The sequence below is a fragment of the Micromonospora sp. CA-240977 genome (assembly GCF_050942285.1).
Taxonomy (GTDB): Bacteria; Actinomycetota; Actinomycetes; order Mycobacteriales; family Micromonosporaceae; genus Micromonospora.
The window spans coordinates 1,991,525-2,047,392 of the sequence record NZ_CP192055.1 but is presented as its reverse complement, the minus strand read 5'-3'; the positions used below and the strand labels follow the sequence as shown (position 1 = coordinate 2,047,392).

General features: G+C 70.2%; 50 protein-coding genes, 1 tRNA gene and 3 pseudogenes (1 of these 54 cut by a window edge). 27 read left to right on the top strand and 27 right to left on the bottom strand.

Annotation, left to right across the window (positions count from 1 at the left end; all coding sequences use genetic code 11):
• Nucleotides 1-105: 105 nt before the first annotated feature.
• Entirely contained in the window at nucleotides 106-699 is a 594-nt protein-coding gene (locus ACQPWW_RS09565; RefSeq protein WP_433131147.1) for a DUF4240 domain-containing protein, read from the top strand.
• Nucleotides 700-775: 76 nt separating this feature from the next.
• Here ACQPWW_RS09565 and ACQPWW_RS09560 read toward each other — a convergent pair whose 3' ends face one another.
• Genes ACQPWW_RS09560 through ACQPWW_RS09550 form a run of 3 tightly spaced genes read right to left on the bottom strand, consistent with a single transcriptional unit; the run spans nucleotide 776 to nucleotide 4,352 of the window.
• Nucleotides 776-2,710, bottom strand: a complete 1,935-nt coding sequence (locus ACQPWW_RS09560) for a hypothetical protein (protein ID WP_433131146.1) — start codon at nucleotides 2,708-2,710, stop codon at nucleotides 776-778.
• A 38-nt stretch (nucleotides 2,711-2,748) separates the two neighbouring features.
• Nucleotides 2,749-3,828, bottom strand: coding sequence for a CU044_5270 family protein (locus ACQPWW_RS09555; RefSeq protein ID WP_433131144.1), 1,080 nt, complete (start codon nucleotides 3,826-3,828; stop codon nucleotides 2,749-2,751).
• A complete protein-coding gene (locus tag ACQPWW_RS09550; protein ID WP_433131142.1) occupies nucleotides 3,825-4,352 on the bottom strand; it encodes an RNA polymerase sigma factor in 528 nt (175 codons plus the stop codon). The genes ACQPWW_RS09555 and ACQPWW_RS09550 overlap by 4 nt, the downstream gene beginning before the upstream one ends.
• A gap of 245 nt (nucleotides 4,353-4,597) precedes the next feature.
• Here ACQPWW_RS09550 and ACQPWW_RS09545 point away from each other — a divergent pair.
• Nucleotides 4,598-4,858: pseudogene (locus ACQPWW_RS09545) on the top strand (ABC transporter permease); the annotation flags it as partial.
• Here the strand turns inward: ACQPWW_RS09545 and ACQPWW_RS09540 are convergent.
• The 4 genes and pseudogenes from ACQPWW_RS09540 to ACQPWW_RS09525 form a co-directional block, all read right to left on the bottom strand.
• Entirely contained in the window at nucleotides 4,842-8,018 is a 3,177-nt protein-coding gene (locus ACQPWW_RS09540) for a BTAD domain-containing putative transcriptional regulator (RefSeq protein ID WP_433131140.1), read from the bottom strand. The pseudogene ACQPWW_RS09545 and the gene ACQPWW_RS09540 overlap by 17 nt on opposite strands.
• A gap of 432 nt (nucleotides 8,019-8,450) precedes the next feature.
• On the bottom strand, nucleotides 8,451-8,966 hold the full coding sequence (locus ACQPWW_RS09535) for a hypothetical protein (protein ID WP_433131138.1): 516 nt from the start codon (nucleotides 8,964-8,966) through the stop codon (nucleotides 8,451-8,453).
• A 2-nt stretch (nucleotides 8,967-8,968) separates the two neighbouring features.
• Complete coding sequence (locus tag ACQPWW_RS09530; RefSeq protein WP_433131136.1) at nucleotides 8,969-9,403, bottom strand: hypothetical protein; 435 nt, start codon at nucleotides 9,401-9,403, stop codon at nucleotides 8,969-8,971.
• A gap of 403 nt (nucleotides 9,404-9,806) precedes the next feature.
• A pseudogene (locus tag ACQPWW_RS09525) lies at nucleotides 9,807-9,977 on the bottom strand (AfsR/SARP family transcriptional regulator); the annotation flags it as partial.
• A 55-nt stretch (nucleotides 9,978-10,032) separates the two neighbouring features.
• Between ACQPWW_RS09525 and ACQPWW_RS09520 the strand changes: the two are divergent.
• From ACQPWW_RS09520 to ACQPWW_RS09490, 7 genes and pseudogenes are all read left to right on the top strand, one after another.
• Complete coding sequence (locus ACQPWW_RS09520; RefSeq protein ID WP_433131134.1) at nucleotides 10,033-10,953, top strand: immunity 49 family protein; 921 nt, start codon at nucleotides 10,033-10,035, stop codon at nucleotides 10,951-10,953.
• Nucleotides 10,954-11,349: 396 nt separating this feature from the next.
• Entirely contained in the window at nucleotides 11,350-12,027 is a 678-nt protein-coding gene (locus ACQPWW_RS09515; protein WP_433131132.1) for a hypothetical protein, read from the top strand.
• 913 nt (nucleotides 12,028-12,940) lie between these two features.
• A complete protein-coding gene (locus tag ACQPWW_RS09510) occupies nucleotides 12,941-15,901 on the top strand; it encodes a hypothetical protein (protein WP_433131130.1) in 2,961 nt (986 codons plus the stop codon).
• Between the two features lie 135 nt (nucleotides 15,902-16,036).
• Nucleotides 16,037-19,300 carry a BTAD domain-containing putative transcriptional regulator gene (locus tag ACQPWW_RS09505; protein ID WP_433131128.1) on the top strand — a complete coding sequence of 1,088 codons (3,264 nt, stop codon included), beginning with the start codon at nucleotides 16,037-16,039 and terminating at the stop codon, nucleotides 19,298-19,300.
• 382 nt (nucleotides 19,301-19,682) lie between these two features.
• On the top strand, nucleotides 19,683-20,342 hold the full coding sequence (locus tag ACQPWW_RS09500) for a response regulator transcription factor (RefSeq protein WP_433131126.1): 660 nt from the start codon (nucleotides 19,683-19,685) through the stop codon (nucleotides 20,340-20,342).
• A 313-nt stretch (nucleotides 20,343-20,655) separates the two neighbouring features.
• Nucleotides 20,656-21,099, top strand: a complete 444-nt coding sequence (locus ACQPWW_RS09495) for a hypothetical protein (RefSeq protein ID WP_433131124.1) — start codon at nucleotides 20,656-20,658, stop codon at nucleotides 21,097-21,099.
• 159 nt (nucleotides 21,100-21,258) lie between these two features.
• A pseudogene (locus ACQPWW_RS09490) lies at nucleotides 21,259-21,377 on the top strand (GntR family transcriptional regulator); the annotation flags it as partial.
• Between the two features lie 6 nt (nucleotides 21,378-21,383).
• Here ACQPWW_RS09490 and ACQPWW_RS09485 read toward each other — a convergent pair.
• Nucleotides 21,384-21,977 carry a TetR family transcriptional regulator gene (locus ACQPWW_RS09485; RefSeq protein ID WP_433131122.1) on the bottom strand — a complete coding sequence of 198 codons (594 nt, stop codon included), beginning with the start codon at nucleotides 21,975-21,977 and terminating at the stop codon, nucleotides 21,384-21,386.
• Nucleotides 21,978-22,042: 65 nt separating this feature from the next.
• Between ACQPWW_RS09485 and ACQPWW_RS09480 the strand changes: the two genes are divergently transcribed.
• Nucleotides 22,043-22,939, top strand: coding sequence for an SDR family NAD(P)-dependent oxidoreductase (locus ACQPWW_RS09480; RefSeq protein ID WP_433131120.1), 897 nt, complete (start codon nucleotides 22,043-22,045; stop codon nucleotides 22,937-22,939).
• A 5-nt stretch (nucleotides 22,940-22,944) separates the two neighbouring features.
• On the top strand, nucleotides 22,945-23,895 hold the full coding sequence (locus ACQPWW_RS09475) for a VOC family protein (RefSeq protein WP_433131118.1): 951 nt from the start codon (nucleotides 22,945-22,947) through the stop codon (nucleotides 23,893-23,895).
• Nucleotides 23,896-23,937: 42 nt separating this feature from the next.
• Here ACQPWW_RS09475 and ACQPWW_RS09470 read toward each other — a convergent pair whose 3' ends face one another.
• Nucleotides 23,938-24,378 carry a hypothetical protein gene (locus ACQPWW_RS09470; protein WP_433131116.1) on the bottom strand — a complete coding sequence of 147 codons (441 nt, stop codon included), beginning with the start codon at nucleotides 24,376-24,378 and terminating at the stop codon, nucleotides 23,938-23,940.
• A 376-nt stretch (nucleotides 24,379-24,754) separates the two neighbouring features.
• Between ACQPWW_RS09470 and ACQPWW_RS09465 the strand changes: the two genes are divergently transcribed.
• Together ACQPWW_RS09465 and ACQPWW_RS09460 are read left to right on the top strand one after the other, a co-directional pair.
• A complete protein-coding gene (locus tag ACQPWW_RS09465; protein ID WP_433131114.1) occupies nucleotides 24,755-26,239 on the top strand; it encodes a family 43 glycosylhydrolase in 1,485 nt (494 codons plus the stop codon).
• 219 nt (nucleotides 26,240-26,458) lie between these two features.
• A complete protein-coding gene (locus ACQPWW_RS09460; RefSeq protein WP_433131112.1) occupies nucleotides 26,459-27,277 on the top strand; it encodes an aminoglycoside phosphotransferase in 819 nt (272 codons plus the stop codon).
• Nucleotides 27,278-27,487: 210 nt separating this feature from the next.
• Here ACQPWW_RS09460 and ACQPWW_RS09455 read toward each other — a convergent pair.
• Both ACQPWW_RS09455 and ACQPWW_RS09450 read right to left on the bottom strand, forming a co-directional pair.
• A tRNA-Val gene (locus ACQPWW_RS09455) sits at nucleotides 27,488-27,559 on the bottom strand.
• A gap of 50 nt (nucleotides 27,560-27,609) precedes the next feature.
• The gene (locus ACQPWW_RS09450; protein WP_433131110.1) at nucleotides 27,610-28,092 is read right to left on the bottom strand and encodes a TIGR02611 family protein; all 483 of its coding nucleotides are present in this window, start codon (nucleotides 28,090-28,092) and stop codon (nucleotides 27,610-27,612) included.
• A 369-nt stretch (nucleotides 28,093-28,461) separates the two neighbouring features.
• Between ACQPWW_RS09450 and ACQPWW_RS09445 the strand changes: the two genes are divergently transcribed.
• Nucleotides 28,462-28,893 carry an SsgA family sporulation/cell division regulator gene (locus ACQPWW_RS09445; RefSeq protein ID WP_007457244.1) on the top strand — a complete coding sequence of 144 codons (432 nt, stop codon included), beginning with the start codon at nucleotides 28,462-28,464 and terminating at the stop codon, nucleotides 28,891-28,893.
• A 114-nt stretch (nucleotides 28,894-29,007) separates the two neighbouring features.
• Here the strand turns inward: ACQPWW_RS09445 and ACQPWW_RS09440 are convergent, their stop codons facing one another.
• Nucleotides 29,008-29,784 (bottom strand): glucose 1-dehydrogenase, encoded by a 777-nt coding sequence (locus tag ACQPWW_RS09440; RefSeq protein ID WP_433131108.1) that lies wholly within the window; start codon nucleotides 29,782-29,784, stop codon nucleotides 29,008-29,010.
• A 204-nt stretch (nucleotides 29,785-29,988) separates the two neighbouring features.
• Between ACQPWW_RS09440 and ACQPWW_RS09435 the strand changes: the two genes are divergently transcribed.
• Nucleotides 29,989-30,981, top strand: a complete 993-nt coding sequence (locus ACQPWW_RS09435; protein WP_433131106.1) for a helix-turn-helix domain-containing protein — start codon at nucleotides 29,989-29,991, stop codon at nucleotides 30,979-30,981.
• Between the two features lie 7 nt (nucleotides 30,982-30,988).
• Nucleotides 30,989-31,444: an RrF2 family transcriptional regulator gene (locus tag ACQPWW_RS09430; protein WP_355032917.1), complete on the top strand. Its 456-nt coding sequence runs from the start codon at nucleotides 30,989-30,991 to the stop codon at nucleotides 31,442-31,444.
• Between the two features lie 13 nt (nucleotides 31,445-31,457).
• On the opposite strand, the gene ACQPWW_RS09425 is transcribed toward ACQPWW_RS09430, so the two are convergent.
• The 3 genes from ACQPWW_RS09425 to ACQPWW_RS09415 form a co-directional block, all read right to left on the bottom strand.
• Nucleotides 31,458-32,069, bottom strand: coding sequence for a malonic semialdehyde reductase (locus tag ACQPWW_RS09425; protein WP_433131104.1), 612 nt, complete (start codon nucleotides 32,067-32,069; stop codon nucleotides 31,458-31,460).
• On the bottom strand, nucleotides 32,066-32,635 hold the full coding sequence (locus ACQPWW_RS09420; RefSeq protein ID WP_433131102.1) for a flavin reductase family protein: 570 nt from the start codon (nucleotides 32,633-32,635) through the stop codon (nucleotides 32,066-32,068). Before ACQPWW_RS09420 ends, ACQPWW_RS09425 begins: the two co-directional genes overlap by 4 nt.
• 225 nt (nucleotides 32,636-32,860) lie before the next feature.
• Complete coding sequence (locus tag ACQPWW_RS09415) at nucleotides 32,861-32,938, bottom strand: putative leader peptide (RefSeq protein WP_350938629.1); 78 nt, start codon at nucleotides 32,936-32,938, stop codon at nucleotides 32,861-32,863.
• Between the two features lie 246 nt (nucleotides 32,939-33,184).
• Between ACQPWW_RS09415 and ACQPWW_RS09410 the strand changes: the two genes are divergently transcribed.
• Entirely contained in the window at nucleotides 33,185-33,364 is a 180-nt protein-coding gene (locus ACQPWW_RS09410; RefSeq protein WP_030333600.1) for a DUF4236 domain-containing protein, read from the top strand.
• Between the two features lie 62 nt (nucleotides 33,365-33,426).
• Here ACQPWW_RS09410 and ACQPWW_RS09405 read toward each other — a convergent pair whose 3' ends face one another.
• Nucleotides 33,427-34,302 (bottom strand): hypothetical protein, encoded by an 876-nt coding sequence (locus ACQPWW_RS09405; RefSeq protein ID WP_433131099.1) that lies wholly within the window; start codon nucleotides 34,300-34,302, stop codon nucleotides 33,427-33,429.
• Between the two features lie 25 nt (nucleotides 34,303-34,327).
• Nucleotides 34,328-34,849, bottom strand: a complete 522-nt coding sequence (locus ACQPWW_RS09400; RefSeq protein ID WP_433131097.1) for a VOC family protein — start codon at nucleotides 34,847-34,849, stop codon at nucleotides 34,328-34,330.
• A gap of 49 nt (nucleotides 34,850-34,898) precedes the next feature.
• On the opposite strand from ACQPWW_RS09400, the gene ACQPWW_RS09395 reads away from it, so the two are divergent.
• Both ACQPWW_RS09395 and ACQPWW_RS09390 read left to right on the top strand, forming a co-directional pair.
• The gene (locus ACQPWW_RS09395) at nucleotides 34,899-35,360 is read left to right on the top strand and encodes a MarR family winged helix-turn-helix transcriptional regulator (protein ID WP_433134246.1); all 462 of its coding nucleotides are present in this window, start codon (nucleotides 34,899-34,901) and stop codon (nucleotides 35,358-35,360) included.
• A 57-nt stretch (nucleotides 35,361-35,417) separates the two neighbouring features.
• Nucleotides 35,418-37,118 (top strand): tetratricopeptide repeat protein, encoded by a 1,701-nt coding sequence (locus tag ACQPWW_RS09390; protein WP_433131095.1) that lies wholly within the window; start codon nucleotides 35,418-35,420, stop codon nucleotides 37,116-37,118.
• A gap of 51 nt (nucleotides 37,119-37,169) precedes the next feature.
• Here ACQPWW_RS09390 and ACQPWW_RS09385 read toward each other — a convergent pair whose 3' ends face one another.
• Nucleotides 37,170-38,534, bottom strand: a complete 1,365-nt coding sequence (locus ACQPWW_RS09385) for a sensor histidine kinase (RefSeq protein WP_433134244.1) — start codon at nucleotides 38,532-38,534, stop codon at nucleotides 37,170-37,172.
• Between the two features lie 74 nt (nucleotides 38,535-38,608).
• Nucleotides 38,609-39,265: a response regulator transcription factor gene (locus ACQPWW_RS09380; RefSeq protein WP_433131093.1), complete on the bottom strand. Its 657-nt coding sequence runs from the start codon at nucleotides 39,263-39,265 to the stop codon at nucleotides 38,609-38,611.
• 97 nt (nucleotides 39,266-39,362) lie between these two features.
• Here ACQPWW_RS09380 and ACQPWW_RS09375 point away from each other — a divergent pair, with 97 nt between their 5' ends.
• The gene (locus ACQPWW_RS09375) at nucleotides 39,363-40,472 is read left to right on the top strand and encodes a LolA family protein (protein ID WP_433131091.1); all 1,110 of its coding nucleotides are present in this window, start codon (nucleotides 39,363-39,365) and stop codon (nucleotides 40,470-40,472) included.
• Between the two features lie 71 nt (nucleotides 40,473-40,543).
• Here ACQPWW_RS09375 and ACQPWW_RS09370 read toward each other — a convergent pair whose 3' ends face one another.
• Entirely contained in the window at nucleotides 40,544-41,179 is a 636-nt protein-coding gene (locus tag ACQPWW_RS09370; RefSeq protein ID WP_433131089.1) for an SGNH/GDSL hydrolase family protein, read from the bottom strand.
• A 144-nt stretch (nucleotides 41,180-41,323) separates the two neighbouring features.
• Here ACQPWW_RS09370 and ACQPWW_RS09365 point away from each other — a divergent pair, with 144 nt between their 5' ends.
• A complete protein-coding gene (locus ACQPWW_RS09365) occupies nucleotides 41,324-43,633 on the top strand; it encodes a HelD family protein (protein WP_433131087.1) in 2,310 nt (769 codons plus the stop codon).
• Nucleotides 43,634-43,723: 90 nt separating this feature from the next.
• Here ACQPWW_RS09365 and ACQPWW_RS09360 read toward each other — a convergent pair whose 3' ends face one another.
• Nucleotides 43,724-44,146: a hypothetical protein gene (locus ACQPWW_RS09360; protein ID WP_433131085.1), complete on the bottom strand. Its 423-nt coding sequence runs from the start codon at nucleotides 44,144-44,146 to the stop codon at nucleotides 43,724-43,726.
• A 190-nt stretch (nucleotides 44,147-44,336) separates the two neighbouring features.
• Here ACQPWW_RS09360 and ACQPWW_RS09355 point away from each other — a divergent pair, with 190 nt between their 5' ends.
• A complete protein-coding gene (locus ACQPWW_RS09355; protein WP_433131083.1) occupies nucleotides 44,337-46,379 on the top strand; it encodes a glycerophosphodiester phosphodiesterase family protein in 2,043 nt (680 codons plus the stop codon).
• Between the two features lie 178 nt (nucleotides 46,380-46,557).
• Entirely contained in the window at nucleotides 46,558-46,935 is a 378-nt protein-coding gene (locus ACQPWW_RS09350) for a hypothetical protein (RefSeq protein ID WP_433131081.1), read from the top strand.
• A 65-nt stretch (nucleotides 46,936-47,000) separates the two neighbouring features.
• On the opposite strand, the gene ACQPWW_RS09345 is transcribed toward ACQPWW_RS09350, so the two are convergent.
• Complete coding sequence (locus ACQPWW_RS09345) at nucleotides 47,001-47,963, bottom strand: sporulation protein (protein WP_433131079.1); 963 nt, start codon at nucleotides 47,961-47,963, stop codon at nucleotides 47,001-47,003.
• A gap of 308 nt (nucleotides 47,964-48,271) precedes the next feature.
• The gene (locus tag ACQPWW_RS09340; protein WP_433131077.1) at nucleotides 48,272-49,429 is read right to left on the bottom strand and encodes a glycosyltransferase; all 1,158 of its coding nucleotides are present in this window, start codon (nucleotides 49,427-49,429) and stop codon (nucleotides 48,272-48,274) included.
• 41 nt (nucleotides 49,430-49,470) lie between these two features.
• Between ACQPWW_RS09340 and ACQPWW_RS09335 the strand changes: the two genes are divergently transcribed.
• Nucleotides 49,471-50,085, top strand: a complete 615-nt coding sequence (locus ACQPWW_RS09335; RefSeq protein WP_433131075.1) for a TetR/AcrR family transcriptional regulator — start codon at nucleotides 49,471-49,473, stop codon at nucleotides 50,083-50,085.
• Here ACQPWW_RS09335 and ACQPWW_RS09330 read toward each other — a convergent pair.
• Both ACQPWW_RS09330 and ACQPWW_RS09325 read right to left on the bottom strand, forming a co-directional pair.
• On the bottom strand, nucleotides 50,082-50,291 hold the full coding sequence (locus ACQPWW_RS09330) for a DUF397 domain-containing protein (protein WP_433131073.1): 210 nt from the start codon (nucleotides 50,289-50,291) through the stop codon (nucleotides 50,082-50,084). The two genes, ACQPWW_RS09335 and ACQPWW_RS09330, sit on opposite strands and share 4 nt — an antisense overlap.
• Nucleotides 50,288-51,151, bottom strand: coding sequence for a helix-turn-helix domain-containing protein (locus tag ACQPWW_RS09325; RefSeq protein ID WP_433131071.1), 864 nt, complete (start codon nucleotides 51,149-51,151; stop codon nucleotides 50,288-50,290). Before ACQPWW_RS09325 ends, ACQPWW_RS09330 begins: the two co-directional genes overlap by 4 nt.
• Nucleotides 51,152-51,478: 327 nt before the next feature.
• Between ACQPWW_RS09325 and ACQPWW_RS09320 the strand changes: the two genes are divergently transcribed.
• The gene (locus tag ACQPWW_RS09320) at nucleotides 51,479-51,727 is read left to right on the top strand and encodes a DivIVA domain-containing protein (RefSeq protein ID WP_433131069.1); all 249 of its coding nucleotides are present in this window, start codon (nucleotides 51,479-51,481) and stop codon (nucleotides 51,725-51,727) included.
• Nucleotides 51,728-51,858: 131 nt separating this feature from the next.
• On the top strand, nucleotides 51,859-52,047 hold the full coding sequence (locus ACQPWW_RS09315; protein WP_433134242.1) for a hypothetical protein: 189 nt from the start codon (nucleotides 51,859-51,861) through the stop codon (nucleotides 52,045-52,047).
• Between the two features lie 124 nt (nucleotides 52,048-52,171).
• On the opposite strand, the gene ACQPWW_RS09310 is transcribed toward ACQPWW_RS09315, so the two are convergent.
• Both ACQPWW_RS09310 and ACQPWW_RS09305 read right to left on the bottom strand, forming a co-directional pair.
• A complete protein-coding gene (locus ACQPWW_RS09310) occupies nucleotides 52,172-52,948 on the bottom strand; it encodes a DeoR/GlpR family DNA-binding transcription regulator (protein WP_433131067.1) in 777 nt (258 codons plus the stop codon).
• A gap of 37 nt (nucleotides 52,949-52,985) precedes the next feature.
• Nucleotides 52,986-54,977: a beta-galactosidase gene (locus tag ACQPWW_RS09305; protein ID WP_433131065.1), complete on the bottom strand. Its 1,992-nt coding sequence runs from the start codon at nucleotides 54,975-54,977 to the stop codon at nucleotides 52,986-52,988.
• Between the two features lie 281 nt (nucleotides 54,978-55,258).
• Here ACQPWW_RS09305 and ACQPWW_RS09300 point away from each other — a divergent pair, with 281 nt between their 5' ends.
• Nucleotides 55,259-55,868: the 5' end (the start) of an ABC transporter substrate-binding protein gene (locus tag ACQPWW_RS09300; RefSeq protein ID WP_433131063.1), read on the top strand. Its footprint extends 719 nt past the window's final position; only the first 610 of its 1,329 coding nucleotides appear in the window; its start codon is at nucleotides 55,259-55,261; its stop codon lies beyond the right edge, outside the window.

Sequence of the window (55,868 nt, the reverse complement as noted above, 5' to 3'; positions counted from 1 at the left end):
ATGAGCGCATGCTCAGGGTCAGGAAGGCTCGAGCGGATGCTCTCGACTGATCCCCTGATCGACAGGCATGAGTTGTGTCGGCTGGCCGTGGGAGACTCTCGCGCCGTGGACGTTGACGAGTTTTGGGCGGTCGTGGAGTCGGCCGGAGCGGGTCTGGACGGGCGGACCGGCGACGACGGTGAGGCCGTTGCCGCGGCGCTGGTGACACGCTTGGCCGCAACATCACCGGAGGGCATCCTCGAATTTCAGGAGCTGTTCGATCAGCTCCATGACGCCCTTTACCGATGGGACGTGTGGGCGGCTGCGTACCTGATCGGCGGAGGATGCTCGGACGACAGCTTTATCGATTTCCGGGCGGGTGTCATCGCGCTGGGGCGCGAGTGGTACAAGCGTGTCCTGGCCTCCCCCGACGGACTGGCTGACCATCCCGTGGTACGACAAGCGGCGGCCGAGGAAGACGACGGCGCGCTGTTCGCCGAGTCTGTGAACTACGTAGCCAGCGAGGCCTACGAGCAGGCCACGGGCGGCGACGACGACGCCTTCTACGAAGCGATGAAGGCCCGCCAGCACGTTGCGGTCGGCATCGACGAGGCCCGCGAACCCGACATGGGTGAGGACTTCGACTTCGACGATGACGACGAGATGCGGCGTCGGCTGCCCCGGCTGGCCGAGCTGTTTCTCGGCCCCGGCGAGGACTGATCTCGGCAGCTCGGCCCTGAGGCGTGTGGATACGGGCGGACCAAGCTAGTACTGGTGTCCGAGGGGGGATTCGCCGCTACCCTGCGGTCAGCCGGTAGGCGCGGATGATCGTCTGGGTCAGCGTGGCGCCGGCGGCGTCGGTGGCGGTAGCCCGCAGCGAGGCGTACCCGGGTCCAGCGGGGTGCCGGACCGTGGCGGTCCAGCCAGCCGCTGTCGCCCGCAGCGACGCCGTCGACCAGGTCGCGCCGTCGTCATAGGAGATCTCGACGGTCAGCCTGGTGGTCTTTGGCGCAGGTGCGCCGGGTTGACCCCCGACGGTCACCGGCAGGTCGAAGGCGCGGCCCGCCGGGGCGGCATTGTCCGCGTTCAGGGCCGGGGTGAACCGCACTGCTGACAGGGGCAACCGGACTGGCTGCTCGCCGGCAACGTGACCGGAGCGGAACGTCCATGCCGCGCTGAGCCGGGTGGTCAGATCGCCGGCGCTGCGAGTGTCGGCGACCTCGATGCGGTAGTCGGCGGTCTCCGGCGGCACGGTGAAGGATCCGCCTCCGGACTGGGGGAATTCGCCGACCAGTTCGCCGTCGCGATACAGGGCGGTGCGGGAACTGGTGGTCGGCACGTGCGACCCGGCGTGCCCGGCCCGGTCGCCGTACAGCGGGAGGGCGACGTTGATCCGGTCGCCGGTGCGGCTCGCCCACTGCCACGCAGCCTCGCCCCGCATTCCGAAGGCGGGACCGGTCGGCCCCGCGTTCCAGTGGTCCCGGTAGAGCCCACCGGCCAGGTAGGCCGTCGGCTCCCGGTACAACCGGCCCTGTGCGACGAAATGCCCGTCGTGGTCATGGCTGCCCGGCAACAGCTCCGCCGTCCATCGCACGCCGGTCTGGTGGTACTCCACCCGGGTGCCGGGCAGCGTGGTCGGGACGACCAGCGAGCTGACGCCAGCGAGCGCCGGTGTGAAGGACGGGGACACCGTACGCCGCGCCGGCTGCCCCGGCGTCGACGCGGCGAAGCGCTGGTACACGGCCGCGAAGTCGCCGGCACTGTAGTGCCGGGTGAAACCGTTCGGCAGGCTACCGGGGAACGTCTGCGCCACCGCGTACAGGTAGGGGCTGTCGGCGAAGTCGCCGGCGCCGTCGGGCCTCGCCCACTGCGCGGCCACGCTGCCGATCATCGCGTCCGGCGCCGCCGGGGCGCCGACCTGCCCGACGCGGACGCCGGACACGGCGTCGCCGGTCAGGAACATGCCCGACGGCCAGGACTGGTACGCCGGATAGAAGCTGTATCCGACGTCGACGAAACCCAGCCGGGCGGACCCTTCGGGCACTGTCGGCGTGACCGGCCCGGCCGCCCGCGCGTCCAGGGTGACAGTGAGGTCCCGGGTCAGGTCGACCACCGGCTGGACCATCAGGGTGGTGTCCGGCCCGGAGCCGAGGTACGCACCCAGGTTGTAGCGGCCCTTGCGCAGCCGCACGGTGGAAACTCCGTCCGTGTCCACCACGGGCCACTCCGCGACGTTGTGGTCCCACCCCGACACGGCGGCGAACGCGTCCTGGGTGGGCGAGCCGTTCCGGCCGAGGTAGCGAATCGTCAGGTCGTAGCTCTGCTCCTCCGCGTCGGTCTCGGTCGGCGCGACGTCGGCACGGACCCGCGCCGCGCCGCGGTACCGGTCCCGCACCAGGCCCGTGACCTCGAACTGCTGCCGGTCGACGGCGCCGGCACGGACCTGCGCCAGCGTGTCCTGGGGCAGCACGTAGACGCTGCCCGCGGTTCGCACGACGGCGAACCGCATGCCGGCGCGGTCGGGGCCGGGCCGTACCGACAGGTTGTTTCCGGCGGGGTCGGCGACCGACACCTGGTCACCGGTGCGCAGCGTCACCGTGTACGGTCCCGCCGGCCGCTGCGCCGCCGAGGGCGCCGACGTCGTACCGGCCTCGCCGCCGCCGGCCGTCGTCAGGGCCAGCGCCGTGCCGGTGGCGATCACCGCGGCCACGTATGTGATCGATCTGGTCAAGGTGAAGCTCCTCTCACGTCAGAAGGGGTTCGGGCGGATCAGGAACGGGGGGGCTCGGCGTCCGAGAACCGGGCGTCCAGCAGCAGTGACGCCTCCGACTTCTGCTCCCGCGCGAGCAGCGATCCGGAGTCCGGGTCGATGACCAGCCGGGTCTCGACGGAACTACCGTCCGCGTTGCGGTAGGCGTGACTGATCCCGACCCCGGCCCGGCCCTTCGCGTCCCGGACGTTCTCCGACACGGTCAGCCCCGGCAGGTCGGCCAGCATCCGGTAGGTCGCGGCGCGCACCGCCGGGGGTGCCGGCAGTTGGCTCAGCAGCGCCCAGGACTCCGAGAAGAGCATCTCCGCCTGCCACCTCGCGGCCTCGTCCGGCGTCCGGGTGCCGCCCCGGCCCGCCGCGTCGTCCAGCTCGAGGAGGTAGGCCCTGAGCATGTCCGGGTCGGTGGGCAGCGCCCGGACCTGGCCGTACGTGAGAGACCTGCCGCCGATGTCGAAGCTGACGCCGGGCCTGACGGAGATCTGGCGCGGGCCGGGTCCGGCCGACAGTTCTCGGCGCGGGCTCCGCTGACCATCCGGCCCGGTCAGGGGCCACGTCGTCGGCGACCCCGCCGCCCGCCAGGCGGTTTTGTCGGCGTCGCTGACCGGGGCGGCGCCGAGCCACCGGGCCACGACGACGACGTCCCCACCGGATCGCAGCGAGTACCAGGTCTGCACCTCGGTGCGCCCGAGGACGTGGTAGTCACCGACGTCGTAGACGTGGCCGAGCTCCACCTTGGTCACCCAGTTGCCCTCGGTCGCCGCGGCGGCGTTGGCGGTCTTCTCGGCCGTGGCCAGCAGGACGCCCCGGGCCGTGACCGGCACGGCCGGCGCGGCGGACCGGGCCGTCGGCGGCGACTCCGCCGGCGGATCCGACACCGAGCCGACGGTCACGCCAACGACCACCGCGACGGCGACAGTGGGCAGCAGCCCGGCCAGGACCAGGCGGCGGCCGGCACGCCCGACGGCTCGCGCCGGCGCGGGCAGGACAGGGAAGGACGGAACGGGCCGGTCGGGCGCGTCGTCCAGCACTGCCGGGCGCGCCTCAGCGATCAACTGCAACGCTCGACGATGGCGGTTCATCGGCGGATCTCCTCTACGGGACGGGACGGGGCAGCGGCGGCTGACTGTTCGGCGAGAGCGTGCTCGAAACGCCTGCGGGCACGGTGCAGCCGTACGAGGAGGGTGGCGGTGGTGCAGCCCACCACCCTCGCGGCCTCCCGGGCCGACAGGCCGTGCCATCCGACCAGCGTGAGAAGCTCCTGGTCTGCGGCACCGAGCGCGTCGAGCGCCGCGAGGGTCGCCGCCCGGTCCGCCACGACCTCGGCGACATCGCCCTCGACAGCGGCCGACACCTGCGACAGCAGGCTGAGCTGGCGGGCCGCGTCCCGGTGCTGCTCCAGCACGACGTTGCGTGCCACTCCGAGCAGCCACGGGAGGGGATCGGCGGGGAGGGCGTCGAGCCGCCGCCATGCCACGAGGAAGGTGTCGCTCACGATGTCGTCCGCAACGTCGCGCCCGGCCCGGCTCACCGCGTAGGCGTACACCTGGCGATGATGTCGGCCGAACAGCGTCGCGAACCGGTCACGCGCTGAAGGGTGTGTCACTCGCGCTGCTCCTTGGGAAGGGTTCGTCGTCCAGTAGTGACGGCGGAAGCGCGATCCTTACCGACCAGCACGGAAAAAGTCGCCATAGCGGCGAGCCCGGTCGACCACCGCGCCTTGATCGCCGTAGAGCCCGACCGCCTGGAGCCGGTACGGCCCAGGACGCCCTTGATCGCGACGCCTTCAACGTCGGTGTGCACTACATCGACTACGCCACCCCGGACTGGTTCTGCTCGCCATCTGCTACGGGCTGGCTCACTTGTCGCCCTGGGACTGTTCGCCAAATCCCCGGAAACGGCGGGTCTGGCCTCCGTACCACTGGTCATGCTGCCGTTCTTCAGCAGCGCCATCGTGCCGGCCGACAAGATGGGACCCGGCCTGCGGGAGTTCGCGCAGTACCAGACGGCGCACCAGCCGCCAGCGACGTGATCCCCGCCCTCGCCTGGTGCGTCGGCATCGTCCTCGTCGGATACTTCTGGGCCCGGTCCACGTTCAGGAAGCGAGCGTGACCGTCACCACCTGACCCCAGCCCACCTCGGTGCCCTCCAGCGCCGCCTCGGCGAACACCGCTTCGCCGAGGCGGCGCCGCACCGTCCGCTCGATCCTCGCCACATCCGGATGGGAAAGATCCGGCAGTCCGCGCACCGCGGCGCTCGCCCCGAGCAACCGCGCGGCCTGCTCGTACTGGTCGAGGCGCAGTGCCAGGTCCGCGACCCCGACGAGCACCTGGGCGATCAGGGGCCCGTGTCCCGTCTCGGTCGCCGTACGGAAGGCGGCGATGCGGTGTTCGCGAGCCTCGTCGAGGTCCTCGGCAAGGTAGCCGAGCAGGTCATGTGCCACGGTACGCACGTAGGCACGCCTGGCCTCGTCGCCCAACATCGCCGTCGCGACGTCGAGCTGCCGGCGTGCCTGCTCGGCGTCGCCGCGCCAGCGGGCGAGATCCGCCCTTGCCAGGGCCAGCTCCGCCAGAGCGTTCGGCCAGGAGACCTGCTCGGCGAGCCGCTGCGCCTCCGCGAGAGCGGCCGCGCTCGACTCGGCATCCCCCGACAGCCAGTACAACTGGGCCTGCCGCGACCGCATCGACACGACATCCTCGTTGGCGCCGACCTCGGTCACGACCGCGATCGCCTGTTCGTAGTACTCGCAGGCACCAGCGAACTCGCCACGCATCGCGATCCGGTTCGCCAGTTCGGTCAGGGCGAATGACGTCCCCCACCGGTCACCGAGGGCACGGAATTCGCCGAGCGCCGTCTCCAGGTGCACGTCGGCGTCGTAGCCGTCGTGGCCGAGCACGATCCGCAATCTGCCGAGGTGCAGCCGGGCGAGGGCGCGGAGCCAGGGATCCTCGTCGGTGAGCAGCTGTTCGAACGCGGGCATGGCCGCGTCCGGGGCGTGCAACAGGCGTTCCAGTGCGGCGACGAACCTCAGCGCGCGGTGGTGTCTGGGGACACGTTGGCTGATTTCGTACGCCTTGCGGATCCACTCCTCCGCCTGGTGCTGATCACCCGGCCCCCAGGTCGCGAGGTCACGAACGGAACGACCAGCGTGTACGCCGGCGTGGACGGCGCGTGCGTACACCACGGCCCGGCTCTCGTCGGCCACCTCGCCCGGCAGGGCAGCGGCCGCCATGATCAGCTCATTGCCCTCCGCCCTGTGTCCGCCGAGCCACCAGTACCAGCCGGCCGCGGCAGCGAGCCGCATCGCCCCGTCGGCCTCGCCGGCCGCGATCGCACCGCGCATCGCCGCACCGATGTTGTCGTGCTCGGCATCGAGCGTGGCAAGCCATTCCAGTTGCTCAGCGCGGTAGAGATGCGGCTCCGCGGTTTCGACGAGTTCGGTGAAGTACGCGAGGTGCGCGCGGCGGGCCGATTCCGACTCCCCCTCCTCGGCGAGACGCTGCTGGGCGTACTCCTTGATCGTGCCGAGCATCCGGTAGCGCGGCGCTCTCACCCCCTCGATGAGCACCAGCGACTTCTCGGTCAGCGCGGTCAGCAGGTCGAACACCTGATCCGTCTCGACCGTGTCGCCGACGCAGACCCGCTCGGCCGCCTTCAGGCTCGCTCCACCGGAGAACACCGAGAGCCGGTGCAGCACCACCCGCTCGGCGTCGCTGAGCAGCTCCCAGCTCCAGTCGATCACGGCACGCAGCGTCCGGTGCCGCGGCAGTGCCGTGCGGCTACCACCGGTCAGCAGGCGGAACCGGTCGTCGAGCCGGTCGGCGAGCTGGTCGAGGGACATGGTGCGCAACCTGGCCGCGGCGAGTTCGATGGCCAGTGGCATCCCGTCCAGCGCACGGCAGACGCGCGCCATCATCGCCAACGTGTGGACGTCGGCCGCGAGATCCTTGCGCACCGCGCCGGCCCGGTCCCGTAGCAGCCGTACGGCCGGCGCGGACTCGATCTCGGCCGGGTTCGCGTTCTGCGCGGGCAGGACCAGTGGCGCGACCGGCCACAGTGACTCACCGGTGATGCCGAGTGGTTCCCTGCTCGTCGCGAGGATCCGAAGCCCTCGGCACTCTCCGAGCACCCGATGGGCGAATGTCGCCGCCGACTGGATCACGTGCTCGCAGTTGTCCAGCACCAGCAGCATTGCCCGGTCGCGGACCGCGGCGATGACTCGCTCCGTCGGCTCCGCGCCCGGTGTCTCGCCGAGCAGGGCATCCCGGAGGCCGAGCCCGGCGAGCGTGGCCTGCGCCACGTCACCGTCGGCGCCGACGGCCGCGAGCTCCACCAGCCAGACCCCGTCGGGCAGGTCGCCGAGCAGCGTGCGCGCGGTCTCCGTGGCCAACCGGGTCTTCCCCGACCCACCCGGCCCGATCAGGGTGGTGAGCCGATGGTCGCCGATGAGCTCGCAGACCGCGGCAACGTCGGCGTCCCGGCCGACGAAGCTGGTCAGCTCGACACGCAGATTCGTCTTCCGCTCCTCGTCCCGCCGTCCCACCTCACGCCGCAGGAGTGCGACGTGCAGCGCGGACAGCTCCGGTGCGGGATCCACACCCAGCGTGTCAGCCAGCGCTTCCCTCGTACGCTCGTACACGAGCAGCGCCTCGGTGTCGCGACCGGTCGCGACAAGTGCCCGCATCAGCGCGGCGACAAGCCGCTCTCGCAGCGGTTGGGCGGCGACCAGGTCGGTCAGTTCCGCGATCAGCTCTGCGCCATGGCCGCGGCTGATCTCCGCCTCGAACCGATCCTCCATGGCCGTCAGGCGTAGCCGCTCGAGCCGGGTGACCGCCGCGTCGAATGCTGCGCTGTCCGGCAGATCGACATCCTGCATGGCGGCGCCGCTCCACAACGCCAGAGCCTCACGCAGCAGACGTACCCGTTGCGGGTCGTCGTCATTGCGGACTCGGGCAGCGGTGATCAGGCGTTCGAAACGCACGGCGTCGACGGCGTCGGGTCCCACCGCCAACCGATAGCCGTCCGTCTGTCCCTCGATCGATCCCTGCGGCAGGACCTTGCGCAGCCGGGAAATCAGACGGTGCAGGGCATTCGTTGCGTCGGCGGGGGGAAGTTCACCCCAGATCCAGTCGAGGAGCGTCGCCTTGGAAACCACGCGACCAGGTTGCAGCGCGAGGGCGATCAACAGCCCGCGCAGCCGCGCGCCCGGCACGTCGGCCAGAGCGCCATCGTCCGTGCGAACCTCGAAACGCCCAAGCATCTCGATCTTCACCGGGCAGATCCTGCCACGGGCGGCAGTGCCCTACCCCCACGGGTGAGTCGATCGCTGATCTCACATCGGCGAACGCGGCTCATCTGCCCACGTCCAGTGTCGGCGTTCCATGCTCAATGCCCTCGCCAATCTCGCGCACGGCTGGCAGGTGGGCATCCGGTCCGCCTATCTACCGAAGCACTGATGAGTGCACCACAGCCGCAGGTGGCACCGCTCGGCCGGCGTGCGGCACCACGGGAGCACCAGGATAGAACGGGTGGCCTTGAACCAGCATCGTGATGGGCGTTCAGGACGCCGCTTTTACACGTGCCAGAGCGCAAACGGGGATGGGACCGTCGCAGCCCGGTGTCCGGGCTGCGACAGCCGCCGAAGGTTGCTACCGTTTGTCAGGCGGGTCGTTGGCGAGGTGTTGCAGGCGCTCTGTCGAGAAACTCAAATGTACATTTTTTCCCAGAGACCACCGTCGACGAAGTTCCCGCTGTTGTACCGTGCGCCCCGCACGTATAGGTACCAATCTTCTCTACTGAAGTCCTTGTTGCAGACTCCCCAGTCGCCCGCCTGTAGTTTGTTGACGCAGGAGCCTGTCCGATCATCAAAGGGGTATTCCCATTCGGCCACGGCGGCGTACCCGTCTGCCTTGGTGTCCTTGACGTAGATCCTGTCACCCGTCTCCTTCAGGCAGGCGACCACGCCGGTGAAGGTGACGCATTCGTAATTACCGATCGGGTCCCCGTCCGGACCGAGCGAGTACACGGCATAGTCGGTTTCGTTGCCGAAGTAGGCGGCTTGGGCGGCTGCGGGGGCAAGCAGGGTCGTTGCCAGACCGGCCGCCGCCGCGAGGACAAGGTGTCTGCGCCGTGGTGCATGCATGGTGATTTTCCCGTCCAGTGGGTGGTTCGATTTTTCGCTGTGGTCGATGGGCCAGCGCGTCGGCTGCTCGATGGACACTGTCAGGAGATCGATTCCCTCACCCAGTAACCATGGTCGACGGGGTTGCCGTTGTTGTAGCGCGCGGCGGCGAACTCCAGGACCCCTGCCTCATAAAAGTCCTTGTTGCACTGGCCCCAGTGGTCGGCTCCGAGCTTGTTGACACACGCACCGCTCCGGGGACGGTTGTTTTCGACAATGTGCTCCCAGATGGCGACTGCGGCGTAACCGTCTTCAAGTCTGTCCTTCACGTACAACACATCGCCGTCAGCTTTGAAGCAGGCGGTGACGCCGGTGTGGGTGACGCAGGCGTAGTTCCCCGTCGGCCCGCTGGAGCTCACCGCATAGTCGGTCTCGTCGCCCCAGTAAGCGGCGGACGCGGCGGTGGGAATGGACAGAACCATCGCGATGCCGGCCGCGACGGCCAGTGCGAGTCGGTTGGGGCGAGTAGCGCGCACTCGGGTGCCTCCTCAAATCCGGGCGTGTATCGGTGCCATCTTGCAAACCGGGAGGCGAAGGCAGACGCTCCGGCATTCCGGTACGACGGATGCTGCCATCCCGGAGATCGACAACTGGAAGATCGCGATCAGGCTTGAGCGAATCTTGACACTGGCGATTCCGCGGGTTCACCGGCGTCCAGGGCGTCTCCTGTGGCATGACGGATCGATGAATGCGTCGACGGTGGGGTGAGCCGAGGCCAGATCGGTGGGGTGAGCCCTCGGAGCTGGATCATCGACCCCGAGTGGTGTTGCTCCAGCGGCTCCCAGAACGGCTGACACCCTCAGCCGACCAGCGCAAGCCTCGAGGACTTACTGAAGAGGCACCGACGAGCCGCTGACCTGTGGTGGTGAGGGTGCGCCCGGCGTCGGGTCCCACCGCCAACCGATAGCCGTCCGCCTGTCCCTCGACCGATCCCTGCGGCAGGACCTTGCGCAGCCGGGAAGCCAGACGGTGCAGGGCATTCGTCGCGTCGGCGGGGGGAGGTTCACCCCAGATCCAGTCGAGGAGCGTCGCCTTGGAAACCACGCGACCATGGTCGGGTGGGCGCGTGCGACCGCGCTGTCCTGGACCTGCCAGGATGGCACGCATGACGATTGAAGTGACCCGTCATTCGGTCGCGGAGCAGCGAATAATGCAGGCACTTGAGGACATGTCGGGGCGGGCCTTCAGCCGTTGGCACGACATGCGCTACGGCGACGTGCCGCTGCGGCGCGGGCTCCGGGAACTCGGCGAGGAGCTGACCGACCACCTCGCCGCGCGCACCCTGCCGGACCCGGCTCTACGTGCGCCCGAGTCGCGCACCGCTCTGATCACAGCCGCCGAGTGCGCGATGGGCGTGCTCAGCCTCGCCTGCTTCCCCGACGGTGACTTCTCGGTGCCCCTCCCGCTCGCGACAAGGACGCTCGACAGTGAGGAGCTGCACTATGAGGAGGCGTGGGAACCGGCCCTCCCGGCGACCTCGGCGCGGACGTGGACCGACGCGTTCGCGTGGTCCGTCCTCAGCGGACTGCTGTGGGAGCCGGACCGCGTGATCGGCCCCCTGTTGCGCGACGACTACGCTCCCGCCATCCGTGACGGCGTTCCGTACTCGAAGCGCGAGTCGGTGTCTGCCGCGGCTGACCTCGCCGAGATGGATGCTCTGTGCGGCTACCTGACCATTGGCCAGGGGGGCTATCCCGACGCACGTCCCGAGCCGGCGCCGCTGCAGAAGCCAACGACCGTCGAGCGCACACGTGCGGCCCGGCAGCTCGACGCGGCGGGGACGTTGACACCGGACCAGCGGCTGTTGCGCGTCCTGCTCGACGACGACCAGTCCGCGTTCGAGCGGGCCCTTCAGCAACGCCTCGTGACGCACCGCGAGAGCATCGGCGCCGACCCGGCGGCACGGAGCCTGCTACCGGTCGGGTCCGTCACGCTGACCGCCCTCGCCCATCTCGCGCACGGCTGGCAGTTGGGTATCCGGTCCGCCTATCTGCCCGATGCACTGGTGAGTGCCCCGCAGCCGTAGGTGGCGCCGCTCGGCCAGAGCCACGCCTCTCGCGCGAAGGGCGCCCCGGCTACGGCCGGGGCGCCCTTCGGCGTATCGGAAACCCGCTCTGGCCTCAATAAGGTAGGCGAGGGCGGCAGGCCGCAGCGGCTGCACCAACGGAGTGGCCGGACATCGGGTGTACGTCGACATCACGTCAGCGGTGGCGAGACGCGCCCGCGTCGCACGGCATGACTGATGTGGACGCACCGTGAGCGGTGGGTGCGACGCGGACACGCCGGGCCCAGCAGAGGTCCGGCGCCACACTCTTGCGGCACTCGCTGGTCAGCGACGTGGAGTTCAGCGGGCGAGTTGGACAGCCGCGACCGGACCGATCCGGGCCGCCGGAGCTCACATCGGGTGCCAAGCTTCGGAGCCATGGGCGCAGATGAGACGGCGCCCTCACGGTTTGGCGTGCGAAGCCTCAGCCAACGCGGCCAAGCCGGCTCCAAAGCGCCGGCAGAGCTCGGCGACGGTCTCCTGGCGATGCAGGTTACGGCTGTGGACCACCCGAGCGGCCAGCCGTCCACCGACGATGGTGGTATGGAACACCAGCGGCCATGCAAGCTGTCGGCCGTTGGCGTCGACAGCGACGACAACCAGCAGGTCATTGGGAGGGTCAACACGAGAACGATCATTGACCGTTCGCCTCTGCTCCAATCAGAAGCCCGGTCGATACGGGACAGTTTCTTTGCGGTGCCTGATGTGGACGTCCAGGACGAGGCTTGCCATCATCGCCGTGTGCAGATCGCGCAGAGTTCACCTGGAAAGTCGTCCCGAGCAGCCTTCGGCTGCGGGCTTGCTGCTGGGGCCGGCCTGCACACACTGTTGATAGTCGTCGTCGGCTTGATCCCCCGCGGAAGCGACGATCTGGCGATGTGGTCGCTCTCGTTCGTCTTCGCCAGCGCGGTTCCGGTGTCGGTCGTGGCACTGATAGGGCTGCTACTGGCTCCCAGCTGCTCCAGCGTTGGCTGGGCCGGTAGGGGAGCCGTTGTCGGCGTCGTCACGTCGCCGCTGTTGTGGCTGCTCGGTGTGTCACTGCTGTGGGGTAGCTGATGTCGTCGTATGGCGATGCGACGACCTGGCGATCCGGCGGCACCTCGGCAGTGCCCGACCCGCGTTCGTGATGCTGCGGCCCACCGCAGATATGTTCACAGCGGTGGAATTGAAGCCGAAGAGCGCCCACCGGGCGAAAGCTGACGGGCGGCCTCACGCGCCGCCTCGGCGAGGGCGCGGATCAGTGGCGTGGCGTGAGCGCTGCGCCAAATCAGCCCCCAGTCCAACGGCTCGGGGTCGCGGAACGGTGCGTACTTGCGGCACATCGGGGCGCTGACGTCAGCGACTACGGCACCAGGATGCCCTGGAAGTCCTGCATGGCCACCTGCCGTACCCGGCCGTGATCGCCGACCTCGAAGTGCGGCGTCCGCCGACGCCGGTCGTCGGATTCTCCGGCCGGCCGCACCGGCGCACGGCCCCTCGGCCTACCGGGGCACCGTGCGCCGGTGGGGCGCCCGCCGGGAGGAACACCGCCTGGGGCCGATGATCCGCTCAAGGGCTCAGCTGCGCCTCGGCCACTACGAATTCGCCGTCGGTGCCCGCCGGCAACGCCGTCGTCGAAGGCGTTTGCTGAGCTGATCCAAGCGACCTGGCCCCGGCTCCCACCAGGGTCAACACGATCATCGATCCGGTAATGCAACACGACGCGCCCTGGATGCCGGTGATCCCCCGGGATCGCCGTTGTCAAGATTTGCTCAGGCTTGATCGCGATCCTCCAGTTGCCGATTCCTGCGGTGGCAGCATCCGCCGTACCGAAATGCCGGAGCGTCCAACTTCGGCCCCGCGTCGGAATGAAGACGCTGGACGTTCGCCAGCCGATCGTCAACCGGCCGTCGTCAGGTCGCCTGGCACGGCCGCGTCCGGCCGCCTCGACGGTACCGGCACCGGCCGGTCATCGATCACAGGGAGCGAGATGAGGAAAGCCCTGGCCCTGCTCAGCGCGACGGTCGTGTTGGCTGCGACCGTGTTGAGCAGTGGCGCCGCGCAGGCGGCACCCGATTCCGGCGGCGCACCGACCGCCGGTCGCACCGTCGGCACCGCCCCGGCACCGCACGTCCCCGAGCCGGAGGTCTCCGCGCCGCCGGCCCTGCGACCCAAGCCGTTCCGGGAGGCGCCGCCGAGCGCCGACACCGGCACGGCGGCAGCCCCACCCGACTTCGGACCTGACGAGCGGATCCTTTCGGCCTTCCACCGGGGGAAGCTCTCCCGGGACGACGCGGTGCGGTACGGGCTGGGCGCGCTGCGCTCACCCCGTTCGGTGCCCGCCCACCTGCGGCCGACGGGCCCCATCCGTGACCCGCAGCGGTACCTGACCTACCTGTCGATGCTGGCGGCCAGCGCCGAGCCCGAGGCGGCGAGGACGATCGCGCCGGACATCACCGCACCGGCCGCAGCTCCTGCGGCGGCCGGCTACGACGACTGCGCCGCCGAGCCTTACGAGTACCTCGGTGTCACCTACCGCTGCCGCGCGTCCGCCGGTGAGTTCCTCATCCTCTACAACATCGCCTCCGGGGGCGGGCCGGGCATTCCGGCGGACTACAACGCCAACGGCCGGGCCAAGGCGGTCCAGCACATGCTGAATTCGCTCTCGGTCGCTGTCAGCGAGTATCGCGAGATGGGCTACCCGCTGCCGGTTCGGAGCGACAAGCCGTGGGTGCTCGTCTACGGCGTCGACGAGATCCCGGTCATCGGCGGCCTCGGCTTCCCGATCGACGCGCCCTTCGTGCTGCCGTTCGGGCTCAACCAGCAGGCCACCATGCTGGTGCCCAACGGGCAGGACGATTGGGACTACCTGCCGCGGCACGAGCTGTTCCATGTCATGCAGTACCAGTACTGGGACAAGTCCGACGTCGGCCTCGACTACCTCTTCAACTTCGTCGGCGGCAAGGAATTCGGTTCGATGAACTGGTGGATGGAGGCCACCGCGGAGTGGGCCGCCCACCAGACCTACGCCCGCGAGCCGTACGTGCCCATCCCCGGCGAGGACAAGTTGTACGCCCGCAACGTGTACGACGTGCTCAGCAAGCCTGGGTCGGCACTCAACTCGTGGGGCGGGCTGGGTGGCGGCCCACAGTACGGCGCGTTCCTGCTGCCCAGCTACCTCACCGAGCAGGTCGACTCAAACTTCGTGCGGCGGACCTGGGAGAGCGTCCGGGACCACGACCACCTGCCGATTGAGGCCATCCGACACACCGCGCAGGGTTACGGCCTCAACTTCAAGGACATGCTGCTGGGCTACCACATCGCCAACTACCGGCTGGCCAAGGCGAACGCGGCGCCCGCCCCGACGGTGGACGCCTGGCGCGGCTACGGCTACACGGACGCCGACACGACATTGTGGCGCGACAACATCAGCGCCCTGAGCGGAACGAGCGCCGACACTCTGGGCGCCGCGCGGCCAGCCCGCAAGAGCCACTCGACCCCCGCCGGCACGCATGTGGAGTACCAGGACATCCTGCGCAAGGGTGGCGCCGTCTACCACGACTTCCGGGCGGTCAAGGACTCCGGCGACCCGGCCTGCGGGTACTGCTCGACTCTGCTGGTGGACACCACCAAGGACACCAACCGCAGCTCCGCCGTCATCATCTGGTCACCGACCGGCAGCGCCGGCACCCTGGCCAAGTACCCGTACATCCAGACGGTGCGTCACCCCGACGCGGGCGGTCTGATCACGGTGCCGGACTTCGCCTACCCCATGGTTGCCACCCTGGTGACGACCTGGACCGAGCTGGACATCCACTCCGCCGACGCGGACGAAAGCCCGAAGACGTTCAGCACCTACGCGGAGACCACGCTGCCGCTGCAGGGTCGCTCGTGCGTGCTGCGCCCACTTTCGGTGCGCAGCGTGGAGACCACCGTCGAGCCGGAGGGCACCTTCAACCGGTACGCGGCCAGCACGGCGAACGGCTGGACCGGCGGCGACTCGACGTACTCGGTGAAGCTACCGGACGGCCGGATCGTGTGGCTGTTCTCCGACACCTGGATGGGCCCGCTCAACGGCGACGGCACCCGACCGGTGAGCGCGCCGCTGGTGAACAACACGTTCGTGGTGCAGAACGGCGGGACCCTGACCACCTACCAGGGCGGCACCGCCGGTGCCCCCCAGGCGTTGATGCCGCCGTCCGGGCCCGGAAAGTGGTACTGGGTCGGCGACGGTCACCTCTCCGGCGGGCAACTCCAGGTGGTGTACCAGGAGTACGAGCGCTTCGGCCCCGGCGCCTGGGACTGGCGGTTCAACCGCAACGTGGTGGCGAACTTCGCCCTGTCCAACCTGCACACCCCGGTTAGCGTGCGGGAGCTGCCCTCGGCCAGCGGGGTGGCCTGGGGCTCGGCGCTGCTGCCGGCCAGCCGCAGCGGCGACGGCTACACCTACGTCTACGGCGTGGACGACTCCCCCGTCAACAAGCAGATGCGCATCGCCCGCGTGTATGGCAGCGACCTCGCCAGCGGCACCTGGCAATACCACACGCCGTGGGGGTGGACGTTCCGTGAGCAGAACTCCCGTAATCTGCTGACCGGCATCGCCAACGAATACAGCGTCACCCCGTGGGGCGGCCAGTTCCTGTTGCTCAGCCAGGACAGCACCCAGGCGTTCAGCGGGCAGATCAACGCCTGGACGTCCTGCTCGCCCTACGGTCCCTTCACCCAGAAGACCGCCGTCTACCGGATGCCGGAACCCGGCCCGTACGGCAGCTACTGGAACCCGAACGTCATCTCGTACAACGCCCACGTGCACGCGTCCCTGAGCTCTGGCGACACGTTCATCGCGTCGTACAACGTCAACAGCATGGACACTCGGATCTCTCCCGACGGGGACCACTACCGCGACCCGGGTATCTACCGCCCCCGGTTCTTCCGCTTCACCCTCGGATGACCCTCCGGTTCCGCCGGGCCACTCGCGCCCGGCGGAACCGCAGGGCCGCGGAACCGGTGGCCGAAACCTTCGCTGATACATGGCTCTCCTGTGAGATCATCTCGGGCGTCGTGGATCCAACGGATCGGACCTGACGTGGACGAAGTCGAGGACGGGCTGCGGTTTCGACTGCTGGGGCCGGTCGGAGTGTGGCACGGCGTGCGGCGGCTGGGCCCGTCGGCCGCCCAGCAGCGCACTGTGCTCGCCGTGCTGGCCTTGGAGTGCGGAAACATCGTTTCGATCGATCGCCTCGTGACGGCGCTGTGGGGTACGGCACCGCCGGCTTCCGCCCGCAACGCCGTGCAGGGGTGTGTCTCACGACTACGGACCCTGCTCAACGCGGTTGATGCGCCGAGACGCACGGCGAAGCTGGTCGTGGCGGGGCAGGGTTATCGCCTGGTCGCCGACCGGTCCGCGGTGGACCTGCACGAGTTCCGTGATCTGCTGCGGACGGCGCGGACGTGCGAGCCGGAGCAGGCTCGTGAGTTGGTCGACCGCGCCCTGCGCCTCTGGCGCGGGCCCGCACTGGCCGATGTCGGCGGGCCCTGGCTGGACGAGCTCGTTGCCCCACAGCTCAACGAGGAGCGATTCGCGGCGCTCGAGCTGCGTGCCGATCTCGACCTCGAACTCGGCCGATACGGTGAGATCGTCGACGGCCTGGCCGACGTGGTGGGGGACAACCCAGCGCGGGAGCGTCTGGCTCTGGCACTGCTCGTCGCGCTGCACCGGTGCGGCCGTCGGGTCGACGCGCTGGCCCTGTTCCGTCGGGTTCGCGAGCGGTTGGCCGGGGAGTTGGGTATTGAGCCGTGCGAGGAACTGCAGCAGGCTCACCGCGCGATGCTCGCCGGCGCGGAGCCCAGTCCCAGGTCGGCGAGGCGCAGGCCGCGGGAACCAGCGGGGGACGTACCGCGGCAACTGCCGGCGGCCTCAGCCGGCTTCGTCGGCCGGCAGCGAGAACTGACAGTCCTGCACCGATTGTTTGAAGCGGGGGCACCGGGAGTCGCCGCGGTGTGCGGCCCGGCCGGTGCGGGAAAGACCAGCCTGGCCGTGCACTGGGCACACCTCGTCCACCAACGCTTTCCGGACGGGCAGCTGTTCGTGGACATGCGCGGGTTTCATCCGGGCCCACGCCGGCCGCCCGCTGAGGCGCTGCCGTTGCTGTTGGGTGCGCTGGGTGTGGCAGCCGATCGGATACCTGCCGACGCGGATGCGCAGGTGGCGCTGTATCGGTCGGTGCTGGCCGGGCGGCGGGTCCTGCTCGTGCTGGACAACGTGGCGGACGCCGACCAGGTCCGGCCACTCGTCCCTGGCGGTCCAGGCTGCCTGACCCTGGTCACCAGCCGGGATCGGCTCAGCGGCCTGATCGCCCGTGACGGTGCCGTCCGCCTCACCCTCGACGTCCTGCCCGCTGCCGACGCGATGGAGTTGCTGGCCCACACCGCCGGGGCCGACCGTATCGGCGCCGACCCGGCTGCGGCTCAGCAGTTGGCCGAGATCTGCGGCCACCTGCCGCTGGCGCTGCGCATCGCCGGCGCACGCCTGGCCGATCGGGCGCATCTGAGCGTGCGCGGCCACGTCGACGAGCTGATCGCGCGGGGCCGGGTCGCGCAGCTGCGCGTCGACGACGACGACAGCTCCGCCGTCCGTGGCGCCTTCGAACTGTCGTACCAGGCGCTGCCGGCGCCGGCGGGCCGGTTGTTCCGGCTGCTGGGGCTGGTGCCGGCGCCGGCCGGGCTCGCCATGCCCGCGGCTGCCGCCCTGGCTGGCCTGCCCCACGAGGACGTCGAGTCACTCGTTGACGCGCTGACCCGGCTGCACCTGATTCGCATCACCGGGACGGCCCGAATCGTCAGTCACGACCTGCTGCTCGAGTACGGAGCACAGCTCGCCGCCGAACACGACGCCCCGGCTGACAGAGCCGCCGCCGTACGCCGGCTGCTGCACTTCTACCTGCACGCCGTTGCCCGGGCCACGGCCGCGCTGAACGGCCCGTCGCGGCTACGGCTGCCGCAGGACCCACCGCCTCCCGGCGTACCGGTGCTCGACTTCGACGACCAGACGCGGGCCCGTGAATGGCTCGAAGCCGAATCCGCGAATCTGGTCGGGGCGCTGGAGCACGCGGTCGCGGACGGCCACTATCGGCCGGCGTGGCAGCTCGCCCACGCCATGTACGACTTTCTCCGGATGCGCACACCGCTGGCGCAGTGGCGGTCGATCGCCCGGGCCGGGTTGGAGGCGGCCCGTCGTGACGGCGACCTGCGCGGCGAGGCCGTGATGCGGCAGAGTCTGGGACTGCTGAGCTGGCGTACCGGCGATCTGCGTGCCGCCCGCGTCGAGTACGAGGCTGTCGCGGCGCTCGCCGACCGCGCCGATTGGCGGGTCGGCGCTTCGGCCGCCCACTGCAGCATCGGCATCGCGCTGGCGCAGTTGGGTCGGCCTCGGGCCGCGATCGGTCGGTTCGAGCGAGCCCTCGCGATCGACCGGGAGGTCGGCGACCGCCGGGCCGAGGCCGGCACGCTGACCAACCTGGCGGCTGCCTGGGAGGAAGTGGGCGACCTGGCCGCAGCCGCGCGGTACGGCGAGCTGGCGATCGCGTTGCTGCGGGAGACCGGCCAGCACATGGGCGCCGCCATAGCCAGTGAGAACCTCGCGCTGGTGGGCCGAGAGCTGGGCCGGCTCGACGAGGCGCGGGCCGCGGCGGAAGAGGCGGTGCGGATCTGCCGGACGATCGGCGCCCGGCACGAGGAGGCCGCCGCGCTGACAGCGCTCGGCCGGGTGCACGGCGACGCCGGGCGCTACGCGCAGGCCGAGGACGTGCTGAACGCTGGCCTGGACATCGTTCTCGACCTGCGGGACAGCCGGTTGGAGGCGTTCATCCGGATCGCGCTCGCCGAGGTGCTGCTGCGGCAGGACCGGCCGTCGGAGTCGGGTCACCGCCTGGAACCGGTGCTGGCCGTCGTGGACCGCGCCGGCAATGAGCGCGCCCGGGTCGAGGCGCTGATGCTGCTCTCCGAGCTGTGCGCGGCCCGCAAGGAGTTCGACAGCGCCCGCGAGCACGCGACCCATGCGGTGGCGGCGGCCCGTGCCGGCGGGTACCGGCTGGTGGCGGGTCAGGCCCGTAGCCGCCTTGCCGCCGCGTACCTGGGTCTCGGCGATTCGGCGGGGTGCCTGGCCGAGGGCCGCCGCGCGCTGCGTATCCAACGGCGGGCCGGGCAGCGAATGGCCTACGCTCGCACGCTGGTCACCGTCGCTTGCGCCTACGAGGCCCTGGGCCGCGCGTCGCTGGCCCGCGCCCGATCGCGGGAGGCCCACGCGCTGTTTCGAGAGATCGGCGCCGCGGAGGCGGCACTGCTCGGGTAAGCGCTGAGGACGTCAAGACTTCGTCAAGTTCGAACGTTCCGCCTCGGCCCGGGGGCATCGGCCGAGCAGCATGTCGTTCGGACGAGCACGGGGATCACGTGCGCGTGGCCGAGACCTGACTGGTCGGGCCTTCCCCCGGTGCCCGACGGGTGGGCGCTCAGACTTCGCGGTCCTGGCGCCCACCCACCCGGCCCCGCCGCTTCAACGAGAAATATGTGCCCGCTCAGCGCCGTCGGGTGTAGTTCGCAGCGGAACGGCCGCCGTCGTTCGTACTTGACGAGGTGCTTCTCCGTGCCGCCGGCTGCCCTGGCCCGAGAGGGCGCCGTTCCGGGCTCTCGCCCGTGGTGGGAGAGAAGGCGCCCCCAGTGATAGGCGGAAAACGATGCGGATCTTGCTTGTGGAGGATGACCTGCGGATCTCCGCGGCTATGTGTTCGATGCTGCGACGGCGGGGTTTTCAGGTGGAGCATGCGGCTACCGCGGCCGGCGCGCTCGTGGCGGCTCCATGTGATCTGGTGCTGCTGGATCTGAACCTGCCCGATGGCGATGGCGTCGAGGTGTGCCGCATTTTGCGGGGACGCAGTGCCGAGTTGGGCATCATCGCGGTCACCGCGCGGGGCGAGGAACGTGACCGGGTCGTCGGGTTGCGGGTGGGTGCCGATGACTACGTGGTCAAGCCGTTCTCGATGGTTGAGTTGCAGGCGCGTATCGAGGCGCTGCTGCGGCGACGAACGCGGCATACTCCGTCGTCCGGTGATGTCATCGACGTCGCCGGGGTGCGGATCGATCTCTCCGCGCGCATCGTTCAGGTGGAGGGGCGGTCGATAGCGTTGACCCGCAAGGAGTTCGACATCCTGGCCTCGCTCGTCCGTCAGCCTGGTGTCACGCTCAGCCGCGAGCGGATCATGCTGGATGTGTGGCAGAGCACCTGGGCGGGCGGTCACACCCTGGCGGTCCACGTGGCGGCGCTGCGCTCCAAATTGGGCCGTCCCGAGCTGATCGAGACGGTACGAGGCGTCGGCTATCGCCTGTGCGGCGGATGAGTTTCCGCCTCCGGTAGGCAGGTCCGGACAGCTTCCAATCGGCCCTCAAGAACTACGCGAACGGGATTGGTGGCAGGAACCCCGTTGGCCGCTGATGTCGCGGTGAACCCGAGTGGAGTGCCGTCAAGATTTGCTCAAGCTTGGGTGCGATCTCCCAGTCGTCGATCTCTGAAGTGGCAACATCCGTCGCATCGGAATGCCGGGTGAGTTTCCGCCTTCGGCACGGACTCCAGGCATGGCGATGATGCACGACCAAGCCACCCGACGCGTTGAGAAATTCACCGCGCCGCGGCTCATATTGGAGGAGACCGCAATGAAGACAAGCAGGACCAGAATCGCACTCGTGGCATCGATGGCCGCTCCACTCGTTCTCGCCCTGACACCGGGCACCGCCTTCGCGGCGGACGGGAACGACGGATACGTGTGGGCTTGCTGGGCCGCGCCGGGCGACTCCATCAACGGTGGGTGCGCCACGTTCTACCAGTACGGCGAGGTGCTCCAGGTCCGCGACATGCAGGCCGACGGCTGGGGCACTCGTGGGCAGATCCAGAAGCTGCAGCCCGACTCCAGTGGCGTCATGCACTGGGTCAACCACAGCAGCGACTGCTTCGACGACACGAGCCAGGGCAACAGTGGCAACGGGGCCACCGCCTGCAACTACTCCCTCCCCGAGGGCATCGTCGTTCGGGTCCACGTCTGGGCGTCCAGGAACGGCGAGACCCGTTACCACAACTACAGCCCGGAAATTCGCGCCTGAGACAGCCCTTCGCCGCAGCCAACCGTCCTGAAATCGCAAGCTCGACCGGCAATCATGGAGGATTTTTGTGCGTTCACCTCGCCGTAGACTGCTCGCGATGGCCGCTACGGCGAGGTGATTGAGTTTCACCTGGACTCACGGTCCGGGGTCGCGCCGTACATGCAGCTCATTCGACAGGTGCGGCACACTCTCCGGCTCGGGTCTTGATGGAAGGTGACAGGCTGCCCACCGTCAAGGAGGTGGTGGCCCGGGTCGCGATCAACCCGAACACCGTGACCGGGTCGTCACACCGTTCCCAGGTCGGGGTCGGTGACCGGTTGGAGGAGCGTGAAGGCCCGGTGGAGCAAGGCTTCGCGGTCGGCAGTATCGCCGGAGCGCGCCCACTCCTGGGTGACGGTGTCCAGCGCCGCGGCGGCGGCGTTGGTCAGCAGGTCGGCGGTGAAGGCGTCGAGCCTCGCGCCTGGGCGGGTGCGCAGGGCGTCACTGACGCTCTGCCGCCACTCGGCCCGCTTTTCGTGCAGGCGCGCACGCAATGACGGCGTCGTCTGGATGAGCCGGAGCCTGGCCAGCGCCTGCTCCGACCCGTTGATGTGCTGCTGCCAGCGGCGTAGCACCTGGTACAGGCAGTTCCACGGGTCGTCGCCGGGCTCGTCGTGGATCTCGGCGATGACCTCCTCGCCGAGGACATCCACGTCACCGAAGACGGCGTCCTCCTTGGCCGGGAAATACCGGAAGAAGCTGCGCTTGGTCAGCCCGGCGGCGGCGGCGATCTGATCCACTGTGGTCTCGTCGAAGCCCTGCTCGGTGAACAAACGGATTGCGACGGCGGCAAGCTCCGCCCGCACCGCCCGCCGGGTGCGCTCCCTCAACCCTGTCACGCACCGAAGTCTACTTCACGTCGCTCAGTGGCAAACTTGTCACCTGGTGTCGTACAGTGATGGTTATGAGGCCTCTGCAGGGACAGACGATCCTCGTCACCGGCGGCACCGCCGGTATCGGCAAGGAGACCGCGCGCCGGCTGCTCCGGCTCGGCGCCCAGGTCGTGGTGGTCGGCCGCGACGGCGACCGGGCGCGCGCAGCGATCGCCGAACTTCGCCGTGACACCGGCAACGACCGGGTCGACGCACTGCTCGCCGACCTCACGCTCAAACGCGACGCGTACCGTCTGGCCGGCGAACTGTCCACTCGGTACGACAGGCTCCACGTGCTGATCAACAACATGGGCGCCACGAGAGCGAGCCGCGAACTCACCGCCGAAGGCATCGAGACGACCTTCGCCGCGAACGTCCTGGCGCCCTACCTCCTCATGGAGGCACTGCTGCCGATGCTGACCCGGGCGGCGCCCGCCCGCATCATCAACATCACCGGCGGGGTACCTCGCGGCCGGATCGACCTGGACAACCTTCAGGCAGAACGGTCATACGTAGGCCTGTCCCACTACAACCAGACCAAGTTGGCGCTCATGGCGATGAGCTACGCGACCGCTGAACGCCTCCGGGACAGCGGGGTCACCCTCAACGTGGCGTACCCCGGACACGCCTACACCGCCATCAACAAGGATCTGCCGATCAGTGCCTACCCACGTGCCGCACGGCCGATCATCCCCCTGCTGCGGCCGTTGCTGCCCATCCTTTACGGACACCGGGCCGCGGTACGGGCGTCCGCGTCCAGTGTCTACCTCGCATCGAGCCCGGACGCCGCCAACCTGCACGGCACCTACATCAACAGCGCCTGCCTCCCCGTGCCCTGGCCTGACGCGGTTCTCGACCGGCGCAACCGCGACGCCATTTGCGCGCTGTGCGAAGAACTGGCCACTCAGATCACCGATTTCACGAGGTGAACGATATGAGCCATGACGTTGACGGTCTGCACCACGTTGGCCACCTGGTGCGCAACCTGCCCGCCGCGGTCGATGCCTACCGGCGGCTGGGTTTCACGGTTTCCCCACCCGCCTACCCCGCCGTGCCGGGCGGTCCCGACCAGCCGGCCCGAGCGTTGGGCGCCGCGAACGCCCACGTCTACCTACGCCGCGGCTTCATCGAGCTCGTGTCAGTCCTCGACGAGGGACAATCCGTCCCCAGCGACGCCACAATCATCCCGATCACAGCGCCCGCGGCGAAGCTGCCCGCGCTGATGACCGCCATCCGGGGCACCGTCGCGAACCTCGCCGCTCGCCTGGACTACTTCCAGGGCGTGCATATCCTCATGCTCGACGCCCCCGATCTCACCCGGGCCGCCGCCCGATTGGACAACACGCACGTCGCTCACGGTGGCGTGCACGCGACGCAGCGCCCGATCGACACCCCCGGCGGAACTGGCACAGAGCCGGTCCGCTACCTGGAGATCGCCGACGACCCACCCGAGGGCAGGATCGGCCTCGCCGAGAGCCAGCCCGCCGACACCTCCCATCGACCGGCACACGCGAACGGCGCCGTCGACCTTGTCGATTGCCTGCTCTGCGTATCCGACGCCGACCTATCCGATGCCCACGACCGCTACCGGCGGTACCTCAACCGGCCGGCCCAACCATCCGGACCCGTTCGACGGTTCCACCTCGACCACGGCACCGTCACAATCGTCGCCGCGTCAGCGCTGCCCGATCTGTCCCCCGACCAACGCCCATCGACACTTCCCGCCTTCGTCGGATACACCGTGACGGTCCACGACCTCTCCCAAACCGAGAACCATCTGAGGGTTGCCGGAGTGCCACACACCAAGCACCGCCCGACAGCGATAGCGGTACCAGCCGGAGAAGCGCTCGGCGTCGCGATAACGTTCCAGCAGGTCACCTCCTGACCGAGCAGGAGTGCGCTGCTTGCGGTGCGGCCAGCCATGCCTTCAGCGTCGGCCGGCCGGCTCTTTGAGCGTGCTCAGGGCGGTGGCAAGCAGGCCATCCAGGGTCGCGCGGTCCAGGTTGTGCCCGACTTCATCGCCCACAACAGCAAGCGCCGCGACGATCCTGGCGTTCGCCGGGGAAAGGGCCGCGATCCGTGGCCGTAGCGGTCCGTCCACAGAGACGGCACCACCGGGCTCGAACACCTCCGCCTTCCGCCCGTCGACGATGTCACGCACGATGACCATCCCGTCGCCGCTTTTAGTGACCTGCAACATTCGCGTGCCCTGCGACAGGCGCCTGATCGCCGACGGGCTGTTTGCGATCGGAGCCCGATCCTCGAAGCAGAAAACCCAGTTGTCGAACGCGCCGAGGCGGAGCAGCGCCCCGGGCCTGCTGATTGGTATCCACTGGGAGGTCACGCCACACCGCACGATCTCCATCACCGCAGGTCAGAGTTTTCGTCTCTGTCCGGCGTTGGTGAGCACTTCGGGCGCGAAAACGTATCGCACCATTGATGACCGGCAACGCTCATCGGTTGCCGGGCGGTGCCGCGCCGGGCATTGATACGCCCCCTTGGATTTACTGTCATCGATTCAGTCGAAGTCTTGACATCGGTCTATGAAAGCGCAAACATGGCATCGCAACACGGACGTAACGCCACTGCCGCGTCGTTCGGCCGTGTCTGCGCCGCGTCCAAACCGTCGCTCCGCCGGCCCGGAATGGCACGTCGGCAAACGGTCGTGGCATCAGTCGACGTCGATCGTCGTCATCACGGGCTCGGGCGTCCGGGGCAGTCCAGAACATAGAAGGAGTTCTGCGATGGTGGGTGTGGATCCGGTGTCGTTCATGGGTGTGCGGCGGCGTGGTTGGCGGGTTTGGCTGGCTGCGGGTGCGGCGGTGGTGGCGGGTGCGGGGGTGATGGTCGGGGTGCCGTCGGCGTCGGCGGCGACGGTGGACACGTCGGCGTCGTACGTGTTCGTCAACAGGAACAGCGGCAAGGCGATGGATCTGTATGACTGGTCGACGGCGGAGAACGCGCCGGTGAACCAGTGGACGCGTAATGATCTTGCGGTGCAGCAGTGGCAGTTTGTTGATGTTGGTGGTGGGTTTTACAAGGTGCGGTCGCGGCACAGTGGGAAGGTGCTGGAGTTGCCGAGCGCGGCTGACGGGACCCAGTTGGTGCAGACCAGTGACCGGGGGGCGTTCACGCAGCAGTTCCGGTTGCAGGATTCCGCGAGTGGCTTCGTGCGGTTTGTAAATCGGCAGTCGAGCAAGGTCATTGATGTGTGGGAGTGGTCGACGGCTGACGGTGGTCGGTTGGCCGGTTATTCCGACATGGATGGGGCCAACCAGCAGTGGCAGTTGGTGCGCCTGGGCGGTGGCACACCCACCACCCCGCCACCGCCGACGGGCAATCCGCCGGCGTCCTACCCGCAACCGACCAGAGTTTTCGGAGACGTCGGTGTCCACGACCCGACCGTGGTCAAGCGGCCCGACGGCACCTATCTCGTCGCGCACACCGGCAACAACATCGCGCTGAAGACCTCGACCGACCGGGTCACCTACCGCAACGCCGGCGCTGTCTTCCCCGGCGGCGCGCCGTGGACCACCACGTACACCGCTGGCGCGCTCAACCTGTGGGCGCCGGACCTGTCTTACCGCAACGGCCGTTACTACCTGTACTACTCCGCATCCACCTTCGGCTCCAATCGCTCGGCGATCTTCCTGGCCACCAGCACCACAGGCGCGTCCGGAAGCTGGACCAACGACGGCCTGGTCATCGAGTCGCGGACGTCGGACAACTTCAACGCGATCGACCCGAACCTCACTGTCGACGACCAGGGCCGCTGGTGGCTGAACTTCGGCTCGTTCTGGTCCGGGATCAAGACGATCCAGCTCGACCCGGCTACCGGACGTCGACTCGGCACCTCGATGCAGAGTCTCGCCGCCTATGGCCCCGGCATCGAGGCACCAGTCGTGGTCAAGCGGGGTGCCTGGTACTACCTGTACGTCTCGTTCGACCGCTGCTGTCAGGGTGCCAGCAGCACGTACCGCGTCATGGTGGGCCGGTCGGCGAGCCCGACCGGACCGTTCGTCGACCGCAATGGTCGGGATCTGCTCTCCGGCGGGGGCACCCAGGTCCTCGCCTCGCACGGCAGCATCCACGGCCCTGGCCACCAGGCGTTCCTCGCAGACGCCGACGGCGACTACCTGTTTTACCACTACTACGCCGACAACGGCGCATCGCTGCTCGGCATCAACCGCATCGGTTACGACGCCGCTGCCTGGCCCTACGTGTACTGACTCGGCCGATTCCGGTGGACGGGCGAGCGTCCGCCCACCGGGACACCCCGCAACCTCCCAGCCGTTGACCTGCGTTGACCCGGCGGGCCGCCCCGGCCGACGACCACACGGTGATGACACACGAGACCGGCTACCGGGTCGACATCGATGTTTAGGTGAGGCTGCGTCCTGTTATCTGCCAATCCCGCCTCAGCCGGGCATGCAGCAGAAAGAGAACCGATGCGTAGGGATTGGACCGCTCTGCCGGAGAGTGTCACGGCAGCGATCGCCGAACGGGTCGGCGGAACCTTCGACGTCACCCAGGCTCCCAGTGGCGACCACGCTGAGATCGCCTCGACAGTGACCGGACCGGCCAGACAGGTCTTCGTCAAGGCGGCCTCCGGCGAGTTGAGCGTCCGGTCGCTGCGCTACGAACTGGCGGTAACCCGGGCCATCGACCGGCACCCGCCCGCAGTCCTGTGGCAGTTCGAATCCGATGGCTGGCTGGTGGTGGGGACCGAGCATCTTCCCGGTCCCCACCCCGACCTGTCTCCCGGCAGCACGGATCTCAATCTGCTCCTAGCCGCACTGAAAGCACTTCAGGAGACGCCGGCACCCGGCGAGACGTGGTTCACCCCGGCGACCCGGCTCGGGTTCGCGCACCCGGCGATGGACGGCGGGACACTTATCCATTCGGACCTTAATCCGGCGAACCTGATCGTGACGCCACTCGGCCTACGCATCGTGGACTGGGCGTGGGCAACCAAGTCCGCCGCGTGGGTCGAACTCGCGTTGCTCGTCCAGTGGCTGATCGGCAGCGGACACAGCGCCGAACAGGCAGAAGAGTGGTTAACGCAGCTTCCCGCCTGGACCGCGACTGACCGTCACGTCCTGGACCACTTCGCGTCGCGGAACGCAACGGAGTGGGCCGCCAAGTCCCGGCAGAGCACCGAGCGCTGGGTACGCCACCTCGCAATGTGGACCGGCGAGTGGGCGGATCACCGGACCGACGGCCAGCAGTCAGCCCGTGAGCCACAGCGCGGGGGCACCCTCTCGTGAGGTGGACACCGGCAGCGGTAAGACTCCTCAACCAGCCAGGAGGCACGCTCGGGACCGCACATCAGGTCACTCAGCCGGGCAGGTCCATGCCGGCCCGAACCGAGAACCAGCCGCGCTGCTCCCAACTTGCTCCCAATGTAAGCCGCACATACCGCAAAGCCCGTTACCGATGACTCCGATAACGGGCTTCTGAACTGCACAAACTAAGGGTGGGCGATGCTGGTATCGAACCAGCGACCTCTTCGGTGTGAACGAAGCGCTCTCCCACTGAGCTAATCGCCCTCAGCGCCACTGACTCTACCCGATCGTGGAACCCGACCGGAAATCCGGGGTCAGTGCGTCGCGAGGTACTGCCTCGCCGTGGCCACCAGGTCGATGCCGAGGCTGAACTTGAGCGACAGCCAGACCACGGTGGCCACGAAGACCAGGCCGACGGATCCGAGCACGGCCCGGACCGGTAGCGACTGTCGCGTCACCCAATGCGTCCAGCCGTAGACGTGTCGCCGGGTGAAGCCGAGCAGCCGGCGCGCCCAGTGGTATTCGACCGCCCAGATGCCCAGCCCGGCGATCACCAGCAGCCAGCCGGGACCGGGCAGCGGGATGAGGGCGATGCCGATGGTCACCACGATCGCGCCGGCGATCGCGACGGAGATCTTGAGGGCGATCCGGCCGGTGGGGTTGGCCCGGATGAGGTCGAGGGTCAGCGAGATCCGCTCCCGCCAGCGGGGGCGGCGCGGCGGGTCGCCGACGACGAGGACGCCGCCGGGACGATCGGCGTCCGGCGTTGGCCGATCGGCGCGTTCGGGCTGCTCCATCGGTGTTCCGTACCCCCACTTTTCGGCTGCTCGGACCGCGACCTTCGGTGGGGCGGACGCCGCGGGCCGATCCACTGAGGAATTCTTCGCCACCATTTCACCCCCCAGTGTCGCTCAGGCCCGTCACTGCAACGGCCGACTGGACGTTACCGGAGTAAGTCGACGACTGAACCACCCGATCCCGGGCGGGATCACGCACTGGGCAGAACCGGAAATTCTACATGAATGTTCACATTCACGAGGCCTTTCCGTCCCCCTTCCCACCACTGGGTGAAGTCAGCGTATGGCGGAGCGTAGCCAGGAGTAGCACCTGAGTATGGGAAAAGCGGGACACGCGCGTTCCGCAGCGGTGCCGGGGGGAGAACGTCCATGAGTGTCATCCGACCGACGACCGTAGAGGTCGAGACGTCGCTAAGGCTCGTCGCACCTGACGCCACCGCCTTGCCGGTGCGTGCCAGTCTGCGTTACGACCCTGCTGACCCGTATGCGGTCCATGTCCTGTTCCATGCCGAATCTGCCGGTGGCGAGGCGGTGAGCTGGTCCTTCGCCCGCGAACTGCTGGTCACCGGCCTGGACGAGCCAGCCGGCATCGGTGATGTGCGGGTCTGGCCCTGGGCCACACCGCGCGGCGACTTCGTCGCGCTGGCTCTCTCGTCACCGGACGGCAACGCCCTCTTCGAGGTGCCGCGCAGCGTTCTGGTGCGTTTCCTTCGACGGACGTACGTCGTCGTCCCGCGCGGCCGCGAAGCCGAGCACCTGGACGTCGACACGGCGGTGAACCGGCTGCTCGCCGGTCGCTGAGCACCGCCCGAACGGGCAACACCGGCCATACCGGGGCCGCGCGGATCTGCCGAGTCCGCGCGGCCCCGGCACACCCGGGGGTACGCGGGCAGCCCGACCCGGGATGGCCGGTGCTCAGCCGTGCGTGGTGATGCCGCCGTCGACGGGGATGACAGCGCCGGTGAGGTAGGCGCCGGCCCGCGAGGAGAGGTAGATGGCCGTGCCGGCCATGTCCTCCGGGCGTCCGATGCGGCCCAGCGGCACCTGCTGCTCGATGGCCGTCCGGCTGGCGGGGTCGTCCAGGGCGAAGGCCATCATCTTGCTCTCGAACGGGCCGGGCGCTATCGCGTTGACGGTGATCTGGTCGGCGGCGAGTTGGTGGGCCAAACTGCGGGTGAGCATGTGCACCGCCGCCTTGGTGGCCGAGTACGCGTACACCTCCATCCACGGCACTCGGATGCCGTCGATCGACCCGATGTTGATCACGCGGGCCGGGTCGTCGGCGCTGGCGGCGGCGCGCAGCGCCGGCAGGAGCGCGGTGGTGAGCCGGAAGACGGCCTTGACGTTGACGGCCCAGAGCTTGTCGAACGCGGCCTCCGGGTAGGTTTCCAGCGGTGCGCCCCAGGTCGCGCCGGCGTTGTTGACAAGCACGTCGAGGCGATCGAAGCGCTCGCGTACCGCGGCGGCCAGCGCCTCGGCGCCGGCGTCGTCGCTCAGGTCGGCGGGAATGGCCTCGCACCGGCCCTCGGCGGAGAGCTCCTTGGCGACCGCCGCGCAGACGTCGGACTTCCGGGACGAGATGATCACGTGTGCGCCGGCCCGGACGAAGCCCTGGGCGATCATCAGACCGATCCCCCGCGACCCACCGGTGACCAGGACCGTCTTACCTTCGACCGAGAACAGCTGCGTCATGCCCATCCCATCACGAGTCGGCGGGAGCCGCCGACCGGTCGGGCGGCCGGCGAGGCGCCGGGCGGACCACGGACCGGACGGCGCTACCGCCGGGTAACGTAGCCCGGCCGCCGGGATCGCGACAAGCCCCGCGTGCGGCGCCGATTCCACGACCCACGTCGATTGGGATGCGATGACCTGCGGTTCGGGCTACCGTCGCAGGCGATGGTCTCCACCGGTCCCTCCCCCGCGCCACCGATCGGTTCGGCTTCACCCGTACCCGACGAGATCGCCACGTTCGCGTTGGCCGACCTTGCCGGCGACCCGGGCTGGCGTCGGCCGGTAGTCGCCGAACGGGAGCTGCTGATCCTCACCACCCGTGGGCACGGCGACGCGGAACTCGACTTCCACAGGCTGCCGTGCCGGCCCGGCACCCTGCTGCGGGTCCGCGCCGGCCAGGTGCTGCGCTGCGCCGGCCCGCAGTTCGACGCCACGGTGGTCTCCTGGGACGCCGAGGCGCTGCGCGGTTTCGACGTCGACCTGGCCGCGCCCGTCACCTGGCGGCAACTGGCCGGCGAGGACGAGGACGCGGTGATCACCGAGGTGAGCCAACTGGCGGTGGACTGCCAGCGGCACCCCGGCGGCCGCACCGCCCGCGCGCTGCTGCGCCACCAACTGGCCGTGTTGCTGCTGCGGCTCACCCTGGCCGGCGTCGACCGCTCGACCTCCCGGCCCGAGGACGAGACGTTCCACAGGTTCTGCCAGGAGGTGGAGCACGGCTACCCGCGTACCCGGCGGGTGGAGGACTACGCCGCCGCGCTGCGCTGCTCGGTGCGGACCCTGACCCGGGCGTGCCTGGCCGTCACCGGCCGCAGCGCCAAGCAGGTCATCGACGAGCGGGTCGCGTTGCAGGCCGGCCGGCTACTCGCCGCGACCGACCAGCCGATCGCCCAGATCGGCCGGGAGCTCGGCTTCTCCGAGCCGACGAACTTCGGCCGCTTCTTCACTCGCGAGGTCGGGGTCAGCCCCGGCGCGTTCCGGGCCGCCCGCGACCAACCGGTGACCGGCCGGGTGGTCCGGCCTCGACCGCCCGTCGAGCCGACGGGCGTCAACGGTGGCAGGTTCCGTCCCGGCGCGCTCGGCGAGCCGGCCAACGGCGGCCACGCCGGGTCGTCCGGGTCGCCCACCGGACCGGCCCGCGGCACGGGCCGGGCATGATGACGGGGTGCAGATCTCCGCGCGCGGCGACTACGCGGTACGGGCGGCACTGAGCCTCGCCACCGCGTACCCCTCGCTGCTGTCCACCCAGGCCATCGCCGGGGAGCAGGACATGCCCCGCAAGTTCCTGGAGGCGGTCCTTGCGGATCTGCGCCGGGCCGGCATCGTCCGCGCCCAGCGCGGCGCCGAGGGTGGCTACACGCTGGCCCGTCCGCCGCGCGAGGTGACGGTCGGTGCGGTGCTGCGGGCGGTGGACGGCCCGCTGGCCGGGGTGCGCGGCCTGCGCCCCGAGGAGACCCGGTACGAGGGCGCCGCGGAGAACCTGCCCGGCCTGTGGGTGGCGGTGCGGGCGGCCGTGCGCCGCGTGGTCGACGAGGTGAGCCTCGCCGAGATCGTCAGTGGTCGGCTGCCCGCCCACGTCCGCAAGCTCACCGCGCTGCCCGACGCGTGGGAGCCGCGCTGATCCACCTCGCGGGTCAGAGCGTCCGAACCACGTCCTCGGTGCCCAACCGGGGCAGCCGCTCCCGCCAGGCACCCGGGCCGGGACGGCCCACATTCAGGACCAGCAACGCCTCGTGCCGCCCGTCGGGAAAGAACTCCCGGGTCACGCCCGCCGCGTCGAACCCGGCCATCGGGCCGACGGCGAGCCCCGCGGCGCGTACGCCCACCAGCAGGTAGCCGATCTGCACTGTCGCGTTGAATCGGGCCTGCTCGACCCGTGTCGCCCGATCGGCGAGCCAGTCCCGGGCCTGCGGGCGGTGCGGGTACAACTCGGGCAGCCGCTCGTGGAAGTCCACGTCGGCGGCGAGCACCGCCACCAGTGGCGCGCTGGCGGTCTTCGCCCGGTTGCTCGACGAGAGGTGCGGCAGCAGTCGGGCCCGTGCTGCGGCGCTGCGCAGCAGCAGCACGCGCAGCGGCTGACCGTTGTACGCGGTCGGCCCGTACCGGATCAGGTCGTGGATCGCCGCGACCTCGGCGTCGGTGACCGGCTCGTCGGTGAACGTGTTGGCCGTGCGGGCCGCCCGGAACAGCAGGTCCTGGGCGGCCCGGTCCAGCGCGAGCAGGTCCGGTGTGGTCGCTGCCGTCACCGGGGCACCGGCGTGACGGCGGTCGTGTAGCCGCCCCGGTGATACACCAGCGGCGCGCCGTCGCCGCCGTCGCCGAGCGCCAACGGCTCGGCGATGACAAGCGTGTGGTCGCCGGCGGGCACCCGGTGCACCACCCGGCAGAACAGCCGGGCCAGCACGCCGGTCAGCAGCGGCACCCCGAATGGTCCGGGCGTCCAGCCCGGGTACGCGGCGAACCGGTCGATGCCGCTGGTGGCGAAGATCGCCGCGGCGTCCCGCTGCCCCGCGGTCAGCAGGTGCACCGCGACGTGCTCGGCGCGCGCCAGCACCGGCCAGCTCGACGACGCCACCCCGAGGCAGAACGAGACGAGCGGAGGGTCCAGCGACACCGACGTGAACGAGGTGGCGGTGAAACCCGCCCGGATCGGCGCGCCGATCCCACCCAGGCAGGCGGGGTCGGTGGCGCGGGCGGCCGCGGTGACCACTGTGACGCTGGTGGCCTGTCGACGCAGCAGGGCACGGAACAGGTCCGAACTCACCGGCCGCAGCTCGGCCGCGTCCACCGGGGGATGCTCCACGGTGGTCACTGCGACACCAGGGTCAGCGACGGGTACACGAGGGCCGGGCCGGGGCAGCCGGTTACGGCGGTGATCGGGGCGGTGGCGAAACGGGATGGGGACATGCGGCATCTCCTGATCTGTCCACGGTGGGAGCGGGGACGCTCGGAGGGGGCGGGGAGGCACGCTGCTCCGCGTTGAGCGGGCCGACGGGGTGATTGCGGCGCTGGAACCGAGCCGGATGGACCGGTCAGCTCAACAGAGCGCGCTCGCGTGCCGGACCAGGTCGACGTGCACACGAGCGGTGAGGTGAAGCTCATCCCGCTGCGACATGACTTCATGTTGCCGGGGCGGGATCGACCGGTCAACGGTCTTCCAGAAGGTGAGACCTGCACGACTACCGATGCGACAAAGCGCCACCAGCAGGCTCTATCGTGGCGCAAGACCTATCTGTTGAGTAGAGATTTGCGGGCGGGGTGGCGACTGTCCAGGGCGGACGACGAGAGGGTTTCAAAAGTTGCCGGTTCGGGCATGTTCGATCTCGACACGGCAGGGAACGGTGACGAGGGGAGTCCTCCGATGGGCCTCATGTTTCGCAAGCGCAAGAAGTACGGTCCGATCATCCTGAACTTCACCGAGAACGGCTTCTCCTCGTGGAGCATCAAGATCGGGCGCTGGTCCTGGAACTCCAAGGCTCGGGCGCACCGGGTCGACCTGCCGGGTCCGCTGTCCTGGAAGCAGGACAAGTCCCGGTCGTAGCCTCCCGGGAGTCGAGCGGGGTGCCGGTGATTCACCGGCACCCCGCTCGGCGTCTGCGGCGCTCAGCTCGTCGGCGTGATCAGCTCGTCGCCGGCCAGCTTGCCGGCCTCGCGGTCGCGTCGCACGTCGCCCGCGTCGAGCAGGTCGGCGAGCGCCCGGTTGGCGTCGGCGGCACGGTAGACGGTCGCGGTGAGGGTGTGCCGACGCAGCTCGGTGACCGGCAGTGGCCCGCCCCGACGCAGTTCCGCAAGCAGCTCGCGGGCCAGTGGTTCGAGGTCGGGGTCGCCGGCCACGTCGACCGTCGCGCCGGTCGGGTCGCGGTAGCGCACGCCGAAGTCCGCGCCGACCGACCACAGCGCGTCGCGGACCGCCTCCAGACTCCGGTCCGAACGACTGCCGAACGCGATCACGCCGGCGGCCTCGTCGTCCGGCAGCACCGGTATCAGCTCGGCGACCAGGGGGAAGCCGACCCTGACGAGCGCGTCACGGGCACTGCCGCCCGCGTGCAGCAGCACCTCCCCGGTGCGGCCGTTGGCGGCGGCGGTGAGCAGCTCGCGGCTCACCGCACCGGGCACGTCCACGAAGGAGAACAGCGGCGAGCCGGCCGCGCCGGCCGCCTTGGCCGCGACCGGCAGTCGGTCCGGGGCGCCGGTCAGCAGGTGCACGGTGACCTCGGCGGGCAGTTCCGCCTCGACCGGGCCGAGGAGGGCCGGCAGATCGGGCAGACCGTCGGCCAGCACCAGCACCGTCACCTGCCGGCCGCGCACCTGGTCGGCGTGCGCGGCGACCAGCTGTAGCGCGGCCACCGCGCCGCCCGCGTCGGTGCCGGCGAGCGCCACGGTGGCGCGCCGGGAGCGGTGCAGCGCGGTGGGCAGCCAGGTGGTCAGCTGGCGGACCAGCAGCGCACTGAGGAAGTCGGTGGTCCGGTCGGTCGGCATCGGTCCGTTCTACCGTACGACCTGCTCAGGCCGGCACGGAGATCCCCACCCCGCCCCGGGTCTGCCCGCCGTAGCGCCGCCGCTCGGCGTCCAGATCGAGCCGACCGATCTGCTTGCGGGCGGTCAGCGCGGCGTCGTCGAGCAGATCGGCGGGGATCAGCCAGACGATCTCGAACTCCAGACCGTCCGGGTCCTGCCCGTAGAGGCTCTTTGTGGTGCCGTGGTCGGAGGTGCCGACCAGGGCCCCGGCGGCGGCGAGCCGCTCGGCGGTGACGGCCAGCTCGTCGAGGGTGTCCACCTCCCAGGCGAGGTGGTAGAGGCCGACGGTGGCCCGGCCGGCGGTCGACCGCCCGGCGCCGGCGCCGATCTCGAACAGGCCGAGGTCGTGGTCGTTTGTCGAGTCCGGGGCCTGGAGGAAGGTGGCGCCCCGGAAGCCGTCCGGGGTCATCGCCACCGCACGGAAGCCCAGCACGTCCCGGTAGAAGGCGACGCTGCGGGCTAGGTCACTGACGTAGAGGACCGCGTGGTTGAGCCGGTGGATACCCATGACCCGAGCGTAGCCCAGTTTCGTTGAGCGTTCAACTATGTGGGTTATGATGGCGGTCATGACCCGCTGGCTGGACTCCGACGAACAACGCACGTGGCGCGCGTACCTCACCGCCTCCCGGGCGTTGATGGACACGCTCGACCGCGAGCTGCAACGCGACGCGGGCATGCCACACGCGTACTACGAGATCCTGGTCCGCCTCTCCGAGTCCCCCGGTCGACGCCTGCGGATGAGCGACCTGGCCGAGGCCGCGGGGTCGTCACGCAGCCGGCTCTCCCACGCGGTGGCCCGGCTGGAGGCGGCCGGATGGGTGCGCCGCGAGGACTGCCCCACCGACCGACGCGGGCAGATCGCGCTGCTCACCGACGAGGGTTTCGCCACCCTCGCGGCCGCCGCGCCCGGCCACGTCGAGGGAGTACGCCGGCATCTGTTCGACGCGTTGAGCCCCGCCCAGGTCGACCAGTTGCGCCGAATCAGCGAAACCCTGGCCGACCACCTGAGGAGATCCTGACCAATCGACACCGGCGCGGGTCTTGTACTTACCGTCGTCGGATGAGCACGATGGGGCGTGTCTTCCGGCTTCGGTGAACTGACTGACCAGGCGCACCATCTCGTGTCGGCCGGCGATCTGGCCGGCGCGCAGCAGTTGCTCGCCGACGCGCTCACCGACGCCGACCCCCGCCCCGCCAACGCCACCGAGGAGTTGGCCGAGGCGGCCAGCCTCCAGGCGCGGGTGTTGGTCGCCCTCGGTGAGCCGCACTCGGCCCGAGGATGGGCGGCCTTCGCGTACGCGGCCACCACCCGACTGCACGGCCGTTCCGACCCGCGCACTGTGGCCGCCGCGGCGACCCTGGCCGCGGTGTTGCACCGGGTGGGCAGCCACTCCCGGGCCGCTCGGCTCTACCAGGAAGTCATCATCGAGCTGACCGCGCAGGATGGCCCGGAGTCGCTGCGGGTGCTCGCCGCCCACGCCGACCTGGCCACCGTCGAGTACGCCCGCGGCCAGTGCACTGTCGCCCGGGACCGGCTCCAGGACGCCTGGGAGCTGCACCGTGAGGTCTATGGCGACGGGCACCCCAGCGGCATCAAGATGCTGGCGCGGCTCGGGGCAATGCAGCGGGACTGCGGGCAGTTCACCGAGGCGCACGACAACCTGGCGTTGGCCCGCGAGCTGTGCCGGCAGCACCTGCCCGCCGACGATCCGCTGGCCGCGCAGGTGGCGGCCCTGGCCCGAGCTGCGGCCAATCCCGACCACGCCTGCGCCGACAACCCGCCCACGGCCCGGGACACGCCGGTGGTGCCGGCCGCCCGCGTCCCACCGCACGGCGACGAGCCGACCGAGTCCAGCTACCAGGCACCGGCCCCTGCCGCACACCACGCCGGGCCGGCGGCCGCCGGTACGGTGCCGAATCCCCGAACGCCGGCCGACGAACCAGTCGGGTCGACGGGCACCAGGTGGCCACCCGAGACGCCGGAGGAGTCCCCGCCCCGCAACACCGAGACACCGGTGCCCCCGTCGGTGATCGGGTTGGCCGGCGAGGAGCAGCCCGGGGTGTACCGGCTGCACCGCCCCGCCACGCCGCCCGACCCGCATCCGGCGCCCGACCCGTACGCGCCGTCCGATCCGTATCCGGCGCCCGACCCGTACGCGGCGCCCGACCCCTACTCGCCGTCCGACCCGTACCCGGCGTCCGACCCGTACCGGCCGCCGGACCCGTACGCGCCGCTTGAGCCGTACACGCCGTCCCGCCTGCTGCCGGTCCCCGTACACCGGGCGCCGGCGACGCCGCGCAACCGGCTGGTGCCGGTGCTGGTGGCCGGTGTGGTCGTGGTGCTGCTCGGTGCGGCCGCGGTGATCGCCGGGGTGGCCCGGGTCGACGGCGACGACGAGCCGAAACCGCCGCCGGCCAGTGGCTCCCCCACCGCCAGCCCGCCGGCCGCCACCGCGCCCAGCTCCGGCGGTGCCGCGCCCACGCCGCCCGCCACCGGGGCGCCGCCCGGCAGCCCGCCCGGCGCGGTGACCCTGCGCGACACCCGGGACAGCATCGCGCTGAACTGGACCTACCCGGCCGGCAGCGAGGGCCCGGTGGTCATCGCTGGTGGCCGTACCGGCCAGAACCGCAACGTCTTCGCGACCCTGCCGGCCGGCACCACCAGCTACGTCATCTACGCGCTCAACCGCACAAACGACTACTGCTTCACCGTTGCCGTGGTCTGGTCCACCGACACCGTCGCCAGCTCCGAGCAGGTCTGCACCCGCCGCCGCTGACCGGCCCACGCACCCACCCGGGCGCGGCACGCCGCACGCCGACGGCCTGACCTACTCCCCGGCCCACGCCGCCGGCAGGAGCAGGCACACCCGTAGCCCGTGCTGCTCCGGCGCATCGGTGAGGGTGATGCTGCCGCCGGCGCGCCGCACCAGCTCCCGGACGATGGCCAACCCCAGGCCGGCGCCCCCGTCGTCGCGGGCCCGGCCGTCGTCCAGCCTGGTGAACCTGTCGAACACCCGCTCCCGGTCGGCCGCCGCGATCCCCGGGCCGTCGTCGGTCACCGTCACCAGGTGGTACGCCCCGACGCCGGGCCCGGCCGTCCGCCGCGCGGCCGACGTCGCCTCGGCGGCGAGCACCACGCTGCCGGACGCGTGCCGTACCGCGTTGTCGACAAGGTTGGACAGCACGCGTCGCAGCTCGTCGGCATTGCCTGTCGTCCAGAGCGGGCTACCCGGCGCCGCCACCCGCACCGGCGGCGCCGGGTAGCGAGCGGCAACCTCGGTCAGCAACGCGCCCAGTTCCACCGGGGCGGTCCCCCGGGCCGGTGGAGCCTCGTCCAGGCGGGCCAGCAGCAGGAGATCGTCGACCAGTCGGCTCAGCCGGTCGGTGTCGGCCAGCAGGTTGGCGGACACCGCCGTCCAGTCCGTGCGGTCCGCGAGGCGCTGGGCCACCTCCAGCTCGGTCCGGATGTTTGTCAGCGGGCTGCGCAGCTCGTGCGCGGCGTCGGAGACGAACGCCCGTTGGCGGACCCGGCCGGACTCCAGCCGGTCCAGCATGCCGTTGAGGGTGACCGCCAACCGGTGGATCTCGTCGGCTGACGCGGGCACCGGCAGCCGGCCGGCACCGGCCGGCTGCCGGGTGATCTCCTCGGCGCCCCGCCGTAACGCCTCGACCGGCCGCAGAGTCGCGCCCACCGTCCGCCACGCCACCCCGGCCAGCACGGCCACCAGGAGCGGGAAGGCCACCAGCAGGATGACCCGGACCACGTGGGTGCTCTGCCGCACGTCGGCCATCGACCGGGCGACCAGCACGGTGAGCGGGTCGGTCGCCGTGCCGGCGGGCACTGTCACCACCTGGACCGGGCCGGCGAGCCCGACCCGCTCCGCCGGCACGTCCAGCCGTTGCCGACGGTCCTGGCGCAGCCGCTCCGGGCGGACCATCGGGACGAGCCGGTCGGCGTCGATCGAGGCGGCCCTGATCCGCCCCTGCCCGTCGACGACCTGGACGCGGACCTGCCCGCCGGCCACCGGCAACGGGTCGGGCAGCACGTCCTCGGCGGCGAGCAGGGCGACCGCGTCGGCGGTCCGGAAGGCCTCGGTGTCGACGTTTCGCTGGAGCACGAAACGGAGCGCGCCGAGCAGCACCACCCCGCCCAGGGCCAGCCCGATGGTGAGGCCGAACACCCCGATCGCCATGAGCCGCCCCCGCAGCCCCAGCACCGGCAGCCGGCCGTGCCACGCGTGACGGGCCGGCAGCGGGTCGCCGACTGTCACGTCGCCAGCCGGTAACCGGCGCCCCGGACCGTCTCCAGCCGGTCCCGGCCGAGCTTGCGGCGCAGGTAGCCGACGTACACCTCGACGATGTTCGGCGCGGTCTCCAGGCTCGCGTTCCAGACGTGGTCCAGCAACTCGATCTTGGAGATCACCTGACCGGGTCGACGCATCAGGTAGTTCAGCAGCGCGAACTCCCGTGCGGTGAGCGTCACCTCGGCGTCGGCCCGGGTCACCCGCCGGCGGGCCGGGTCCAGTCGCAGGTCACCGACCGCCAGCACCGTCGGGCGTTCCGGCGCGCCCCGGCGCAGCAGCGCCCGCAGCCGGGCCAGCAGCACCACGTACGAGAAGGGTTTGGTCAGGTAGTCGTCAGCGCCACAGTCGAGGCCGTCCGCCTGGTCGTACTCGCCGTCCTTGGCGGAGAGCATCAGCACCGGCAACCAGTGCTGCTCCGCTCGCAGTGTGCGGACCAGCTCGTAGCCGGAGAGGCCGGGCAGCATCACGTCGAGGATCATCGCGTCGTACCCGCCGTGCCGGGCCGCGTCCAGGCCGGCCGGACCGGTCCGCGCGACGTCCACCGCGAACCCCTCCGCCCGCAGGCCGCGTTGTAGGGCAGCCGCCAACCGAGCCTCGTCCTCCACCACCAACAACCGCACAGCTCAAGGGTGCCACCCCTGTTCAACAAACGGCGGCTCGGCATCCTCAGCACGTTCTCAGGGCCGAGGGAGGAGGATGGCAGCAGGAGGTGCCACCATGTCCGTCCTGAGAAGCCGTCCCGTCCTTCGTTGGCTGGTTCCGGCCACCGCCGCCGTAGCCGTCATCGGCGGCGGAGCGGCCGTCGGCACGTTCGCCGCCGAGGCCGAACCGAGCCTGCCGCCGCGTACCGCCGCCCAGCTCCTGGTCGACCTGCAGACCTCCCGGCTGGAGGGGGTCTCCGGGACCGTCGTGCAACGTGCCGACCTCGGCCTACCGTCGCTCGTCGGGCTGGTCCCCGGCAACGAGTTGAGCACCATGTTGACAGGCACGCACACCCTGCGGGTCTGGTATTCCGGCCCGGAGCGGCAGCGGGTCGCGCTGCTGGACACCCTCGGCGAGCAGGACGTGATCCGCAACGGCCGGGACCTGTGGACCTGGGAGAGCCGCACCAACACCGCTCGCCATCGCACGCTCGGCGACACCGAGACCGGACGGGCGGCTGCCGAGGCGCGGCCGAACCTGCCGGCCACTCCGCAGGAGGCCGCCGACCTGGCGTTGGCCGCGATCGATCCGAGCACCGAGGTGAGCGTCGGCCGCTCGGCGACCGTCGCCGGTCAGGACGCGTACGAACTGGTGCTCCAGCCGCGCGACAAGGACTCCCTGGTGCACCAGCTGCGGATCGCCATCGACGCCAAGCAGCACGTGCCGCTGCGCTTCGAGGTGCTCGCGAAGGGCAGTGACCAGCCGGCGTTCGAGATGGCCTTCACCCAGATCGACTACCGCCGGCCCGAAGCCGACCAGTTCACCTTCAACCCACCGCCCGGCGTGACAGTGAACGAGGAGAAGGCTGAGCGGCCGGCCGCGGGCAAGCCCGGCCACGTCGGGCCGGCCGGTGATCCGCAGGTACGCGCCGTGGGCGACGGCTGGACGACAGTGCTTGTCGCCCGCCTCGACGGTGCCGTCGGAGGCAAGCCTGCCGCACCGGGGGCCGGCGCGCCGGACGTGGACATGTCGAAGCTGCTCGGCGGGCTGACGGCGGTCAGTGGCGACTGGGGCAGCGGGCGGCTGCTCACCGGCAAGCTGTTCAGCGTGCTGCTCACCGACGACGGCCGGGTCCTCGCCGGCGCTGTCACTCCCGAACGGCTCTACCAGGCTGCTCGCGGCTGATCCACAGGTGTCCGCGCCGGGTCGACCCACCGGTCGGCCCGGCGCGTCGCCGTGCCCGGCCGAAACCCGCGTCAGGGGGCGGCGTTCACGCCGAGGGCGCTGAGGTAGGCGTCGGCGAGGACCGCGTGGCCGGGCAGGTACGGATGCACGCGGTCATCGGCCCAGCGGCTCGACGGGCTGACCGCGAGGACCCTGTCGAACGCCGCCTGGTTGGGCACGTGCACCGCGTCGAGCTCGGCGGCCAGCCCCGCCACCACTGCTGCGTACCGGTCGGTGTCGGCGCGTTGCGGGACGCCGCGGTCCGCCTCGATGAGGAACGGGTCACCCAGGATCAGCCCGCAGCCGGTGCTGGCGACCGCCCGACGCAGCAAATCGCGCAGGGTGCGCTCGTACTCCTCGATGCCGACGGCCTCCTCCGGCCGGTCGCCGTAGTGCCGCCAGATGTCGTTGATGCCGATCAGCACCGCGAGCCAGTCGGGGCGCTCGGCGATGGCGTCGTCGTCCCAGCGGGCGGCCAGGTCCCGAACCGTGTCGCCGCCCACACCCCGGTTGACCCAGGTCAGCTCCAGCTCGGGGTGCCGGGCGTCGACAAGCGCGCGGACGAGACTGACGTAACCGGAGCCGTAGGGCGCGGCGACGTCGCGTCGACCACAATCGGTGATGCTGTCGCCGATGAAGACCACCCGTTGCCCGGTCCCCAGGATCATCCGACGCCACCTCGCGATCACCGGCACCGACCCGCCGGGCTTGGTGAGAACCGGCGGAAGGCGCTATCTTCAACAGTTCGAGGACACAAAAAAGAACGGCTAAAAGCCGTTCCTGCAAGCGATTCTAATCTTTAGGGAGACGGCTTGTCAAGGCACTCCGGCGGTTCTGGCGAATTGCCGCTCGACGACGAGATCGGTCGCGAGCAGGAGTACGTCTCGATGCTCTACGACCGGCTGGACGGGCTGCGTGAGCAGGCCGCCCACCGGCTCACCGCCGAGCTGCGCAACACCGGCGGCACCCTCCAGGACCGTTCGCAGCGCGACAGCTCGGTAGCGATGTACGCCGATCAGGTCGAGCAGTTCTCCGCCGTGGAGAACGGGCTGTGCTTCGGCCGTCTGGACGGTGACGACGACTCCCGCCACTACATCGGCAGGATCGGCATCTTCGACACCACAGGTGACTACGACCCGCTGCTGATGGACTGGCGGGCCCCCGCCGCCCGCGCCTTCTATCTCGCCACCGCCGCCAACCCGCAGGGCGTACGCCGCCGCCGGCACCTGCGGACCCGCCAGCGCAAGGTGACCGGGCTCAACGACGAGGTGCTGGACATCGACGCCGCCGCCCCCGGCGGCCACGAGGAGCTGACCGGTGAGGCGTCACTGCTCGCGGCGCTCAACGCGGGCCGGACCGGCCGGATGCGCGACATCGTCGAGACCATCCAGGCCGAACAGGACGAGGTCATCCGCGCCGAACTGCCGGGCGTCATGGTGGTCCAGGGCGGCCCCGGCACCGGCAAGACCGCCGTCGCGCTGCACCGGGCGGCGTACCTGCTCTACACGCACCGCCGCGAACTCTCCAGCCGTGGCGTGCTGCTCGTCGGCCCGAACGCGACCTTCCTGCGCTACATCTCCCAGGTGCTGCCGACGCTTGCCGAGACCGGCGTGCTGCTGCGTACCCAGGGTGATCTTTTTCCCGGGGTGAGCGCCCAACGGACCGAACCGGCCGAGACCGCGGCCCTCAAGGGCCGGGCGGTGTTGGCCGACATCCTGACGCTGGCCGTGCGGGACCGGCAGTGGGTGCCGGACGAGCCGCTGGAGATCGAGGTCGAGCGGGAGGCGCTGAGCCTCGACCCGGAGACCGTGCGCACCGCCCGGGACCGGGTACGCCGCGTCGACCGGCCGCACAACCTGGCCCGCGCGCTGTTCGAGATGGAGATCGTGCACGCGCTCGCCGACCAGGTGGCCGAACGGATCGGCGCCGACCCGCTGGGCGGGGACAACCTGCTCGACGAGGCGGACCGGGCCGAGATCCGCCGCGAGCTGCGCGAGGAGACGGAGATCCAGGCCGCCCTCGACCGGCTGTGGCCGGTGCTCACCCCGCAGCGACTGCTCGCCGACCTGTACGCCGACCCGGACCGGATCGCCGCCGCCGCGCCGATGCTCACCGACGAGGAGCGGGCGCTGCTGCACCGCGAGCCGGGTGGGTGGACGCCGGCCGACGTGCCGCTGCTGGACGAGGCCGCCGAACTGCTCGGCGAGGACGAGCGGGCCGCTGCCGCACGCCGGGACCGGATCCGGATGATGGAACGGGAGTACGCCGAGGGCGTGCTGGAGATCGCCAGGGGTTCCCGCTCGATCGACGTCGAGGACGAGGCCGAGGGCGGTGAGATCCTCGGCGTGACCGACCTGATCGACGCGGACCGGCTGCTGGAACGGCAGGAGGAAGCCGACCGGCTGACCACCGCGCAGCGGGCCGCCGCCGACCGGACCTGGGCGTTTGGCCACGTCATCGTGGACGAGGCGCAGGAGCTGTCACCAATGGCGTGGCGGCTGCTGATGCGCCGCTGCCCGAGCCGGTCGATGACCATCGTCGGGGACGTCGCGCAGACCGGCGCGCTCAGCGGCACGCCCTCCTGGGCGGACGCCCTCGCCCCGTACGTGGCGCGGCGGTGGCGGCTGACCGAGTTGACGGTCAGCTACCGCACCCCGGCCGAGATCATGGCGGTCGCCGCCGACGTCCTCGCGGAGATCGACCCGGCGCTGCGCCCACCGCGCTCGGTGCGGGAGAGCGGGGTACCCCCGTGGGACCGGACGGTGCCCGACGAGCGGTTGGCGGCGGAACTCGTCGCGGAGGCCACCCGGGAGGCGACCGCGCTGACCGAGGGTCGACTCGGCGTGCTCGTGCCGGCCGGCCGGGTGGGTGAGTTGGGCGCGGCGGTGACGGCCGCGCTGCCCGAGGCCGCAGTGGGTGAGCACCCGGAGCTGGAGAGCCGGGTGGTGGTGTTGACAGTCGCGCAGGCCAAGGGGTTGGAGTTCGACTCGGTGCTGGTCGTCGACCCGGACCGGATGGTGGCCGAGTCGCCGCGCGGCCGCAGCGACCTGTACGTAGCGCTAACCCGCGCCACCCAACGCCTAGGCATCCTCCGCGCCGCCCCCCAATCCCCGACCCCCTGACCACCCACTGGTCGATCATGAGGTTGACGTGGACTGTGATCTTCAACAGCCACGTCAACCTCATGATCACGCCGTCAAGGGTGGGTGGGGTTAGTCGGTGGTGGATTTGTCCTTGATGGATTTGGCTGGTCCGGTCGCGGAGGTGGACTGGTCGCTGGTGCCGCCGCCCATCGGGGTGCTCAGGCCGCCGGTGGTGGCGTCCCCGGTCGTCGTCGGGGCGATCTTGCCCCGGTGCCGCTCCGGCTGGCGGGCCACCCGGCGCACGCTCGCCGGACCGGCGGTGCCACCGGTGGTGGTCACCGCGCCCTGCCCACCGACGGGGCCACCGTCGTGCAGCACCCGGGGATCGATCCGTTCGTGCGCCGGGTCGAGCGGGTCGTCGCGCTGGATCTGACTCTGCACATCGGTACGGGGAAGCGTCACCTCGTCGACGGCGCCCTTGCCGTACACGCCTCCGGCGATCCGATCCTCGGCCTGGCGGGCGGCGTCCTGCCGCATGTCGTCCTCACGCACGATCATCACCTCGCAGAAGCTGTGGAACCGACTGCGTGCCCGACCACCGGCCGGCCAAACCCGACGTGACCGGGAGGTCGTCCTCGGCGGTTCACCGTCGCGCCGCCCACTGGCCGCCTGCCCGCCGCCCGAGATGTCCATGCTGTCCGGCGACCGGTGGGAGATGCCCACCGGCAGAGGGGATGACAGCGTGCGCACAGTACGCCGTACCGCCGTCGCGGCCCTGGTGGCCGCGACGGTGACGACCGGGCTCGCGGTGCCCGCCCAGGCGACGCCGCGACCGGACCGGACATTCGACGTGCAGGCCCACCGCGGCGGCCTCGGGTTGCGGGTGGAGAACACCCTCGCGTCCTTCGGCAACGCCCTCCAACTCGGGGTGACCACCCTCGAACTGGACGTGCAGATCACCGAGGACGGTCAGGCCGTCGTCACCCACGACCGGAAGATCAGTGGCGCCAAGTGCCTCGACACCGCACCGGTGACGCCCGGCGACCCGGAGTTCCCGTACGTCGGGAAGTACATCAACACGCTCAGCCTGGCCCAGGTGCGCTCGCTCGACTGCGGCTCGAAGACGCTGCCGGACAAGCCCGGCCAACTCGCCGTCCCGGGCGCCCGGATGCCGCTGCTGCGTGAGGTGTTCGCCCTGGTCAACCGTTACCGGGCGAAGGACGTGACGCTCAACGTCGAGACCAAGGTGGAGGCCGGCGCGCCGACCGAGACCGCGCCCCGCGACCAGTTCGTCCGGGTGACCGCGGCGGAGATCCGTGCCGCCGGGCTGCTCAAGCAGGTCACCATCCAGAGCTTCGACTGGGGCGCGCTGATGCGCATGCGCCAGGTCGAGCCGAAGCTGCCGCTTGTCGCCCTGACCAACTACGACTTCCTGCAGACCGGACAGCCGGGCGCCTCGCCGTGGCTGGGCGGGCTGGACATCGACGACTTCGGTGGCGACCCGATCAGGGCGATCCGCAGCTTCGGCGCCAGCGCCTTCTCACCAGTGCACGGCATGCCGCAGAACGGCACCGTCACCGACCCCGGCTACCAGCCGTACGTGACACGGGAGATGGTCGCCCAGGCCCACCGCTACGGGATCAAGGTGATCCCGTGGACCGTCGACGACCTGCCGACCATGGCCAAGCTGATCGACGACGGCGTGGACGGCATGATCACCGACTACCCGGACCGGCTGCGCGGTCTGCTGGCGCAGCGCGGCTACCGGCTGCCGAAGGCGTACGCGGCGCCGTTCGACATCCAGGCGCACCGGGGCGGGCGGGCCACCCGGCCGGAGAACACCCTGCCGGCGTTCGCGAACGCGCTGTCCAACCGGGCCATCTCCACGCTGGAACTGGACACCGGCGTGACCGCCGACGGCAAACTGGTAGTGCTGCACGACCGCACCGTCAACGGGTCGCACTGCGTCGACACCGCCCCGGTGCGCCCCGGCGACCGGATGTTCCCGTACGTGGGCAAGCCGGTGCACGAGTTGACCCTGGCGCAGCTCAAGACCGTCGACTGCGGCACGAAGACGCTGCCGGAGCTGCCCGCGCAGGTGCCCGCGCCGGGTGCCCGGATCCCGACCCTTGACGAGGTCTTCGCCCTGGTGAAGGCAAGTGGCCGCAGCGACATCGGGATGAACATCGAGACGAAGATCAGCCCGGTGGTGGACGACACCGAGCCGTACCGCAGTTTCACCCGCACGCTCGTCGACGCCATCCAGCGCGCCGGCTTCACCAACCGGGCGACCATCCAGTCGTTCGACTGGCGCACCATCATCTACGCCCGCCAGCTCGACCGCCGGATCGGCACCGTGGCGCTGGTCTGGCAGTACGGCCCGGCCGAGTGCGCGACCCTCGCCGACGAGTGCTCGTTGCAGGCGGTGTACGGGAACCCGTCGGTGAAGAGCCCGTGGACCGGTGGACTCGACTGGTGGAAGTACCAGGACCTCGGCAAGCTGACCCGGGCCGCCGGTGCGGGCACGGTGTCGGCGAACTGGCAGGTGCACGACCCGAAGCAGGGCACTGTCGCCTCGGCGGACTGGTACCTGCGGGAGAACCCGGCGTACTTCCACGGACCGGACGTCCGGACCCTTCAGACGCGGGACAACCTGAAGGTGATCCCGTACACCGTCGATGACGCGACGGTCATGCAGCGGGTCATCGACCTCGGTGTGGACGGCATCATCACCGACGACCCGGACCTGTTGGTGAGCGTCGCGACGCGCAACGGCCTGCGCTGACCTGCTGACGCGCTGATCGCCGGCCGGATTTTTCCGGCCGGCGATCGGTGTTACCTGCTCCCGGGCCTCGGGTAGTCGGGGGTTGTCCCCGCCGTGAAAGCGAACCCTGCCGTGGCCGACACGCGGTAGCGGGGCGAGGGAATGCAGGTACGACTCATCGCATCCTGAGGAGGACCAGATGAGCACGCAGGCTGCTTCCACCCGGCCGATGAACCGGCCCATGAACGACCCGCAGAATCCCGCGTCGATGCGGGACGTGCAGACCCAGCAGATGCCGGTGATGCACGACGGGCGTCGCAACGACATGCAGGCACCCGGTACGGAGACCAAGCAGGCGTTCAAGACCACCGAGTTCTGGATCTACCTGATCGCGGTGGCCGCCGTACTGGGCGCGTCGCAGGTCGTTGGCAGGAACTCCACTGGGGTGGACATCTTCCGGGCCGACAACGCCTGGTTCCTGATCACCCTGCTGACGCTTGGCTACCTCGGTAGCCGTGGCCTCGCGAAGGCCGGCAGCAACTGGCGCAGCAGCGAGGAGCGCAAGGCTCGGCACTGACCGCTACACAGTGCACGGTGGCCTCCGGGAGATCCTCCCGGAGGCCACCGTGGTGTTCGTACCGGTTACTCGTCGCCGCCGAAGTCCCCACCGAAGTCGCCGCCGAAGTCACCCTCGAACGCGTCCTCGATCATCTCGCCGGCGATCATGCCGCCGGCGACGCCGAGCGCCGCCCCGGCCACCATGCCGCCCATCCCGTGCCCGCGGCCAGGACCGTGACCGTGGCTCGGGCCGTACTGCGAGCGCAGGCTGCCGTAGCGGGACGTGGTCTCGCGCAACCAGCCGTCGACGACCTGCGCCCAGTCGACGCGGTCGACGTCGGTGTGCGCCACCTGGTAGCGACCGAACGCGTCGTGCCCGGCGCTGAGGAAGCCGCCGCGCTTGTCGCACTCCAGGATGACCTCGACGCCTCGCTGACTGGTCACGAAGGTCAGCTCGACCTCCCGGATGGTGCTCGCGTACTGCGGAGCGGCGAAGAACTCGATCTCCTGGTAGAACGGCAGCGTCTGCTGGACGCCCCGGATGTGACCGCGCTCCAGGTCGGCGTGCTTGAACCGGAAGCCGAGCCGCTGGAACGCCTCCAGGATCCGCTCGTGCACCGGCAGCGGGTGCACCGCCACCTGGTCCAGGTCGCTCTTGTCGACCGCGCGGGCGATCGCCAACTCGGTGCGCAGGCCCATCGTCATGCCGTGCAGGCGCTGGCCGTACACGTCGGTGATCGGGGTCTCCCACGGAATCGGCAGCTGGAACGGGATCGAGAGCTGCTGCTTCGGGGCGAGCTGCAACGGGCCGCTGACCGCCATCCGGTGAAACTCGAGGGTGCCCGAGTATTCGGCGTCGTGCCCCTCGACCTCCACCCGGGTCACCAGACCGATCACCACCTGCTCGATGGCCGCCTCAGCGTCGCCACCGACGAGGTTGACCTGCCCGTCGAGGGTCAGGCCGGGCCGGGTGTTGGGGTTGGTCAGCACAGTGTCCACACTGGGACCGCCCACACCGAACGCGCTCAACATCTTCTTGAAGACCATCGGAACTCCTGTGCGACGCCGACCGCTCCAGGCTGGAGTCGGACGTTGACTCGACCGGCACCCTATCCAGCACCCCTGTGAGGTGGCTGTGAAGCCGCCGCACATCCCGGGCGTCCGTCGGCGCCGCTTGATCGACTCGGCTTCCCGGAAATCGGGGTGTCACCGCGACTGGGAGAGCCCCATTTCCGGGAACTCGCGTCGGTCATGGATTCCGCGAGGAGCTCGGCCTGTCGCCAGTTCGCCGCGGCGTCCGAGACGGAGCACGAGGCAGCGCGCTGGCCGGTGCCGGCGGGAAGGTCAGCACCGAGCTAGCCGATCACCTCGGCGCGTAGCCGCTCGGCGACCTCGTCCGGCGACGGCATCGCGACGATCTCGGCGCTGAGCCGGCGAGCCGCCTCGGTGAACGTCGGTTCGTCGAGCAGCCGGCGCAGAGCCGCCGCGATCGCGGCCGGCTCGGCCTGCCCGGGCGTCAGCGCGAGACCGGCCCCGGACACGGCGACCCGGTCCGCCTGGATGAACTGGTCGGCGCCCTGGGGTACGACCACCATCGGGATGCCACGGGCCAGCGTGCCGAGGGTGGTGCCGGCGCCGCCGTGGGTGATGACCGCGCTGACGTGCTCCAGCAACTGGGCCAGCGGCACGAAGGGGCTGAACTCCACCCGCTCCGAGTCGAGCTGGTAGTCCTCCGGCTTGCCGTCGAGGCCGAGCGTGGCCAGCACGTCGACGTCGACGTCGGTGAGGGCACCCAGCAGCGGGCCGACGACAGCGGGGTCGGCGAAGACCGTACCGAAACTAACCAACACCCGGGGACGCCCGCCGGCGGGCGGCATGTGCGCGCCCGTCGGGGCGTCGGACGCCTGGTGCGGTTCCGGCCGCAGCGCGATCCGCTCCACCCCCTGCGGCACGGCGAAGTCCTCGAACTGCAACCCCGGCGGGCAGGTGTCCAGCAGCCACCGCCCGGCCTGGACGCGCTCCGGCGCGGGCAGCCCGCGCTCCTCGTAGCGAGAGCGGACCACCGCGATCAGCGGGTCGGTGAACTCGGCCGGCACCGCCGGGCCGAAGGCGAGGGTGGCCAGCGGTACGTCGAGGCCGGCGGCGACCAGCGGCCCCACGAAGTCGAGCATCTCGTTGACGATCAGATCCGGCTGCCAACTTCTGGCCTGCGCCAGTGCCTCGCCGGCGCTGAGGTCGACCCGGACCCCGGCGAAGAACTCGGCGACCGCCTCCGGGATCGGCTCAGTTGCGGGGTTGATGCCCAGCTTGCGCCCCACCTCGGCGAAGAGGACATCCGGCATGGGGCCGGCCGGCAGCAGCTCGATCCCCTCGGGCGCGGTGAGCGGGATCATGCCTGCGGCGGTCACCACGGCAACGTCGTGGCCTTGACGCCGGAACGCGCGGATCAGGGGCAGGAGCGGGAGGAAGTGACCAAATGAGGGCACATTCGAGAAGAGGACTCGCATACTCATCAGAATACCCTTCTGACGAATGCGGCCGGTAGAGTGCCCTGGTGGCTGCTCACCCCCGCGCCAACCGGCGCCAGGAGAGCGCCGAACAGACCCGGCAGTTGATCTTGGATGCGGCCCTGGACCTCTTCATCGCGCAGGGGTACGCCACCACGACCGTCAACGACATCGCCGCCCGCGCCCGGGTGGCCGTGGCGACCGTCTACACCAGCGTCGGCGGCAAGCCGACGCTGCTGCGGGCGCTCATCGAGGCGGGCGTGAACGACCCGGAGACCGCGCAGACCGTGGCGGCCATCGCGGTTGCCACCGACCCCGGCGAGGTCGTGCGCCTGATCGGCGCCGGGACACGGTACGGCCACCAGAGCCGCCCCCACACCATCCAGCTGATGAGGGCGGCGGCGGGCATGACGGCGAGCGCGGCGGCAGCGGCGCGTGACGGCGCGGCGGCGTACCGGCAGGCGTTACGGGTCGGCGCGGCACGTCTCGACGAGCTCTCCGCGCTACGCCCGGGCCTCACCGTCGCACAGGCCACCCAGGTGCTCTGGTTCTACTTCGGACTGCACTCCTGGCCACAGCTCGTCGATGAGGGCGGCTGGTCGTACGACGAGGCGGAGCGCTGGCTGGTCGACCGGGCCACCGAAGCACTTCTCCGGCCCTAGCCGAACTCGCCGTCCTTGATGCCGAGGACGAACGCGGTCCACCCACCGGCGGGATAGACGAGGGTTGCCGCCGCACGATCCTTGCTGTCCCGTACCGCCACTCGACCGGACCCGTCCAGGATCGGCCCTGCCTCGACGCAGCTGCCACCGTTGCTGTCACTCTTACTGCTGATGTGCCAGGCGACCTCGGACATGCTCTCGCTCATGACAACTCCTCCGCGATGCTCGTGATCAACTTCGTTGACTCACTCTCGCTGAGCGCAGAATCCAGCAGACGACCATAGGCGCGAACAAAGCGCTCAGCCTTCGGCGACTCCAGGTAGAGTCGCCCGCCCAAAGACTCCACGTAGGCAACCGCAGGATACGGCTCCGGCAGACGGAATATCCAGAACGTACCGTCGAGCCCCTGATGCAGAGCTACGCCGTATGGCATGACTCTGATAGCCACATTGCCTAGCCGTTGCGTCTGCACGAGCTGGTGAAGTTGTCGGCGCAGCACCTCCGGCCCGCCGACCATCCGACGCAGCGCGGCTTCGTCGATCACCGTGGAAATCGTGAGCGGGCGGCGTCGCCGCAGAACCTCTTGGCGGGTCATCCGAAGCTCGACCCAGCGGTTGATCGTCGCCTCGGTGGCCCCCGGTTCTGCCGCGTTACGGATGACGGCCTCGGCGTACTCCCGGGTCTGAAGCAGCCCCGGCACCAGGGTGAGATGGAAGCAGCAGACCTGCTCCGCGCGACCTTCCAGCCAGGGATATTCGATGAAGGACGCGTCCACCACGTCGCCGTAGTCCTCGTCCCACCGATCCGTGCGCCACACCTCCTCGGCGAGTGCCAGCAGACGGGCCCGCTCGGCTGCGTGGTGAAAGCCGTAGAGATCCAGCAGCGCTACTACATCACCCTTGCGGATCGGCCAATCCGCGCGTTCGTAGCGGCCAAGCGCGGACATGTCACGTTGCAGATGCTCGGCGACCAACTTCAACGTCATCCCCCGCTCCTCCCGCAAGGTCCGCAATTGCTGACCCAGCCATTGCGCGCGGAGGGTCCGGATGAACGGCTTGTGCGGCATGGTCCACCTCTCAATTCCTTGGCAAGGCCCGCGTAGGAACCATTGCTCCAGTTCTGGGCGACTGGAAACGTGGCCTTCGGGTGAGGGTGATCGCCGGCCCCCGGGGAAGCCCGGTGCTAACACGGCAACCGCGGCTGCGCCAACAGCCGAGAAGGTGACGAGAGACGGCTTCGCGAGTGGCAGTCGCATACCGGCTCTCGTCGGGTCTCAACTAGAGCGTCGGGAGGTGCGAGTCCCGGCTCCGAACCGACTTGAAGAAATACCTACCACGTAGAGGGCGCCCTCGCGACCCTGACTCACCCATCGACCGACGACGAGAGGTGACAGATGATTAGAGGCACGCTGTACGACGGCAGCCGGCTGCATCCGCGGCACGTCCGCGACCGTCAGTTCGCCACCGTCGGCTTCGGCCGGCGGGGCCTCGACCCCAGAGAGGTACGGCGGTTCCTGCACCGAGTCGCGCTCGACCTGACCGTGCTGCACCAGGACCTGGCGCTGCTCGGTGCGGAGAACGCCCGGGTGAAGCGGGCACTGCGTGCCTGGCACAGCGCCGGGTCCGAGAGGCGTCAGCCATGATCCCGTCGGGCCAGATCTTCGCGCCGCTGCCTCGGGCCGCCGTGTTGGCGTGCACCGAGTCGACCGAACCGCCGCCCCGACACGTGATCCACCTGCCGGTGGCGGTGCCCGATCTGGCCGGGGCGTTGGACATGGCCCGTAGTCTCGCCCGGTCGTTCGCCTCGACGCCACAGGTCGACGTCGCTGGCATCACCGTCTCGGCCGAGGACGCGCAGCACGTACGACATTGGGTCTTCTGCGACCGGATCATGCCCGATCGCCGCCGGTGTGTGCGGCAGACCGACCACCACGCGCCCTGCCGACCCGCCGACGATCCCTAGCCCGGCACGCGCCGGCCCAAGTTCTGCGACAACTTCGGTGAAGATGCTGTCTCCGCGACGTCTGAGGGGCCACTTTCCCTGTTGTTGCTCGGATCTTGACCAGGGCTACGCGAGGAGACGCCGCTCAGCCGGGGTCGACGACCACCAACTCGCCGACCTGCTCGCCGATCGTGGTACGCGCCTCGGCCGGCAGCCCGACGTCGGTGATCAGCACGTCGGCGGCCTCCAGCGGGGCGATGGTGGCGATGCCGATGGTCTCCCACTTGGTGTGGTCGGCCAGCACCACGAGCCGGCGGGCGGCGCCGATCAGGCACCTGTTGACGCCGGCCTCCAGCAGGTTGGGTGTGGTGAATCCGGTGCGCGGACTGAGCCCGTGCACGCCGAGGAAGAGCAGGTCGACGTTGAGCGCGCTGATCGCCGCCTCGGCCACCGGCCCGGTCAACGCGTCCGACGGGGTGCGGATGCCGCCGGTCAGCACGACCGTCTGGTCGGCGCGCGGATCCTGGTAGAGCGCGTCGGCCACCGGGATCGAGTTGGTGACCACGGTCAGCCCCCGGACGTCGGAGAGCAGGGTGGCCAGCGCGGCGGTGGTGGTGCCGGCGGAGAGCGCGATCGCCATCCCCGGCTCCACCATCGTGGCCGCCCGCTCGGCGATGGCGCGCTTCTCCGCCTGTTGGCGGATCGACTTCGCCGCGAAGCCGGGCTCCTCGGCCGAACCCGGCCCGGCGAGTGTCGCGCCGCCGTGCACCTTGTCCACAAGGCCGCGCTCGGCCAGCGCCTCCAGGTCGCGGCGGATCGTCATGTCGGACACACCGAACCGGCTGACCAGGTGGCTCACCCGTACGCCGCCACGTTGACGGATCAGATCGAGGATGGCGGTCTGCCGCTGCTGGGCGAGCATGTGGGTAACCTCCTTCGCGCAGTGACTGTCGTCAGAATCAGGTCCGATCCTCACGGACCACCGCCACCTCACCGGCCGACAGTGACAGCTCACCGGCGCAGTGTCCGCCGGTCAACAGCTCGACGCCGTGCACCGGCAGGCGTACCTCGGTGTCGGTGTGGTTGATCGCGAACAGCCAGCTCCGGTCGCCGTCGCGCCGGCGGACCACCTCCACGCCGGACGGCGCCGGCGCCGCCGGGCGCACGCCGGCCTCGTCGACGAGCCGGGCGACCAGCCGGTCGGTGGCCGCCTCGTCCAACCGGGTGCCGACATACCAGGCGGCACCGTCGCCGACCCGGTGTCGGGTCAGCGCCGGCACGCCCGGCAGGGGCCCGTCGGTGTACGACGCGAGCACCTCCGCGCCGTCCGGGTGCAGCCACTCGGTCCACACGTCGGCGGTGCTGCCGTCGTTGAGGCGGACCTGCTCGCCCTCGCGCAGCGGGAAGAACTCCTCGGTCCGTACGCCGAGCAGTTCCCGGAACGCGCCGGGGTAGCCGCCGAGGCGGATGTGGTCGTTCTCGTCGACGATGCCGCTGAAGTAGGTCACCGCCGCCGTCCCGCCGCCCTCGACGTGGCGGCGAAGTGCCGCGACGTCGGCGTCCCGGACCAGGTAGAGGGTCGGCACCAGGACCAGCCGGTAGCCGCTGAGGTCGGCCGACGGGTGGACGACGTCGGCGGTCACCCCGGCCCGCCACAGGGCGCCGTACAGGGCGTTCAGCCGGTCGGCGTACCGCACGTCGACGCTGGGGTGTGAATCCAACTCGACACCCCACCACGCCTCCCAGTCGAACAGGATCGCCACGTCGGCGTCCACGCGACTGCCGCGTACCTCCGCGAGGGCCTTGAGGTCCGCGCCGAGCTGGCAGACCTCGCGGAACACCTTGGTGTCCGGCCCGGCGTGCGGCACCAGCGCGGAGTGGAACTTCTCGGCGCCGGCCCGGGATGCCCGCCACTGGAAGAACAGCACGCCGTCGGCGCCGCGGGCGACGTGCGCCAGACTGTTGCGGCGTAGCTGACCGGGCAGCTTGGCCACGTTGCGCGGCTGCCATTGGACGGCGCTTGTGGAGTGCTCCATCAACAGCCACGGGTCACCGCCGGCGACGCCCCGGGTGTGGTCGGCGGCGAGCGCCAACCCGAGGTGCGCCTGCGGGTCGGCGGCGGTCAGGTAGTGGTCGTTGGACACCAGGTCCACGTCGTCGGCCCAGGACTGGTAGTCCATGTGCTTGACGCCCATGCCGATCATGAAGTTGGTGGTGATCGGCTGACGGACCAGTGTCCTCAGCACCTCGCGTTCCGCGCGCAGTTGGGCGCGCAGCTCGTCGGAGGAGAAGCGCAGGAAGTCCAACTGCTGCGTGGGGTTGGCGAAGGCCGTAACCGTGCGGGGTGGGTTGATCTCGGCCCAGTCGCCGTAGCGCTGGCTCCAGAAGGCGGTGCCCCAGGCGTCGTTGAGCCGGTCCAGGTCGCCGTAGCGCTCGCGCAGCCAGCTGCGGAACGCCTCGGCGCTGACGTCGCAGTAGCAGTGCGCGTTGTGGCAGCCCAGCTCGTTGGAGACGTGCCACATCACCACGGCGGGGTGCTCGGCGTACCGGCCGGCGACCGCCCGCACCACCTCCAGCGACCGCTCCCGGAAGATGGGCGAGCTGGGGCAGTACGCCTGTCGGCCGCCGGGCCAGAGGATCGTGCCGTCGGCCTGGCGGGGCAACGTCTCGGGGTGCGCCCTGGCCAGCCACGGCGGCGGGCTGGCGGTGGCGGTGGCCAGGTCGACCTGGATCCCGCCGTCGTGCAGGAGGTCAAGCACCCGGTCCAGCCAACCGAACTCGAATCGGCCCGGGGTGGGCTCCAGCAGCGCCCAGGAGAAGATGCCGACCGAGACCAGGTTGACCCCGGCTCGGCGCATCAACTCGACGTCCTCGGACCAGGTCTGCTCGGGCCACTGCTCGGGGTTGTAGTCGCCGCCGAAATAGATGCCGTTCCCGTGCCATTGCCGCATGAGAGCTGAGGGTGCACCTCGCACGGCAGCGAAGTCAACAGGTTCCAACATCGATTCGTTTTCCAACGTTTACCGCGTAACAGCCGTATCACAACTGGGTTATCGAAGGTGAACTGCCCTCTTGACAGCGCCTGACCGAGGGGTAACTTGAGGCCCCAATGGCCGTTCGTGTTGACCAATGTGGATTCTCGGTGAATCCCGATGGGCGATCACGTCGCCGGACCTCCACCTCACCTTTGACGGCCCTTCGCGTAGCACCTCTTCATCCGCAGGAGGCACAGATGTCCCGTCCCCGATCCCAAGCCGAGTACCTTGCTCGGCTCGTACCGCCCTCCGTCGCCGGCATCAACCGACGCTCGCTGTTGGCCGGCGCGGCTGGCACGGGCGCGCTGCTCGGCACCGGCCTCCTCGCCGGCTGCGGCGACGACTCCGACTCCGGCGGGTCCAGCAAGGACGTGTCGCTCGGCTCGAACCAGTCCGACCCGAAGCCGAAGGAAGTCATCGTCAAGGTCACCGACGGGTTCAAGACCGCGTCCGGCGTCCAGGTCGCGGTGAACACGGTCGACCACAACACGTTCCAGGAGAACATCAACAACTACCTGCAGGGCAAGCCGGACGACGTGTTCACCTGGTTCGCCGGCTACCGGATGCGCTTCTTCGCGCAGAAGGGCCTGGCCAGCGACATCAGCGACGTGTGGGGCAAGCTCTCCGGCTTCTCCGACGCCTTCAAGAAGGCGTCCACCGGCGACGACGGCAAGCAGTACTTCGTACCGGCGACGTACTACCCGTGGGCTGTCTTCTACCGCAAGTCGGTGTGGCAGCAGCACGGCTACCAGGTGCCCACCACCCTGGACCAGTTCACCGCACTCGGCGCGCAGATGAAGAAGGACG

What these genes read in the sequence shown, in the direction of transcription:
- ACQPWW_RS09555 (WP_433131144.1), bottom strand. Translation starts at nt 3,828, where the DNA reads ATGAACCGCCATCGTCGAGCGTTGCAGTTGATCGCTGAGGCGCGCCCG.
- ACQPWW_RS09520 (WP_433131134.1), top strand. Translation starts at nt 10,033, where the DNA reads ATGACGATTGAAGTGACCCGTCATTCGGTCGCGGAGCAGCGAATAATG.
- ACQPWW_RS09515 (WP_433131132.1), top strand. Translation starts at nt 11,350, where the DNA reads ATGGGCGCAGATGAGACGGCGCCCTCACGGTTTGGCGTGCGAAGCCTC.
- ACQPWW_RS09510 (WP_433131130.1), top strand. Translation starts at nt 12,941, where the DNA reads ATGAGGAAAGCCCTGGCCCTGCTCAGCGCGACGGTCGTGTTGGCTGCG.
- ACQPWW_RS09500 (WP_433131126.1), top strand. Translation starts at nt 19,683, where the DNA reads ATGCGGATCTTGCTTGTGGAGGATGACCTGCGGATCTCCGCGGCTATG.
- ACQPWW_RS09495 (WP_433131124.1), top strand. Translation starts at nt 20,656, where the DNA reads ATGAAGACAAGCAGGACCAGAATCGCACTCGTGGCATCGATGGCCGCT.
- ACQPWW_RS09480 (WP_433131120.1), top strand. Translation starts at nt 22,043, where the DNA reads ATGAGGCCTCTGCAGGGACAGACGATCCTCGTCACCGGCGGCACCGCC.
- ACQPWW_RS09475 (WP_433131118.1), top strand. Translation starts at nt 22,945, where the DNA reads ATGAGCCATGACGTTGACGGTCTGCACCACGTTGGCCACCTGGTGCGC.
- ACQPWW_RS09465 (WP_433131114.1), top strand. Translation starts at nt 24,755, where the DNA reads ATGGTGGGTGTGGATCCGGTGTCGTTCATGGGTGTGCGGCGGCGTGGT.
- ACQPWW_RS09460 (WP_433131112.1), top strand. Translation starts at nt 26,459, where the DNA reads ATGCGTAGGGATTGGACCGCTCTGCCGGAGAGTGTCACGGCAGCGATC.
- ACQPWW_RS09450 (WP_433131110.1), bottom strand. Translation starts at nt 28,092, where the DNA reads ATGGAGCAGCCCGAACGCGCCGATCGGCCAACGCCGGACGCCGATCGT.
- ACQPWW_RS09445 (WP_007457244.1), top strand. Translation starts at nt 28,462, where the DNA reads ATGAGTGTCATCCGACCGACGACCGTAGAGGTCGAGACGTCGCTAAGG.
- ACQPWW_RS09440 (WP_433131108.1), bottom strand. Translation starts at nt 29,784, where the DNA reads ATGACGCAGCTGTTCTCGGTCGAAGGTAAGACGGTCCTGGTCACCGGT.
- ACQPWW_RS09435 (WP_433131106.1), top strand. Translation starts at nt 29,989, where the DNA reads ATGGTCTCCACCGGTCCCTCCCCCGCGCCACCGATCGGTTCGGCTTCA.
- ACQPWW_RS09415 (WP_350938629.1), bottom strand. Translation starts at nt 32,938, where the DNA reads ATGTCGCAGCGGGATGAGCTTCACCTCACCGCTCGTGTGCACGTCGAC.
- ACQPWW_RS09410 (WP_030333600.1), top strand. Translation starts at nt 33,185, where the DNA reads ATGGGCCTCATGTTTCGCAAGCGCAAGAAGTACGGTCCGATCATCCTG.
- ACQPWW_RS09405 (WP_433131099.1), bottom strand. Translation starts at nt 34,302, where the DNA reads ATGCCGACCGACCGGACCACCGACTTCCTCAGTGCGCTGCTGGTCCGC.
- ACQPWW_RS09400 (WP_433131097.1), bottom strand. Translation starts at nt 34,849, where the DNA reads ATGGGTATCCACCGGCTCAACCACGCGGTCCTCTACGTCAGTGACCTA.
- ACQPWW_RS09395 (WP_433134246.1), top strand. Translation starts at nt 34,899, where the DNA reads ATGGCGGTCATGACCCGCTGGCTGGACTCCGACGAACAACGCACGTGG.
- ACQPWW_RS09385 (WP_433134244.1), bottom strand. Translation starts at nt 38,534, where the DNA reads ATGGCGATCGGGGTGTTCGGCCTCACCATCGGGCTGGCCCTGGGCGGG.
- ACQPWW_RS09375 (WP_433131091.1), top strand. Translation starts at nt 39,363, where the DNA reads ATGTCCGTCCTGAGAAGCCGTCCCGTCCTTCGTTGGCTGGTTCCGGCC.
- ACQPWW_RS09370 (WP_433131089.1), bottom strand. Translation starts at nt 41,179, where the DNA reads ATGATCCTGGGGACCGGGCAACGGGTGGTCTTCATCGGCGACAGCATC.
- ACQPWW_RS09350 (WP_433131081.1), top strand. Translation starts at nt 46,558, where the DNA reads ATGAGCACGCAGGCTGCTTCCACCCGGCCGATGAACCGGCCCATGAAC.
- ACQPWW_RS09345 (WP_433131079.1), bottom strand. Translation starts at nt 47,963, where the DNA reads ATGGTCTTCAAGAAGATGTTGAGCGCGTTCGGTGTGGGCGGTCCCAGT.
- ACQPWW_RS09340 (WP_433131077.1), bottom strand. Translation starts at nt 49,429, where the DNA reads ATGAGTATGCGAGTCCTCTTCTCGAATGTGCCCTCATTTGGTCACTTC.
- ACQPWW_RS09330 (WP_433131073.1), bottom strand. Translation starts at nt 50,291, where the DNA reads ATGAGCGAGAGCATGTCCGAGGTCGCCTGGCACATCAGCAGTAAGAGT.
- ACQPWW_RS09325 (WP_433131071.1), bottom strand. Translation starts at nt 51,151, where the DNA reads ATGCCGCACAAGCCGTTCATCCGGACCCTCCGCGCGCAATGGCTGGGT.
- ACQPWW_RS09320 (WP_433131069.1), top strand. Translation starts at nt 51,479, where the DNA reads ATGATTAGAGGCACGCTGTACGACGGCAGCCGGCTGCATCCGCGGCAC.
- ACQPWW_RS09315 (WP_433134242.1), top strand. Translation starts at nt 51,859, where the DNA reads ATGGCCCGTAGTCTCGCCCGGTCGTTCGCCTCGACGCCACAGGTCGAC.
- ACQPWW_RS09310 (WP_433131067.1), bottom strand. Translation starts at nt 52,948, where the DNA reads ATGCTCGCCCAGCAGCGGCAGACCGCCATCCTCGATCTGATCCGTCAA.
- ACQPWW_RS09305 (WP_433131065.1), bottom strand. Translation starts at nt 54,977, where the DNA reads ATGCGGCAATGGCACGGGAACGGCATCTATTTCGGCGGCGACTACAAC.